This window comes from Halogranum amylolyticum (assembly GCF_900110465.1).
GTDB lineage: Archaea > Halobacteriota > Halobacteria > Halobacteriales > Haloferacaceae > Halogranum > Halogranum amylolyticum.
The window spans coordinates 494975-543608 of sequence record NZ_FODV01000002.1; the positions used below are offsets into that span (position 1 = coordinate 494975).

A 48634-nucleotide genomic window follows, 5' to 3' on the forward strand; every position below is an offset into this window, starting at 1 on the left:
GACCACTGAAGAAGGTGCGTCTCGGCCCAGTTACCGCTGCTCGACGACCGACTCGCCCAGCCACTCGTCGGCCCACGCCTCGATCTCCTCGAAGACGGGACAGAGCGACCGCCCCTTCTCGGTGAGACTGTAGTACGTCGCGACCGGCGCGTCCTCCTCGAGACGACGGTTCACGAACCCGGTCTCCTGGAGGTCGTCCAGCACGCGCGACAGCGTCCGCGAGCTCGCGTCGGTCGACCGCTTGAGTTCGTTGAACCGCTTCTCGCCGTCCTGCAGGTCGTGGAGGACGATGAGTCGCCACTGGGAACCGATCTGTTTCAACGAGTCGATGACGGAGCAGGGTCCGTCGAGTTGCTCTCCCTCGGGGTCGGTGTTCACAGCCATCTCTCGGTCGAACTCACGGCTCCCGGCTATATACCGGTTCGGAATCGAACCTGGTTCCGATCCGCGACTGTCGTGCCGTGTGTTCCACCGGCGTCAGGTGGCGAGTATATCCACTCAGAACGCGTACTGACCCGTCATGCAATCCGTCGCAACGCCAGTCGACTCCGAACGACGAACTCTCCCCTCGTTGCCCGAGCGTGCGGCGATCGGCCTCGTGAGCGCACTCGTCTTGACCGGTCTGGTCCGGGTGACTGCCGGGTCGCTCGTCGACGTCGGTAACGTCGAACCGCTCGGTTGGGTCCCGATACTCGTCTCCACGGTCGTCGCCGCGCTGGGTGCGACAGGCGTCTACGCTGTCGTCTCACACCTCTCGACGCAGCCGAACCGTCACTTCGTCGTCGTCGCAGCGGCCGTGCTTCTCCTCTCGATGGCTCCGGTGTTCACCGTCGCCGCGACGTTGCCGGACGTCACGACGACGACACTCGGCGTCCTCGCTTTACTCCACGTGACGGCGGCCGTCGGAATCGTCGCAGGACTGACCGGCGTCGTCCATCGATAGGACCGAACTCATTCGTCGTCTCGACCGGGGAGACTTCCGCGCTCGCCGTTCCCCCACGCGGTCTCCTCGGCCGCGCCGCTGGTCTTGTACGTCCCCCGAGCGGTCGCGACGCTCGTTCCGTCGGTGTCGGAGACGGTGACGTCGGCGACGGCGACGCTCCCGCCGTCGCGGACCACCTCCGCCTCGGCGACGAGGTCGGTCGTCGCCGGCGCGAGATAGTCTATCCGCATATCGATGGTCGGCGTCGCCGCGTAGTGCAGCGAGATGACGGCCGCACCGCCGACGGTGTCGGCCAGAGCGTAGGCGACGCCGCCGTGCGCGACCGACCGGCCGGGGACCGACGAGTGGTAGTCCGAGAGGGCGAGCGTCGCCCGCGCGTAGCCGTCTGCCGCCTCTGTCACGTCGATGTCGAGGTGGTCGGCGAACGGCATCCGCGTCAGGATCTCCTCTAAACTCATTGTCGTCCGTACAGGCGGCGGTGTGAAAACGGTTGCCGCAACCCGCCGGGACGACCGTCGAGGAGTCCGTCACACCGAACCAGTCCCGCGAGAATTTGTTCTTATAGACGATTTATGTTGCTGTAACTACTTCTACTAGTAACATTTGTGAAGTACATTACGCTCTTTTAAGTCACTCGTGGAGGGGAAACTGCATGTTAGATGGTTTCGCACTGATCGGACTGCTCGCCGTGGCGGTGGGGTTCATCATCGTCGCGACGGCGAAAGTGAACCTCCACGCGTTTCTGACGCTCCTGCTCGCGGCCTACGGCACCGGCGTGCTCGCCGGCGTCGACCCCCAGCGGGTCGCGACGCTCGTCACCGACGGGTTCGGGAGCGTCCTCGGCTACATCGGCATCGTCATCCTCGCGGGGACGATCATCGGCATCGTCCTCGAGCGCTCCGGGGCAGCTATCGTCATCGCCGAGACGATCCTCGATCTCATCGGCGAGGAGCACACCCCGGAGGTGATGGCGATCACGGGCAGTCTCGTCAGCATCCCCGTCTTCTGTGACTCGGGGTACGTCATCCTCTCGGGGCTGAGTCGCTCGCTGGCCGAGCGTTCGAAACTCTCGCTCGCGACCTTGAGCGTCGCGCTGGCGGGAGGACTCTACGTGACGCACGTCTTCGTCCCGCCGACGCCCGGCCCCATCGCCGCGGCGGGCATCCTCGGCGCCGACGTCGGTCTCGTCATGCTCGCAGGCATCGTGGTGAGCGTCCCGGTGACGCTCGTCGCCGCCAAGTGGGCGAGTTACGTCGCCTCGCGGTTCCACATCGACCCCGACCCGGAGGTGACCATGGCGGACATCAAAGCCGAGTACGGGAGTCTCCCCTCCCGCTGGCAGGCGTTCGCGCCGCTTCTCGTCCCCATCGTCCTCATCTCGATCGGGAGCGTCGCCGCCTACCCCAGCGCCGACGACCCGGCGTTCGTCGAGGGGACGCTACAGAGTTGGCTGCTGTTCGTCGGCGACCCGGCCGTGGCGCTGCTCGGCGGCGCGTTCCTCAGTTTCACCATCGTCCCGTCGTTCTCCGACGACGTCATCGACGAGTGGGTCAGCGACGGGCTCACCGACGCCGCCGTCATCCTCGCGGTGACGGGCGCGGGCGGCGCGTTCGGCAGCGTGCTCGGAGCGCTCCCGCTCGAGGAGTTCATCGGAAACACGTTCAGCGGACTCGGTATCGGTCTGTTCGCCGCGTTCGTCGTCGCGGCGGCGCTCAAGACCGCCCTCGGCTCGTCGACGGTCGCCATCCTCACCACGTCGAGTCTCATCGCCCCGCTTTTGGGGTCGCTCGGTCTCGCCTCCCAGTGGGGGTCGGTGTTCGCCGTCCTCGCTATCGGCGCCGGGAGCATGACGGTCAGCCACGCCAACGACTCGTACTTCTGGATCATCACCGAGTTCTCCGACATGGAGACGGCGACCGCCTACCAGGCGTGGACGCTCGCGACGCTGACGCTCGGTGTCGTCAGCATCGTCTGGATCTTCATCCTGCGGAACGCCGTCCAGTTAGTGGCGTAGTCGTCTCCGTCAGTCTCGGAACCGCAGTCGACTCCTCGACTACGACGGCTTGCCGGGGAAGTTCACGAACCGGTCGAGTTTCGTTTTCGCGTCCTCCAGCACCGACGAGCCGTGGAAGACGAGGACGGCGTCGAATTCGAAGGCGAGCAGTCGTTCGAGGCTCTCCTCCGCCTCGTTGAGGTCGTCGGAGTAGACCGCCGGCGGCAACAGCAGGTAGCCCGCGGGCAGCCCACGCTGGTCGGAGCCGGAGACGGCGTCGCCCGCGACGACGACGCTCCGAGACTCGTCGACGAGCGCGTGGTTGTCCCGTTCGTGACCGGGAACGTGGACCGCCTCGAAGTCGCCGACGGCGTCGCCGTCGCCGTAGCGGACGTCCGGGTCGACGCCGCCGAGTGCGTCGGCGGCCGTCTGTTCGGGGACGTACACCTCGGGGTCGTACCGGTCGACGACGGCGGGAAGCCCGCCCGTGTGGTCGCCGTCGTTGTGCGTGACGACCACGCGTTCAGGGTCGACGTCGATCCGGTCGAGACCATCGAACAGCGCCTCCGTCGTCGCTTCGAGGCCGGTGTCGACGAGCGTCGGGACGGGGTCTTCGAACAGGTACGCGCGGAACCGTCGGCCCTCGCCCTCCCGCACGGTGATGTCGTGGACACCGGGAAGTATCTCTTCGGGCATAGCCGAGGAGACGGCACGAGTCGACATAAACGACGGCCTCGCGACCGGCGTGCGGTGCGGCGGGGCGAGCAGCGACGGGGCGGCGAATCCGACGGCTCAGTCGGCGATGGTGCAGCCGCCGCTGTACTCGACGCTCTCGACGGAGTCGATGGGGCTCTCGCCGCAGGCCGGACAGTCGGGGTTCTGACGGTAGGGCACCGTCTCGAACGTCATGTCCATCGCGTCGTAGAACAGCAGCCGTCCCTCCAGCACCTCGCCCTTCTCTAAGAGGAGTTTCACGGCCTCAGTCGCCTGGATACAGCCCACCGTCCCGGGGAGGACACCGAGCACGCCCGTCGTCGCGCAGTCGGGGACGGTGCCCGGTTCGGGTGCCTCCGGGAACAGACAGCGGTAACACGGTCCCTCGGGCGTGAGCGTCGTCACCTGTCCCTCGAACTTGTAGATCGCGCCGTGTGCCACCGGGACGTCGTGGATGCGGGCGGCGTCGTTGACCATGTAGCGCGTCGGGAAGTTGTCGGAGGCGTCGACGACGACGTCGTGGTCGGCGACGAGCTCCTCGACGTTGCCGGTGTCCAGACGCGTCTCGTAGGTCTCGACGGTCACGTCGGGGTTCAATCGTTCGACGAACTTCCGCGCGCTCTCGACCTTCGGGACGCCGACGTCGGCGTCGGCGTGGATCACCTGCCGCTGGAGGTTCGAGCGCTCGACGACGTCGTCGTCGACGACGCCGAGTCGGCCGACGCCGGCGGCGGCGAGATACTGGATGACGGGCGCGCCGAGACCGCCCGCGCCGACGACGAGGGCGCTCCCCTCGAGCAGTCGCTGTTGGCCTTCGGGGCCGACCTCGTCCATGATGATGTGCCGGGAGTACCGATCTAACTGTGTCGAGTCGAGTGCGAGGCTCATTGCCGGAAGTTGGCGACGACGACTCATAAACCCGGCTCCGACGGTCGCGGCAACGCTCTCTGGCTCCTGTGACACGCGGCGACCCCGGGCCGGCAGACGGTTCGAGTACGAACGGCCCGCACGCGGTCGCTCAGTCGCCGAGACGTCCGTTCACCGCGTCTCTCCGGCGTCGTCGCCGACGGCAGTACCTCCCCCGAGAGCGTCGCTTTTCCCTCCGACTCGACAAGCGAGGACGCGAATGGTATCGAACGCACTGGTCGCCGTCGTCGTCGTCGGGCTCGGTATCGGCGTGTTCCTGCAGAAGGGTCGCTTCTGCTTCGTCCACGCCTTCCACGACTTCTTCGCGATGAAGGACTCGCGGACGACGAAGGCCGTCCTGTTGGCGACGACGTTGACGATGGTGTTCTGGAGCATCGCCTACGCCCTCGGCTTCTACCAGGGCTTCTGGACGCCGGGGTGGGGGCTGACCGGACTCGTCGGCGGCTTCGTCTTCGGTGTCGGGATGACCTACGCGGGTGGGTGCGCGTCGGGGACGCTCTACCGACACCGACGACCGACTGATTACGGGTGGTCAACGCTCCGAGTCGACCGCCTCGACCCACTCCTCCCGCAGTAATCCGTACTGCACCATGTCGCGGTACGCACCGTCGACGAACATGAACTTGCGGCGACGTCCCTCCTCGACGAAGCCGAGCGACTCCAACAGCCGTCGGGAAGCGTCGTTGTGGTCGAACGCACCCGCGCCCACGGCGGGCGTGTCGTACTGTCGGAAGACGTAGTCGACAGCGAGAGCGACGGACTCCGTCCCGTAGCCCTCGCCGTGCACCTCGGGGACGAGCCAGTAGCCGAGTTCCGGGCGCTTGTAGTGGGCGTCTGCGACGCTCACCTGGCCGATTCGACGCAGGTCGTGGTCTTCGAAGTCGTCGCCCAGCAGTTCCGGCGTCCCCTCCCCTTCGAGACAGACGAGAAACCCGTCCGGCGCGGTCCGCTCGTCGGAGATCTCGTACTGCTCGCGGTTCCGCAGCGGGTTACCGAGCGGATACCGGATCTCGGGGTTCGCACCTGCCCGCTGGAGGAACGGGACGTCCTCCGCCTCGACAGTTCGGAGCGTCACCCGGTCGCCGCTCGCGACGCGTGCACCTGGCATGCACGCAGAAACTGTCGCCGTTCGTATGTGTGTTCGGATCGACTGTCGTCGTGGTCACCCCGCTCGCGCTGGCGTCCCGAACCGACGAGCGTTTCCCCGACTCGCCACAATCCGGGCTATGGTCACGGAACTCTCGCCGACGGAGTTGCAGGAGAGACTGGACACCGACGACGACGTCGCCCTGCTCGACATCCGCGACGCCGAGTCGTTCGCCGACGGTCACATCCCGGGATCGGAGAACCGTCCCGCTCGACGACTCGACGCCTCAGTGTTCGACGAGGAGTGGCCCGACGAGGTGGTCGTCTCCTGTTACGTCGGAAAGAGCTCCAAGCGCGTCGCGCAGGTGCTCGACGCCAACCTCGAGGCCGACGTGGCGAGCCTCCGCGGCGGGTTCGACGGCTGGGAGGGTGCGGTCGACCGCGGCCGACCGGCGTCGCGGTAGCCCGACGTACTGCCGGAACCCTCTGCCGTCTCTGTTAGAGCTAAACACGTTGCGACCGTTACTCGGAGTAGACTCTCACACGAGAGCGACCGATTTCATGAGCGAAGATACCATCACCATCGACATCGAAGACGAACAGACGAGCGAATCGACCACGACGAGCGACGACAGCGGGGGCGTGCTGTTCTTGCTCGCCCGACTGCTCTTCGCCGTCCCGCTCGGGTACACGGCGTGGACCCACTGGCAGGACATGGAGGGGACCATCGGCTACGCCGAGGCGATGGGCGTCCCGAACGCCGAGAAGTTGGTCCCCTTCTCGGTCGGCATGCTCTCGTTCGGCAGCCTCGGCATCGCCCTCTGGCGACTCCCGACGCTCGCCGCGGGTGCGGTCGCGGCGTTCCTCGCGGGTGTCACGCCCCAGATGCACCGCTTCTGGGAGGCCGACGAAGACAAGAAGCAGGCCGAGCGGACCCAGTTCGTGAAGAACGTCTCCCTGCTCGGCGGCGCGATCGCGTTCCTCATCAAGGCGCGACAGGACTGAACGACCGACCGGCCTCGCCGTCCGTTCCGACTCTCTCTTATCGACGACTCACCGCTCCGAGCGACGGCGTCGTCACTCGGCGAGTGAAAAAGACAGAATTCGAGCCGAACGCGCCGGTTCCGTGGTTACTTGCCGCGACCCTGACCGCTCGAGACGCTCGGGCGGACGTGTTCCGACCCTTTGCCGCGGTTGTTGAGCCCACGGTTGTCGGTGCCGGCGTTCGTGAGACCGCGGAACGCACGGCCCTTGTGCTTGTCCGAGCAGATCCAGTTGAGGTCGTCGTCGTTCTCGATGGCCGGATGCTCCGGATCCACGAGAATCGCTTCGAACCACTTCTGCGACCCGTCCTCGCCGACCCAGTAGGAGTTGAGGACGCGCAGGTTGGGGTACTTCCGGGAGACGCGCTCTTCGCCGATGCGCTGGATGCTCTTGCGCCGCGAGATGCGGTTGACACCCTGCCGCTTCGAACGACGACCCGCCTTGTGGCGCTGTTTGCGTGCGGTCCCCTTGCGGACGGAGACGCGTGCGACGACGATGCCCTGCTTGGCTTTGTAGCCGAGCTCGCGAGCCTTGTCGAGACGGGTCGGACGCTCGATACGTTCGATCGCGCCCTGTCGACGCCACTCCTGTTTGCGCTGCCACTGCAGCTCGGCGAGTTTCCCGTCACCGGGACTCCGCCAGGCTTCCTTGATGTGAGAGTAGAAGCTTCGTGCCATTGGTATCACCACGGACGCTTGCGATTCAGTTCCGCCAGCGACCTGCGACACGTCGTCGCCGTCGCCGCGCAACCACATTTCGTCCCGTTCCCCGACGGGTGACGGGTGCCCACTGGTGGTCCGTCGTCCAGCGAGTTGTTCCTACTTCCCCGTCTCGGCCTTTAACCACTTCGATAGGTCGACCGGTGTGTCACGCGCTCGCGTGGCGCTCGGAGGCCGGGACGGCGCTCACCGCTGGGAGTCCCGCAGGATGAGCGGGCCGATGGCGAGCGTCCGCTTCGCGATGGTCGCGATCCGTGCGATGTAGGCGACCAAGAGGAGGAACGGGAGCAGCGAGATGGTGAACGCGGCGTCGACGATCCACAGGATGTTCTCGATGCCGAGCGTGACTCCCGTGAAGGTGCTGTCGCCGACGAAGGCGAGCATCCCGCCAGTGACGACGAGCGCCGGGAGGGAGACGTAGAGGATGAGCTGTGAGAGGTCGATCAGCGCCCACTGGAAGTAGAGCGTCTTGATATGCTCGCGTGCGGGCCCGAACATCGACAGCGTCGTCTTCAGCTCCTCTAAGAGCTGGTGCTCCTCGTTCGAGAGCGTCTCGTCGTGCTCGTAGGCGATCCGTTCGACTTGGAAGATCTTCCAGCCGTAGTTGAAGTTGAGCGCGGCGAACAGTACGTCGAAGCTCCCGAACTGCGCCCCGTCGAGTTGGTCACGCACCTCGTCGGCGTTGCCGGTCAGACTGTCGGTGAACTCGTCGACATCGTGTTTGAGCTCCTCGTCGCCGGTGTCGGCAACCGCGTCGCGGAGCGCGCTCGCACGCTGCTGAGTGGCGTCGACGATCAACCGGAGAAACGCCGACGGATCGACCGGGACGGGGCGTCCCAGTAGCTCAGACGTGTACGACCGGAAGTCCATTGCACTGCTCATCCGCTCGTGTTGGTCACCCAGCGGGCCGTTCTCCTGGGAGATGACCAGCTGACTGATAGTGACGATGAGCGTCGTCCCGGTGATGATCGCGCCGAGCATCGTCGAGAACAGCGTCTCGATGGTGTCGCCCGTCTGGAGGTCGGTCTGCAACGACGGGTAGTAGAGCTGTCCCAGTATCATGAACACGACGAAAAACACGAGCGCCAGCACGCCCGTGACCAACAGCCGGTTGGCGCTGAGGAGGATCTTGAGCTTCAGCCGACTCTCGTCGGCCCGTTCGCGCATCGTGTTGGCGGTGCTGATGTCCTCGTCACCCTGCGTGTCCAAATCGGTGTCCGTGTCGGCGTCGGCCTCGATGTCGTCGTCGATCCCCGACGTCATTCGCTCGATCCACCGCGCTTCGGCCGTTTAAAAACGAGAAACTTCGTCCCGCCGCCGACGTACTCGATGGTGTCGACGAACTCCCAGCCCGCGTCGCCGAGTTCGTTCAACTCCGCCGCCGGGTCGGCTGCCTCCTTGTGCGTCGGTCCCTTGGGCGGTTGCAACGTCCGATACTCCCAACGGGTGTCCTCTGTCATACACGCACAATAAGAACGACCGGGGGGTAAAGCTACTCGCCGCCTCGACACCGCGAAACGGCAGACTCGCTCGGCGACACGTCAGCGTTATCTCCGCCCCCCGAGACGGTGAGACGATGACCGCGGACAGCGACTGGCGACCGTACACTCCCGGCGACGACCACACCGTCGTCGGCGACGTTCGGATCTCCGAGACCATCGACGCGCCGGACCTCCACGCCGACCGCCGTCTCCTCGCGTATCTGCCTCCCTCCTACGCCGACTCCGAGGAGTCCTACCCCGTCGTCTACATGCACGACGGCCAGAACCTCTTCGACGAGGGCGAGAGCTACTCCGGAGAGTGGCGCGTCGACGAGACGATGCAGCGACTGAGCGAGGAGGGCACCGAAGCCATCGTCGTCGGCGTTCCGAACGCCGGCGACGCACGCGGCGACGAGTACACCCCCTTCCCCCACCCCGAACACGGCGGCGGCGGCGCCGACGCGTATCTCGAGTTCCTGTTCGAGACGGTCAAACCGCTCGTCGACGAGACGTTCCGCACGCGTCCCGGCCGCGACCACACCGGGCTCGCCGGATCGTCACTCGGCGGCGTCGTCAGCCTCTACGGCTTCTTCGAGTATCCCGACCACGTCGGCTTCGCGGGCGTCCTGAGTCCGGCGTTCTGGTGGCCGGGCGAACCGCTGTTCGAGTACGTCGCCGCCCAGTCCCGGACGGACGGTCGACTCTACGTCGACGTCGGAGGAAGGGAGGCACCCGACGACCCCGAGTTGAACGAGGCGTATCTCCGGGACGCAGAACGGATGGTCGGGCGGCTCCGAACGCAGGGGTTCGAGGACGAGCGGTTGCGGTTCGTCGTCGACGAGGAGGCGAGACACCGCGAGTCGGCGTGGGCCGAGCGGTTCCCCGGTGCGATTCGGTTCCTGCTCGGTTAGTTCGCTCGGAGCACGACCACGTCGTCGACGACGACGCCGTCGTCGTGACCGCTCACGTCCGTGTCGGTCAGCAGGTCGTGCGTGTCGACCGACCGGTCGACCGTCACCGTCGCCGTCGAGTCGGTGAAGTTCAGGACGACGACGACGGCGTCGCTCTCCTCGCCCGCCCGCTCGTAGGCGACGACCGTCTCGTCCTCACCGTCGGTGACGTCGCAGACGACTCGGTCGACGCCCGGCGCGCGGAGCGCGGGCAGGTCGTCACGGAGCGCGACCAGGTCGCGATGGAACGTCGTCAACCCGGCGTCGCCGTCGTGCCAGCGCATCGGCCCGCGCTGTTCGGGGACGCCGCGCTCCTGTCCGTAGTAGACGAGTGGCGCGCCGGGGAGGGTGAACGTCGCCGCGACGGCCGGCCGCAGCGTCCCCTCGTCGCACTCGGTCGCGTAGCGGTCCTCGTCGTGGTTCTCGACGTAGCGCATGTGGACGGCCTCGTCGGGGAACCCCAATCGCTCGGCGTCGACGAGCGCGTCGAGGAGTTCCGAGGCGGGTGCGTCGCCGGTGCCGACGTCGCGGAGCGCGTAGTAGAGGTCGGTGTCGTAGTGGAGGTCGAACTCGTTCTCGTGGAAGCCGACGCGACGCGGCACCGTCTCGTCGAGGAGGAGGAAGTCGGAGTCCTCGGCCTTCACGCGCTCGCGGACCTCTTTCCAGAAGCCGTGGGGGACGCCCCACGCGACGTCACAGCGGAACCCGTCAACGAGCGGCGCCCACGAGTCGACGACGTCGAGCATCCATCGGCGGACGGCCAGCGAGTCGTAGTCGACGTTCGGGATGCCCGCCCAGTTGAAGTAGTGGCCGGGGGAATCGTCGCCGGCCCAGTCGACGCCAGTCGTGTCCTGTCCGCGTGGGATGCGTTCGTAGTGGCCCTCGTATTCCGGGACCCCTGCTCGGTGCATCTGGAAGGCCGGGTGGTCGCGGGCGGTGTGGTTGATGACGAGGTCGAACAGCACCTTGATGCCAGCCTCGTGGAGACGCTCGACGAGCGACTCGAACTCCTCGCGCGTACCGAGGTCGGAGGCCGTATCGAAGAGGTCGGTGATGTGGTAACCGTGGCGTGTCGGACTCGCGCACACGGGGGTGAGCCAGAGCGTGTCGATACCGAGCGACTCGAGGTACGGCACCCGTCGCTCGATCTCCGCGAACGTCGTCTCGAGTTTCTCGCCGGCGAACTCGCGGACGAATATCTGGTAGACAGTCGCGTCGCGCACCCACTCCGGTGGGTCGGCCGGTCGGTCGAAGGCGACGTCGTCTCTGACGTCTCGGCTCTCGCTCTCGACGTGAATCGTCAGCGTGTCGGCGATGCTCGGTCGTTCCGCGACGGCGACGGCGTGGACCCGAGACAGCACCGGCAGAGAGTCGACCGGCACACGGAGTTCGTCGCCGTCGAGGCGAACGTCCGACTCGTCGAGCGCGTCGCGGTCGTCGAGGTGGAACTCCACCTCGGGGTCGTCGCCCGCAGGCGCTGGCTTCGCGGTGGCGGTGATGACTACTTCCTCCGCCTCGCGGCGACCGTCGAGTCGGACCCGCGGGCGGCCGGCACCCTCGACGGTCACCTCGGCCGTCGCGTAGGGGTCGAACCCGTCCTCGAAGGCGAAGATGGCGTCGTGGTCGCCCGACGGGAGTTCGACGTCGAGGCCCCACTCGTCGCCGTCGCGTTCGACGCGATGCTTTCCCATCACGAAGTCGTTGAACGGGCCGATAACGGAGGCGGATTCGACGCCGTCGAGGTCGCCGTCGACCTCCTCGGCCGAAACCGAGAAGCGCGCCGACCGCCGGGAGACGGGAAACGCACGGACGGTCTGGGTGTGGGTCCCGTCGGGTGCGTCGAGTTCGGCGGTGTACGTCCCTTCGACGTCCGGGTCGAGGTGGACGACCGGGCCGTCGCCGAGTTCGACGTCGCTGTCGTCCGGCGCGGAGCGCAGTCGCCAGCGGTAGTGGCCGTCCGAGTCGGGGTCTCGAGGTGCCAGCTCGACCGACTCGCCGACGTCCGTGAAGCGGGGCGGACCTGGATGGTGCATCGTGGCTATCGGAGTGCCGCGAGGGTGATAAACCTCCTCAGAAGGGATCTTCTGTTCGCGAGCGTGGACGTCGCCGGTCGACGGTCGGCCGTCCGCGCACGGGGGCAGCACCGTTCGCACACGAGCGGTCGGCCGCGCCGACCCGGCCCAGCGTGTGAAGATCTCTTCGGTCGGGAGGAGACAGTTTTTCCCGCACTCGGCGCTCGTGGTCGGGTATGGACGAGGACGACGCCGACTCGCTCGACGGGGTCGACACGACCGACCCGCCTGTTGGGGCCGAGATGGCCGACACGACCGACGTCGACACCGAACGCGCGGCGTCGGCGCTGGGGTCGCTCGCTGACGAGGACCGCATCGCCATCCTGCTGGCGCTTCGAGAGGACGGTCCGCGGTCGTTCGTCGACCTGCAGGCCGCCGCGGGGTTCGAGGACAGCGGTCGGTTCAACTACCACCTCGACCGACTGGTCGGCCGGTTCGTCCAGAAGAGCGACCGCGGGTACGACCTCCGTGCGGCCGGCGCAAAAGCGGTCGACGTCGTCACCGACGAGCGGTTCGGCGAGTCGCCCGCCGCCGTCGACCGGCCGGCCGACGCCGACTGCCCCAACTGCGGGTCGGAACTCCGCGCCCGCTACGAGGACGAGAACGTCGAGATCGCCTGTCCCGACTGCGCGGTACTCGTTCACTACGGCTACTTCCCGCCGCGCGGGCGGACGACGCGCGTCGCCGACGACCTGTTCGACGCCTACGGCAAACGCCTCTGGCGAGACTTCACGCTTGCCGACCGGGGCGTCTGCCCCTACTGCAGTGGCCGGATGGAGACCCAGGTCGAACGCGACTCCGATCACCATCTCCACTACCCAGCAGTCAGCGACTGCCGCGACTGCGGGGCGGAGATCGCGACGGCGGTCGGACTGCGACTCCTCGCGGACCCCGCCGTCGTCGCGTTCCTCTACGACCACGGCGTCGGCGTCGACGACCGGCCGTTCTGGGAGTTGGAGTTCTGCATCGACGACAGTGCGGTGTCGGTCGTCGCCGACGACCCGCTCCGCGTCGTCGTCCCTATCGAACGGGGCGACGAGACGCTCCGCGTGACCGTCGACGAACAGGGTCGAGTCGTCGAGACGGCGCGGACGAAGCGTCGTTGAAAAAGCCGCAGAACCGGGGTGTCGGCTATCTTTCTGCAAGGAGAGAATCCCGCCGTTTACGGCGAGGAGGATGTCACCCTTCGACGCCGCCGAAGGAGAGTCCGCCCTCGATGTACCGCTGGGCGAACAGGTAGACGAGCATGATCGGCGAGGCGAAGGTGAGCGCGAACGCCGAGAAGCGCGCCCACGGGATGGAGTACTCGCTGATGAGCGAGTACAGCCCCACCGGCAGCGTGTAGTTGTCGGTGCCGAGCAGCGTCTGGGCGACGACGAACTCCGTCCACCCCGTCAGGAAGGTGAAGATGAACACCGTCGCGAGTCCCGCCGCCGACAGCGGCAGGATGACCTCGGTGACGACCCGCCACGGCGGCGCGCCGTCGACGACGGCCGCCTCCTCGTAGGAGACGGGGATGCCGTCCATGTAGGTCTTCAACAGCCACGTGTTGAACGGCACCGCGGTCGCCGCGTAGTAGACGGCGAGCGCGAGTTTGTTGTCGTTGATGCCGAGTTGGACGTAGACGGTGTAGAGTCCGATCAACAGCGCAATACCGAGGCCACCGCCGACCTGTGTCAACAGGACGTAGACGAACAGGATCTTCCGGCGGAAGATGAACTCGCGGCGCGATAGCGCGTACGACGCCGGGACGATGAGACACATCGCGATGATGACCGTCGGGATCGCCACGGTGAGGCTGTTGCCGAAGAACCGTTTGAACGTCGAGGGGTTCTCGACCGGTCCGACCTCGAACCCCGGGAACAGTTCGAACGACCCGAGTGCGATGCGGCCGACGGTCCCCGGTTGGACCGCGCTCGCGTCGAGGAACGCGAGCTGCGGCGTGCTGAACACGACCGCGAGGTCCGTCAGCGGAACGTTGACGCTGATGTCGTACGCCGGGAGAATCAGGTCGCCGACGACCCACAGGAACGGGACGAGCGACGGCTGTTCGGGGAACAGTCGCAGCCCACTCGAGGAGTAGATGGAGCCGCCGGTGCCCGACAGCGCCGCGATGAGTATCCAGTAGATGGGGAAGAGCAGCAGCGAGACGAGTACCAGTGCGCCGAGCGTCGCACCCAGCGTCTTCAGCGGTTTCGTCGGCGACAGCTCGCCGCGGCGCATTGCAGCGGCGGTGTAGCGGACGTCGCGAGCGGTCTCGAGGGGCGTGGTCGCGACGTTGTACGCGTCCTCTTTCAGTTTGGCACCGACGCCGTCGAAGAGGCTCACGCTTCGTTCACCCCGTCTGCGAGTCGCCCGCGCTTGACGTTCAGCCACATGAACGCGCCGATGAACAGCAACGCGATGATGCTGATCGCCGCCCCGCGGCCGTACTCGGAGAACGACAGCGCCTCACGGTAGCCGTAGACGACGATGAGTTCGTTCTGCCGGGCTGGGCCGCCCTCGTTGAAGACGAACGGGATGAGGAACTGCTGGAACGACGCCGCCGCCGTCAGGATGGAGGCGAACAGCACCGGCCGCTTGATCGAAGGGAGCGTGACGTGGAAGAACCGCGAGACGTAGCTCGCGCCGTCGACCATCGCCGCCTCGTGCAGTTCGTCCGGGACGTCCTGGAGCGCGCTCACGGTGATGATGACCATGAACGGGTACGCCAGCCACATCTCCGTCACGTTGTAGGCGAGAAACGCCATCCAGCGTTCGCTCAGCCAGGAGACGGTCTCGAAGCCGAGCGAACTCAGTACCTGGTTCGCCAGACCGAACTGTGCCGAACTGAAGATGCCGCGCCACACCGTGATGGTGAAGATGGCGGGCAGCCCCATCGGGAGGATGATCAGCGAGCGCATGAAGCGCTTGCCGCGGACGCGCTCGGCGGTGACGACGAGCGCGATACCGATGCTGAACGCGATCTTCAGCGTCACGCTCGTCGCGACGAACAGCCACGTGATCCCGAAGGAGTTCCAGAACTGACCGTTGATGGGGAGCGTGACGAGCGTCCGGTCGAACAGCACGACGTCGAACGTGCCGTCGAACAGGACGTTCGTGTAGTTCTGCAGGCCGATGAACGTCGCCTCGCCGAAGGTCAGCACCGACAGCGCACCCTCACCGGCGAACAGGTTCGCCGGGGCGGCGTCGGTGAAAGAGATGCCGACCAGGTAGACCACCGGGAAGAGCATGAACGCCGAGAAGACGAACAGCCCTGGCAGGACGAAGAGGAGCGAGGCGTCTCGCTCGTCGAGGAACGGGATCTCCTCGACCCGGCGGGCGACACGTGATGCGGTACTCATTGGTGGACGACCTTACTCCCAGTTGCTGCGGATCTCGTCTGCGGCGGTCTGCATCGCCGACTCGACGTCTTTGCCGTTGAACGCCTTGGTGAGCGCAGCCTTCACGGGGTCCCAGACCTGGTTCATCTTCGGGTCTGCCGGCATCGGGTACCCCTGTTCGACGGCGTTGGAGAACCCCTGGATGTCGCCCGAGAGATCGCCGCCCTCAGCGACGCTCTTGAGGACGGGGATGCTCCCCGTCTCCTCGGCGGCCGTCCGCTGGATCTCCTCGTTGGTGACGTACCACTCGACGAACGACTGCGCGGCCGCCGTGGCGGCGTCGTCGTTCTCCATCGCCTTCGAGAAGTACCAGAGCGTGATGCCCGTGTACGGCTTCGGCGAGCCGCCCTCGGGCTTCGGCAGTTTGACGACGCCGTAGTCGACGCCCTTCTCGTTGAGCGTGTTGAGGTACCACGGGCCGTTGATCGCGAAGGCGGCGTTACCCTCGGCGAACGCCGACGCCTGCGGTTCGTACGCGGGGTCGTTCGGCATGTAGGGGACGAAGTTGTCGACGGTGAACTGGATCCCCTCGACGGTCTCGGCCTTAGCGACGCCGAGTTGGTCGTCCTTCTCCGTGTCGAAGTAGTAGCCGCCGAAGGCGTGGGCCCACGCACTCAGGAAGTAGGGGTCCGCGTAGGGCATGCCGAGGCCGTACGTGTTGTTGCCGGGGTCGTGGACCTCCTCCATCACCGACTTCATGTCGGCGACGGTCTCGGGCGCCTCGTCGACGTACTCCTTGTTGTAGACGAGCGCGACGGTCTCCGCGGTGTGCGGGAGACCGACGACGTTGCCGTCGAACTGCGCGGCCTCCGCCGCGGTGCTGGTGAACTCGTCGAGGCTCACGTTCAGCGAGTCGCTCTTGCCGACGATGAACCCGCGGTCGAGATAGTCACCCGCGAGGTCGTGCGCCCACTCGAACGTCTTCGGACCCTGACCCGCCGGGATAGCGCTGGTCGTCTTCTTGCGCATGTCCGAGATGTCCGCACCCTCGATGGTGTGCTTCGACTCGTCGTTGAACGCCTGGATGTTCTCCTTGCGGGTCGGCAGCTCCGTATCCGAGAGCGTGTACCACGCCTTCGCCGTCCCGGCCGGGCCGCTGGACTCCGTTCCGTCCGATCCGCTGTCGCTGCCGCCGTCGCTGCCGTCGCCGCCCGACGAATCCTGTTCTTGGACGCCGACACAGCCGGCCAGCGCACCGATCGTTCCTGCGACACCGAGGTTCTTGAGTACCGTTCTGCGGTCCATTGTCATGGATGAATATTGGATGAATAAGTCGTTCACACCTTAAATCATTCGAATACGACACTATTGTTCATACTGAATGTCTGTGGCTACGAGGGGGACCTACTGCAACTAGCGACGCCAAGAACGCATCAAAGAGTATGGTTCCTCTTCGACACTCTCGAGAACAACTGGTGACCGGTCGGCCGACGCGCCGGCGACGACCGCGGCCTTCGTTAAGGTACTACGAAATTATGCATCACAGATTTCGTTCAGAGGGCAAGAACTATACCCTGTGACCACTACGCATGGCGATAATGGCAACTGTAACGCTCGATAATCTCAGAAAGGAGTTCGACAACGGTCGCATCGTGGCCGTCGACGACGTCTCGATGCAGGTCGACGACGGGGAGTTCATCACGGTCGTCGGCCCCTCGGGCTGTGGGAAATCGACGACGCTGCGGATGCTCGCCGGGTTGGAGACGCCGACGGGCGGGAGCATCCACATCGGCGACGAGGACGTGACGGACGTCCACGCACGCAAGCGCGACGTCGCGATGGTGTTCCAGAACTACGCGCTCTACCCCCACAAGACGGTCGAACAGAACATGGCGTTCGGTCTACGGATGAGCACGGATCTTTCGAAGGAGGCGCGTCGCGAGCGCGTCCGCGAGACGGCCGAGATGATGGGTATCGAGGACCTGCTGGACGACAAACCCGACGAACTCTCCGGCGGACAGAAACAGCGCGTCGCGCTCGGCCGCGCCATCGTGCGCGAACCCGACGTGTTCCTGTTCGACGAGCCGCTGTCGAATCTGGACGCCAAACTCCGGACGACGATGCGGACGGAGATCCAGCGGCTCCAGAACGAACTCGGAATCACCGCCATCTACGTCACGCACGACCAGGAGGAGGCGATGACGATGGGCGACCGCATCGCCATCCTCGACGACGGCGAACTCCAGCAGCTCGGCGCGCCAAAGGACGTCTACAACAACCCGACCAACGAGTTCGTCGGCGGCTTCGTCGGCAGCCCGAGCATGAACTTCCTCGACGTCGCCGTCGAGGACTCCGGGAACGCCGTTCGACTCACGCAGACCGAGGGACCGCTCGACTACCAGCTCTCCGGAGACGTCGCCGCACGGGTCCGCGAAGCCGACGTCTCCGAGTTCACGCTCGGCATCCGTCCCGAAGACGTCGAGGTCGTCGACGGCGGGCCGAACGCCGTCGAGACGACCGTCGGCGTCGTCGAACCCATCGGCAGCGACAACTATCTCCACCTCGACGTCGGCACCGACTTCATCGCCCGCGTCGACTCGGACGTCGAACCCGCGAGCGGCGACGTCATCCAGATTACGTTCGACCAGTCGGACCTCCACCTGTTTGACGGTGTGACCGGAGAATCGCTCCTCGCGCGCACGCGAACACAGAAGATCTCACCGACGCCGTAGGCGAGACCACTACGGCACCGCAGCACTACAGACTCCGCTCACCGCTCTCTTTTCCGTTCGACGGCCGCGGACAGAAGCGTCGTCGAACCGAACCACCCCGAACCGAGCGTCGCGCCGCTCAGTCGTCGGCGACGACGGGCTGTTCGGAGAGCATCCCGTACTCGTCCATCAGGGCGACGGTCGCCAGTCGCAGCGCGTGCGGCCATCCGAGCGGCGTCGCGCTGTCGGGCGTGCCGTCGTCGAACAGCTGTTCGGGGAGGTAGCCGCTCTCCAGACAGAGCGCCCCACCCGGGAGACACAGCGAGAGGAGCTCTCGTGCCAACTCGGCGAACTCGGTGGCGCGGTCGTCGTCGTGGTCGGCCAGTGTGGCGGCGAGGCTCGCGGCCGCGTGGGCACCCCACGCCGTCGACACCGACCAGATCTTCTCGTCTGTCTGCTGGCGCACGCGCCAACTGTCGCCCTCGTAGCGGTACAGTCCGTCGACGTCCTCGGCCGGCGTCCGCCGGAGCGTCTCGACGACCGTCTCGACGTGAGAGACGAGTCGATCCAGACGCTCCTCGTCGACCCCGTCGAGGCGGTCGTAGGCGCGGTGGGCTGCGACGAGACCGAGGGCGGCCGAGTCACAGCGCTCGTCGAGGTCGCCCGCCTCGTAGTCGGTCGGTTCCTTCGCTTCGACGACGGCTTTCGGGTCGGGCGCACGCTCTTTCTTCGACCCCACTTTCTTCGACCTCGACTTCGCCGACCCAGGTTTCTTCGACCCCACTTTCGTCGACTCCGCGGGGTCGGCGTCCTCGCTGAACTCCCGCAGCGCGTAGATCCCTCTCTCTTCGACCCAGAGGTCGTCGAGCGCCTCGTAGATCGCCGTCGCCTGCTCGGTGGCGTGGTCGCTGTCGTCGACGTCTGCCGCGCCGAGCGTCGCGTAGGCTTCGAGGAACGTCGCCGTCGTGTGGGCGAACCGTCCGGTCATGTCCTCCCAGGCGTTCTGACAGGCAATCGGACGGTCGTCGGCGGCGAGCGTCTCGTCGAGTCCGACCAGCGCCCGGTCGAGCGTCTCGTCGACTCGGGCGACGAGCGCCTCGTCGTCGAGGTGGTCGCGGACGCTCGCGAGGAACGTGATGACGCTCCCCGTCTGGTCGGCCTGATAGTCGACGTCGTCGCCCGCTTCGAGTCGACCGTTCGCCCAGCCGGGGGCGAGACTGCCGTTGCGAGGCCAGACGCGGTGAGGCCACGACCCGTCCTCGCGCTGCGTCTCACAGTAGGCACGAGCACTTCGAGCGTGCCACGTCTCGAGGTCGAGGTCGAACTGTTCGGCCGCCTCCAGGCAGAACAACGATATCTCGGCGTCGTCGCGGAACCAGGTGTAGCCGTACCCGCCGGAGTAGGCGTAGTAGGGGTCGAAATCGGGACCGGCGATGCGGAGACCCGTCTCCGCCGAGAGGATAGAGAGGACGCGAAGGTCCGCAGCCATCGCGTCGGCGTGCGGGACGTCGGCCGCGACGGGAACCTCGATCTGTGCCCCGGCAGCGCGTTCGAGCGTCTCGACGTCCGTGTAGGTCGCCGCGAGTTCGACGAGACGGTCGAGCGCCTCGTCGCGCGGCGTCTCGGTCCGGTCAGTCAGGAGCGTCGCCACCGTCGTCGCACCGTCTTCGAACGGGAGGAGGCAGACGAGGTTGCCCGAGAGCCGTTCCTCCTCGTAGCGGTTGTCCGAGACGGGACGTGGGAGGTCGACGGGGTCGACGTCCAGGATCTCCGTGAACTTCGCGGGCACCTGTCCCCGGAACTCGGCGATGCCGGTCGAACTCATGACGAAGTCGTGCTCGTCGGCGTGGTACACCTCGATAGCGTCGTCGTGGTGGAGTTGGCCGATGCGGGTGTCCTGACCGTCAGGTGCGAAGCCGACGAACGCGACGAGTTCCGCGTCTTCGGTCGTGTCCGACGTCGTCGTTCGTTTCGCGTCGTCGACGTCGAGCGTCACGTGTGTGAGGTGGGCGTCGCCGAGCGTCAGGTCGTACTGCGTCGCGACGCCGTCGGAGAGCACGTGCTCCGTCACGACGAGTGCCGTCTCGTCGTGGTACGACTGCGAACGCGTCTCGCAGTCGTCGAACCAGGTGACCTCGTCGTCGCGACGAACTCCGAGACGGGAGCGCTCGATACCGGTCTGCCCGGTCAACGGGTAGCCGTAGTCGCGGAGGACGCCGTCGGGAGTGACGTGGACGAGTCGCCCGTCCCGGCCGGAGAACAGGCCCTCGGTCGAGCGCCGTTCGCCCGGGAACCGCGTCCTGTGGTCTCTGTGATGCTTGTAGTCGTGGAGCGCGTCGCGGAGTTGCATTGGCGAATGCGACGTGAGCACGTGTTAAGAAGTTTTGGTGTAATTTTCGTTCATAGATTCACGGGGCAGAGCGTTCCAAAGAGGACGACGGACGCGTAGCGGGCCGAACAGGTGCGAGACGGCGCCACGAGCGCTATCCGGGGGATGTAAGTAGGGGCCGTGACCATCAGTAGCAACATGGACGACCCCACGCTCACGGATCTGCTTCGGCAGTTCGGCCTCTCGGACAAGGAGGTCGACACGTATCTCACGCTTCTCGAGCACGGTGAGGCGAAAGCCAGCACCATCGCCGAGGCCGCCGGCGTCTCCAAGCGCTACGTCTACAGCATTAGCGAGAAACTCGAAGAGCGAGGGTTCGTCTCCGTCAACGACCACGTCGTCCCGACGACCATCCGAGCGAACCCTCCCGAGTCGGTCATCGAGACGCTCTCGGGGAACCTCGACCGGATGCGTCCCGAACTAGAAGAACGGTACTCGCAGGCGGCCCCGCAGGCCGACCAGTTCGAGGTCGTCAAATCCCGCGTGACCGTAATAAAGCGGATCAAATCGTTGATCCGAGAGGCCGAGAACGAACTCAGCCTCTCGCTGCCGTACGAACAGCTGCCCGAGGTCGCCGACGAACTTCGCGAGGCGGTCGACCGCGGCGTGTTCGTCCTACTCGTCGTCACGGGCGTCGATCCGGAGGTCGAGTTCGACCTCGACGGCGTCGCTAGCGTCGCCCGCGCGTGGCGCGAACTGATGCCGACGATGGTGACGGCCGACCGCGTCTCCAGTCTCATCGCTCCGACCGAGATGATCTCCCGGTCGAACAGCGGCAAGCAGGCCATCTCGTTCACGCAGGAGCAGCTCTCGCCCGTCATGGTCGGGTCGTTCTTCGGCAACTACTGGCCCAGCGCCACCGAGGTGTACGTCACGGAACCCGACGAACTGCCGGGGACCTACCGGGACTTCCGCAACGCCGTCCTGCAGGCGACGCTGCATCTCCGCGACGGCACCCCGCTTCGCGCCCGCGTACGGGGTCGAACCGTCCACAGCGACGACGGTCCGACGGAACTCGACGGTCGCGTCGTCGAGGTGCGACAGGGGATGATCGCACCCGTCAACAACGACTTCCCAGTCCAGAACACGCTCGTCGTCGAGACCGACGACGACAGCTACATGGTCGGCGGCAGCGGCGCCTTCGTCGAGGATTTCGAGGCCGACGAGGTCGACCTCTCTGTCGCCACCGAGACGGACGAAGACGAGGGCGAGGACGAGACGCGCGAGTCGTAGTCACTCGACGTCTGCGAAGCCGAGTCGGAAGGAACGAGATCCGAAACGTCGGAAAATCAAATATCGAGAGCCGAAGCGGCGGGAACCGCGTTCGTCGAACGGAGCCGGGAGCCCGCGATCGATGGCTCGGGTTGCGGGGCCCCACCTCCGCCGACGGCGTGTATGGAGTGTCAGACTGTGCGGGTAACGTGACGCCCGTGTCCGGCGTGCCTGAGAACGCCGGGTCGGAACGCACGTCGACTGCTGCGTCGGGTTGAGACGCAAGTGGCTCGTCCCCTTGCCAGGGAGTCATCGCCGGTCCGTCTCGTGGGGACCGGGTCGCCGGAACGTCGCCTACGCGACGCTGATCTCGTCGCCGTCGGTGACGGTGAACTGCTCCAGTTTCCCCGTGTACCGGAAGGCGTCGTCGAGCGTCGACACCTGGCCGACGACGCGGTCGTCGTACACCGTGTCGGTGCTCTCGAGCGTGCCCGCGTTCTCGAGGCTCCCCGAGACGGCGAACTCGAAGCGCGTCACCGGACCGGTGCCACGGATCTCGATGAGGTGGCTCTCCTCTTGAACCGAGATTCGGTCGCCGTCGACGGTGACGACGACGTCCTCCTTGTCGCCGTCGGTGACCGTGAAGTGCTCCAACTCGCCGGTGTAGGCGAACTCGTCGTCCTGCGTCGACACTTGTCCCTCCACCCGACTGTCGTAGGCGGTGTCGGTGTCTTCGAGCGTGCCGGTGTTCCGCAGCGACCCCGTCACCTCGAACTCGAAGCGGGTGACTGGCCCCGTCCCACCGATGTGGATGATCTTCTCGGGGTTCGCCTCGTCAACGCTGATCTGCTGACCGTCGACGTAGACGTTGACGTCGTCTTTGTCCCCCTCGGTGACGACGAACTGTTCGAGGTCGCCCGTGAACGCGAAGCGGTCGTCCTGCGTCGACACCTGTCCCTCCACCCGGTCGCTGTAGACAGCGTCGGTGTCTTCGAGGGTGCCCGCGTTCTCGACGGTTCCGGAGACGGAGAACTCGAAGCGGGTGACCGGGCCGGTCCCTTCGATGTGGATCTCCTGGGTGTCGGACTCGCCCGAACTGCTAGAACTGCTGCCGTCGACGCTCGGCGACTGGCCGTACTGGTCCATCACGTGTTCGACCGTGTAGAGATGCCACTGGATCTGCTCGTCCAGCGAGTCGGCCTTCTCGGTCGTCTCACAGAGGAAGCCGAGGACGTCGAGGAAGCCGGCGGTCCGGTGCATCAGCATATCGCGATCGGCGTCGAGGGTGTTGCCCATCAGGTACGCCATGTCGCCCGAGAGGCCGAACTCGTCGTTGAGGTTGGCGACCGTGTTCTCCCCGTAGTCGCGGGCGGGCGAGGTCCACGTCGGGAACAGCGCCTGCCCGACGCTGCCGTCGCCGGACTTGTAGATGCCGCGCGCCGAGTGCAGATCGAACGCCCAGTCGGGGTCGTGTCGGACCACTTCGTCCCAGATAGCGCGGGCGGCCTCTGTCTCACAGATTCCGCTCCGGGGCGGGAACTGTCGGTTCATGTCACCGTGGGGACCGTGGCGCGTGTCGTCTTCGATGGCGGGGACGTTCGCTCGAGGGAGGACGACGAGCTTCCCGTGGTCGACCGTCCACTCGGTGATCTCCTCGGCGGCGAGATAGCCGCTGCGTTCGTCGCCGTGGAGTCCGCCGGTGATGAACGTCGTCGGGCCGTCGACGCCGGAGTCGTAGACGTAGACAGTCGTCTCGTAGATGGTGTCTTCGAGGATCTGATAGCTGTCGCGGCTCGCCGCAGCGACGGCTGGCTGGCGGCCGCTGCTGCACTGCTAGCGAGTACGAGAGTCGCCGCCGCTTTGAGAAAGCCGCGTCGGGAGGTGGTTGTCGCGTCGTCGGGGGCTGCGTTCTCAGGCATGGAGTCTGCTACAGACTCTCTTTGTTTCCATACTTAACAACAATCTAACAAAGGAGTAACTGGGGTCGGTTACCGCCTGGAAACCTCGCTTACCCACGGGTAAGTGACGGAGTAAAAACCGCGAAACTGGCCGCTCCGACCCCGATTCTCGCAGTATGCGGTTCGACCCGCGACTGGGCGGCGACGGTCGAGAGAGCCGACTGTGACGGCGTTACCGAGAAGGTTCCGAGCTGGACGCTCGGGGCGGAAAGAGACCGAGCAAGAAAGCGATCCGGTTCGGTATCACGGTATGTCATTTATTCCTCTACGAACGCGCGGACCGAGTCGAACTCGTCGGCGGCGAGTGCGGCGGCGAGCCCCTCGACGTCGACCGACTCCGGCGTCTCGGCGGGGTACTTCCGTCGGAAGTAGCCGACGATGTTCTTCACGTCGCGTTCGAGGAGTTCGCGGGCGTTGTCGTGGTCCGTCGGCACCGCCTGCGGCCAGTCGAACACCGTGATCCCGTTCTCGCTGATGGCGACGTTGTACTCGCTCATGTCGGCGTGGACGTAGCCTTCGGCGTAGGCAGTCGCCATCTCCCGGAGGACGAGATCGAGGACGCCGACCACCTGTTCGGACTCGAGTCTCGCGCGAGCGAGTTCGACGCCGTCGAACTTCGCCATCACGAGTGCGTGGCGGTTGTGGTCGACCGGGCGCGGGACCGAGACGTTCGGGTACAGCGTCTCCAGCGCCTCGTACTCGCGTTCGGCCGCCTTCCGGGCGGTGTAGAGCCACGAGACGTGGTTCTTGTCGGAGGTGTAGTTGCGCTCGCGGTCGACCTTCCGGAAGTTCGTGTATCCTTCGCGGTGGAACTTCAGCGCCATCGGCTTGTACGACTGCACCTCGTAGACGTCGCTCTCCTTGCCGACGCCGAGCGGTGCGCCGACACCCTCGACGGTGTCTCGCTGGGAGAACGTCCGCAGCGCCAGCGCGTCGTACCCCTCGAACTCCAACTGGTAGCCCTCGTACTGGATCGTCTTGCGGGTGATGAGCTCCCGCTTCATACAGCGGTCGATGCGGTAGTCGACCTCCTCGCCGGTCAAGTTGGCGTAGTCCGGGAGCTTCTCTCGGTTGACCCACTTACTGAAGCGCATGCCGTGTTCGACCCCGGAGAGGAGATAGAAGTCCTCGGGTTCGAGCTCGGCCATCACGCTCGCGATGTTCCGAACCATACCGAAACCGTCGCGGCGTGCGGGTAAAAGGGCCGCGAGTCCGTATCCACCGTGAATGTATCACATCGTGCTATACGAAATCCCCGCTTCGTCGTATCGCCGTGGTACAGTCTCCGGGTCGGGGCTACGCTCGGAAGTCACTCGGTGATTGGCACTAAGCGAGGAGTAGTCGGAGTTCACGTCGAACCACTTTCGATCGCTTCACCGTCGCAGGGGAGCTACAGTCGAACCGACGACTCGCCGGCGTGAAGCGCGTCTTCCCACCCATCGAACTCTCGTGCCGCCGACAACGACAACGGTGGGTCCGGGTCGTCGGGGTGGTCACGGAGCGTGTGCGACCACCATCCGACGTCGTGCCACTCGCCGCCTTTGTAGCCCATCTTCTCGAAGGCGGCGTCCTGCTCGAAGCCGAACGACTCGTGGAACGCGACGCTCGCCGGGTTCGGGAGCGTCGCCACGGCGTAGACGGTGATGTACCCCTGCAGTTCGAGCAGCTCGAGGAGCGACTCGTACAGACCCCGGGCGACGCCGTTGCGGTGGTGCGCCGAGTCGACGTACACCGAACTCTCGACGGACCACTGGTAGGCCTCGCGTTTTCGAATCGGACCGGCGTAGGCGTAGCCGACGACGTCGCCGTCGACCTCACAGACGATCCACGGGTAGTCGGCGAGCGTGTCGCGGATGCGGTCACGCAGCTCGGCTGTCGACGGCGGTTCCAGCTCGAAGGTGATTGCGGTGTCTTCGACGTACGGTGCGTAGATACGCTGGACCGCCGCCGCGTCGGTCTCGGTGGCGAGTCTGAGCGTCACACGGGTCACAGTCGACGGTTCGACTCGCCCGACAAGGATGCTTCTGTTGGCGTCCGACGGTCAACGCAACAGGAGACGAGCGTCCCGGACGACGGAACTGAAGAAGTCGCCCGCCCAGTCGAGACTGGCCGAGATTGGGTCGGTCGGGTCGGAGACGCGCGACGCTCGCGCCGGCTTCGACCCGGACTCCGGCACGGCCGTCGACGTCTGGACGGCCGTCGGTGTCGATCCCTCTGCGGAGGCATCGGCTGGCGTCGGCGTCAGGTCGGGAGTCGCTGTAGGAGTGGGTTCGGGAGTCGCCGTCGGCGTCGGGTCGGGAGTCGCTGTAGGAGTGGGTTCGGGAGTCGCCGTCGGCGTCGGCTCCGGCGTCGAATCGGCAGATCCGCCGAGGACGTCGTGGTCGTGGAGTGCCTCATCGAGCGTCTTCAGCGTGAGCCCTTCCGGCGCGGACGGCCCAGATGATCATCCGGATCTGCGGCTGCGTGAGCCGCTCGTCCCACGAGTGCGACCCGAGGAGGAGCAGTCCGTCGTCCTCGGCCGCGCGGCGAGCGAGGCGTCGGACGCTCGCCTTCGACTGCTCGGCCATCGTCCCCCGGTCGAGCCAGTACGGGACGGGGGCGTCGTTCAATCCTGACCCGAGTACGCCGTTGCCGACGGCGTCGTAGTGGTCGGCTACGACGGTCGCCGCGTGCTCGTCGTAGATCTGGTACGGAGCAACGAAGTGATCGACGTCGACGTCGTACCCCTCCAGAACCGCTTTCGACTCGGCCAGCGACTCGTGGAGGAAGTCGTCTGCCAGCCTCACGCGGGCGTCGTCGTCCACTCGAACGGCCGCGTCGGCCGGCGTGTCGAGGCGAACGACGCTCCCGTCCTGGTCGTCAGTGCGCGGAGCGACGGTCGCGGTGAACGACGCCCCGGTGTCGTCTTCCACCTGGAGCGGCGCACCCGCGAACCGCGCGTGGACGCCGAAACTCGCCTCCAGTTCCGTGTCGCCCGCGTCGACGTCGGCCGCGAGACCGACCGATCCGACCGGATGATGGTGAGCCGTATGCGAGAGAATCTCGAACCCCTCGTCGGCCATCTCGACGAGCTGCTCGGGGTCGAGACCGCCCGGTGTCCGGACGTAGTCGGAGACGCAGCCGAGACAACCGGGCGCGTCTTCCTTCCGATGGACCGGGAACGTCTTCGTGTAGTCGTGACCCGGGCTGTCGTCGTAGATGAGAACACAGCTCGCGTCGGTGCTCGCAGAGACGGTTCCGGCGAAGCCGGAGGCGGCGAGAGCCCCGACACCGGCCTTCAGTGCCTGTCGTCGGGTCGCCCGAAATCGATGAGTCGACATACGATCGACTACGACCTATCAGAATATTCCCATTTCAGTGCTAAGAGACTGTTAGCGATGTGGATAGCTACGATAACCAGCAATTACTAGATTCAGCGGTCGAACGACAGGAATCAGAGAGTCGAACAGAAAGAAGGTTCGTCGAACGACCGATCGGTCGGAGAGACGTGTCACGAGAGAGTTAGTTCGTTCTTTCAATACTATTATGACATCCAATACGTTCGTAACGGACGGTTACTGCCCGATCACTCCTCGCGGAGTTCGCGGACGCGCTGGATGTTCCAGGCGAACCCCTTGCCGTCCTCGGTCGGCGTCTCGAGCGCCATCGGGACGTCCGCGAGCTCCGGATGGTTGACGAACGCGCGCATCCCCTCCTCGCCGATGAGCCCCTCACCGATGAGTGCGTGTTCGTCCTTGTTCGTGCCGCACTCGTGTTTCGAGTCGTTGAGGTGGACGTACGCGAGGTTCTCGAGACCGACCACGTCGTCGAGTTCGGCGACGGTCTTCGCGACACCCTCCTCGGTCGAGAGGTCGTAGCCCGCCGCGAAGGCGTGGGCCGTGTCAAGACAGATCTCGAGGTCCTGCTCGGACGCCTCGAGGACGGTCGCGAGATGCTCGAAGTCGCCGCCGAGTTTGGTGCCGCTGCCGGCGTCACTCTCGACGAGCACCGTCACGTCCTCGGGGACGTCGAGTTCGTCGAGTGCGCTCGCCGCGTTCTCTAAGCCGCCCTCGACGCCGGCCCCGGTGTGCGCACCGAGGTGGACGTTGACGTACGGGATGTCGAGTTTCGCCGCCGTGTCGACCTCGGTCTGCATCGAGGCGATCGACTTCTCTCGGAGGTCGTCTTTGGGCGTACAGAGGTTCACGAGGTAGGAGGCGTGGATGACCCACGGTCCGTCGAGTTTTGCCTCGGTCTCGGCTCTGAACAGTTCGGCCGCCTTGTCGCTGATGTCGGGGTCGCGCCACACCTGCGGCGAGGTGGTGAAGATCTGCCCGCAGTTGCCGCCGAAGGCGACCTGCCGGTGGACCGCGTTGGCGATGTTGCCGTGCGGCGGCGTCTCGTCGTCGCTGGAGACCTTCGAACTGGAGATGGATACGTGTGCTCCGACCTGCATGCGCGTGGGGAAGCGACGGGTCGTGAAAGGGACTTCGGAGTCGGTGTCACGGCGTATGCGTCGGTCTGGAGCTGGTCCTACCGCTCGTCCGGCCGCCGTCGGACCCACTCGTCGGCCGCGTACTTCTCGTCGGCCCGTTCGCGCGCCCGCGTGAGTTCGTCGTCCGTCCACGACCCCTCCGCTGCCGCGGCCCACTCCGCCAGCGCGACTTCGACCGCCGCGACTGCTTCGCTCCGACTCGTCTCGCTCTCGTCGTCGATCCCGGTGACGCGCTCGCGGAACGTCTCGGGTGTGGTCCCGGGGTTCGAGAACGTCGAGAGGTGACGGTCGGCCTGCACCGAGTAAGTCAACGAGCCGTGTTGAATGACGGCGTCTTTCCGGCGATACTGGGCGTTGCCGCTGATCTTCCGGCCGCCGGCGACGACGTCGTGCGCGGGGTGGAGTTCACGCAAATAGCAGGCGGGGTGGTAGATCTCGGGCAGTTCCTCCGCGGCGAAGTCGGCGCCGACACCCATCCGGTCGAACGCGTCGAGCACCGGCGTACAGAGCAGATGATAACAGTTCAGCAGACTCGACGGCAGTTCGGCCTTCGGCGCGACGATGGAGTAGGAGACGTCGCCGTAGTTGTCGTGGTAGATGCCGCCGCCACCGGTCTGTCGACGGGTGACGTCGATCCCCTCGCGCTCGCAGAACGCCCAGTCGACGGTGTCGGGGTCCTGCCGGTAACCCAACGAGAGCGTGCTCGGTTCCCAGCGGTAGACGCGAACCGTCCGCGGTCCGCCGTCGGCAGCGGTCTCGGCGGCGATCTCGTCGAGCGCCATGTTCATCGCCCCCGACCACGACTCCTCGCGGATCAACCGCCACTCCCTGTCGTGTACGTCGGTGTCGTCCATGCCACCGAGTTGCCACGGGGTGGGCAAAGCGGTTGCGACGTCGGTCCCGTTAGCAGTAGACGCTAGAGAGATAGCAGTATTTATTAATACCTTGGCTCATGTTGTTAACTCATGTTGCAGCCACGTACGCGGCGCACGTTCCTCGCCTCCAGTCTCGGTGCGGCGCTCGTCGGGAGTGCCGGTTGTCTCGGAGAAGCCTCACCGTCGGACGACGGCCAGTCGGGCGGCGGCCAGTCGGACGGCGACCGCACCGTCCAGTCGTCGTTCTTCGTCGCCAGCGACATCGCTCGGAAGGTCGTCGGCGAGGCAGCCACCGTGGAGAGTCTGGTTCCGTTCGGGCAGCACGGCCACGGCTGGGAACCCGGACCGGACGTCCAGCGGAAGGCCGTCGACGCCGACAGTTTCGTCTACGTCGGCGAAGGGTTCCAGCCCTGGGCCGACGACGTCGTCGCCAACCTTCGGACGGACGCACCCGACGTCTCCGTGATCGCGATTCGATCGGGCGTCGATCTGCTGCCCGCTCCAGGCGCGGAGAGCGACGACGGTCACGGGGGAGAGAGTCACCAGAGCGACGACGGCCACGACAGTCACGACGACCACGAGGACGAAACGCACCAGAGCGACCAGACCGACGATCACGACCACGGTACGGCGGACCCGCACTTCTGGCTCGACCCGACGCGGACGAAGGCCGCAGTCGAGAACGTCCGGGCCGGGTTCGCCGAGGCCGATCCGGACAACAGCGACGACTACGACGCGAACGCCGAGTCGCTCCTGGCCGAGCTCGACGCGCTCGACGCCGAGTTCGAGGAGGCGCTGGCCAGTCGGAGCCGTGAGGTCGTGCTCGTCGCCGGCCACAACGCGTTCCAGTATCTCGGCCACCGGTACGAGTTCGAGGTCCACGCACTGAGCGGCCTCGCGCCGGACGCGACCCCCTCGCCGAAGGCGGTCCGCGAGGCCCAACACGTCGTCGAGGAACACGGCATCGAGCACGTGCTCGCGCCGGTGTTCGAGTCCGACCGAGCCGCGCGGCAGCTGGTCGCGGAGACGGGCGCGAAGGAGGTGCTCCCGGTCACACCCATCCCCACGATCAAACCCGAGTGGGACGACCGCGGCTGGGGGTATCTCGACGTGATGCGCGAGGTGAACCTCGACTCGCTGTCGACAGCGCTGGGGGCACAGTGAGCGGGAGCGGGAACGACGCTCGCGACCCCGTCGCCGAGTTCGACGGCGTCAGCTTCGGCTACGGCGGGACGCCCGTCATCGAAGACGTCTCTTTCGCCATCGAGCGCGGCGAGTTCTTGGGTCTCGTCGGCCCCAACGGGTCGGGCAAGAGTACGCTCGTCCGCCTCCTGCTCGGACTGGTTCGACCGGACGCCGGCAGCGTCCGACTGTTCGGCGAGTCCGCCCACGTCGCGGAGACAGGGACGCGGGTCGGCTACGTCGCACAGACCGCCGCGTCGTCCGGTCGGAAGATGCCCGTCACCGTCCGCGAGGTGGTCCGGATGGGCCGGTATCCGCACGTCCCACACGGTCGGTTCCGGAGCGAGGACCGAGCTGCGGTCGACGACGCACTCGCGACAGTCGGGGTAGCCGATCTCGAACGCCGTCGACTCGGCGAACTCTCCGGCGGCCAGCGACAGCGGGTGTTCATCGCGCGGGCGCTGGCGACCGAGGCCGAGATACTCGTTCTCGACGAACCGACCGTCGGCGTCGACGCCAACTCCCGAGAGGCGTTCTTCGATCTGCTTGCGTCGCTCAACCGCGAGGGGATGGCGATCGTCCTCGTCGAGCACGACATCGGCGTCGTCACGACCTACGCGACGCGGGTAGCATGTCTGAACCGGAAACTGTACTTCCACGGCGACGCCGACCGGTTCACCGAGAGCGACGCACTCACGCGGGCGTACGGTGCCAACCAGCGCGTCGTCCACCACGACCATGATTGAGGGGGTGCTCGCGGCGTTCACCGCCGCACTGACGTTCGTCGGCGGCCTGCTCTGTCGGCTGTTCGCACCGCTCGGCGTCGATCTCGTCTGCTACCCGTTCATGCAACGGGCATTGATCGCGGGCGTCTGCGTCGGCGTCGTCGCGCCGCTCGTCGGATCGTTCCTCGTCCATCGGGAACTCGCACTCATCGGCGACACGCTCGCACACGCGGCGTTCGCCGGCGTCGCAGTCGGGCTGTTTCTCGGCTCGGCGGTCGCCCTGCCGGTGTCGCCGACGGTGACGGCGCTCGTCGTCGCCGTCCTCGCGGCGCTGCTCGTCCAACTCATCGCCGAGCGGACCGACGCCTACGGCGACGTCTCGATGGCGATCGTCCTCTCCGGCGGGTTCGCGCTGGGGACAGTGCTCGTCAGTCTGACCGACGGGGGGATCGCGGTGAGCATCAACCAGTACCTGTTCGGGAGTCTCTCGACGGTCCGTCGGGAGGACGCGCTCGTCCTCACCCTCCTGAGTCTCGTCGTCGTCGGCGTCGTCTGGCGGTACTACCGGCAGTTCCTCGCCGTCACGTTCGACGAGACGGCCGCGCAGGTGGCCGGCGTCGACGTGACGGCGACGACGCGTCTGTTGGTGGTGCTCACCGCGTTCGTCGTCGTCGCGGCGATGCAGATCATGGGTGTCATCCTCGTCGCGGCGATGCTCGTCGTTCCCGTGGCGACGGCCGCACAACTCGGGCGGAGCTTCCGGGAGTCGGTTCTCGTCTCGGTCGTCGCCGCCGAACTCGCCGTCGTCGTCGGTGTCGGCCTCTCGTACACGTACGGACTGGCCGCCGGTGGGACCATCGTCCTCGTCGCCATCGGCGGCTACGGGCTCGCATTGACGACGCAGTACGCGACGGCGAAACCGTGAGGTTCGAAGCGGCGGAGTTGTGAGAGTGCGAGCCGGGGAACGGGAAGTCGTCCTCGACGCGTCCGTAGAGCGGAGTCGTCACCCGTGCTTCGCTGTGAACAAATTTTTGTCACTATGGACGTTGGATACGATGAAGCGGTCAATCCGGGTCAAAGATGGAAAAGACAACCGAAGGACCGACAGGAACGAACGGTCCCGACGGTCCGCCGAGTGCAGAAGAGTTCGAGACTCACCCGTTCGCCAAGGCGAGTCTCGACGCCTTACCGACGCAGGTGGGGATCGTCAACAGCGAGGGTGAGATCGTCTACACCAACCAGGCGTGGCACCAGTTCGCCCGCGACAACGACTTCGAGGGGTCGCCGGAGATGCTGGGAACCAACTACCTGTCCGTGTGCGATACGAGTATGGGAGCAGACGCCGTCGAGGCGGGGCGAGGGATCCGTTCGGTGCTCGACGGTGAGCGCGAGGAGTTCTCTCTGGAGTATCCGTGTCACGGCCCCGACGAACGCCGCTGGTTCGTCATGCGTGCCATCCGGTTCCGGTACGACGGTCACCGATTCGCGCTCCTCTTTCATCTCGACATCACCGAGCGAAAACTTTCGGAGTTGGACGCCGAACGGCAGAACACACAGCTCCGGACGGTCAACAGCATCAACGTCCTCATTCGCGAGATCATCCAGTCGTTGCTCGAAGTCGAGACGCGCGGCGAGCTGAAGGCGATCGTCTGCGAACGACTCGCCGCTTCGACGCACTACGAGGCGGCGTGGATCGCAGACGTCGACAACCAGACGCAGACCGTGTCGGTTCAGACCGACGCCGGGATGCCGCAGGGGTTCTCGGAGGCGATCGACGGACTCCCCGCCGACGCGGTGGATCGAACGGGGCTCCAGTCAGCGCGGAACGACGGGCGCTCGAGCGTCGTGCGCGCGACCGGCGACGCCGCCGGGCCGATACAGTCGCTGGCGCTCGACCACGGCTTTCGGTCGTACGTCGCCGTCCCGCTCCGCCATCGCAACGCTCGGTACGGCGTGCTCGTCGTTCACTCGAAAACCGAGAAGACGTTCAGCGAGTGGGAGCGCGCCGCCTTCGAGGTGCTCGGCGAGACGCTCAGTCACGCGATCAACGCCATCGAGAACCGTCGGCTCCTGTACGCCGACTTCGTCACCGAACTGGAGTTCGTCGTCAGCGACCCCGACTCGTTCCTGACGTCGCTCTCGGCCCGCGCCGACTGTACGGTCGAACTGACCGGGTTCGTCCCGCTCACGGACGACGCAGTGCTGCAGTACGTGACCGTCGAAGGAACTGACCCCGCGACCGTCGAGGCCATCGCGGCGGACGCCGACAGCGTCGAGAGCGTCAGCATCATCTCGAGACACGACGACGAGGTCCGTCTCGAGTACACCGTCGACGACACCTCGCTCGTCTCGTTGCTCGCCGAGCACGGCGTCAACGTCCACACCGCCACGGCGACCGGGGGCGACGTCGACGTCCTCGCCGAGACAGTGACGAACGCGGACATCCGGGAGGTCGTCGAGGCCGTCCAGTCGGAGTTCGCGAACGCCGAACTGATCGCGAAACGCGAAGTCGAACGCGAGACGCAAACGGTCAGCGAGTACTGGGACGAGTTGACGGGACGGCTCACCGACCGCCAACTGTCGATGCTCCAAGCGGCGTACTACGCCGGCTTCTTCGAGTGGCCGCGAGAGAGTTCGGGCGAGGAGGTTGCCGCCTCCTTCGATCTCTCGGCTGCGACCTTCCACGAACATACCCGGATCGGCCTCGAGAAGATGCTCACGATGCTGTTCGAGCGCGAGAACTGACACCGACCGTCTCCTCGCGTCTGCGGCGTCGAGCGATTTGTCCTCGAATTCCCGTCTGACTCGCCGTCGGGGAACGGCTGTGAGCGACGCGCACCCGTGGCTAGAAAGTTCATTACGGTTGCTACCGACTAGTCAGTAACAGTCGACAACTTCGACGGGAGCGACGCCGGCTACCGGCGTGAACGCGGCAGACCAGGTCCCCACGAGTGACAACTGCGAAAGAGGAGTCTGCCGTCATCGGGGAGGGAAAACGAGTGAGTAAACAGATCGACGCGAACAGACGGACCGACGCGAACAGACAGACCGACGCTGACGACCGGGCCGTCTCTCGACGGGGAGTACTCCGCGGGGCAGTCGGAGGGTTGGTGTTCGCGCCGGGAGTGAGTCACCAAGACTGGCGGTACAGCGTCGGTAACGGCTCCGGCTGGGCGGGAGAGACGGTACTCAGTCGAGACGGTACCGACCACCCCCCGACGGTGACCGTCATGACGTGGAACCTCTACATCGGCACGGACCTGCGCCAACTACTCAGACGGTCCGGCGACGAGCAGATAGACACGGCAGTCGCGAGACTGCTCGAAGACATCGAACAGAGTCGGTTCGACGCGAGAGCCGAGACGATCGCCGACGAGATCGCCTCGGCCGGACCCGACCTCATCGGATTACAGGAGGCTACGCTCCTCCGGATGCAACTTCCCGGCGACTACGTCGCCGACCCCGGGCGGATCAACGCCACCGAGTACTATCTCGACTTCCTCGTGGTCTTACAGGAGAAACTGGCCGACAGGGGACTCGAGTACGAAGTCGCGAGCTCCGTCACCAACACGGACGTCGAACTCCCGGCCGACCTCGACGCCGGGTCGGTCGACATCCGACTCACCGACCGAAGCGTCATCCTCGCTCGTCAGGGGCTCGAAACGCAGAACCCGACCCGGGAGACCTACGAAGCGACGATTACCATCCCCCTACCGGACGGCGTCGAGTACCTGCTCACCCGAGGGTACTGTTCGATCGACGTCGAGGTGGACGGAACCGCCTTCACCTTCGTCAACACCCATCTCGACAGCGTCTCGGCGGCGACACAGATCGATCAGGCGCGCGAACTCGTCGTCGATGTGACCGCGTTCGACCGTCCGATCGTCCTCGTCGGCGACTTCAACAGCCCCGCGGACGGCAGCGAGACGGTGACCTACGACCTGTTGACGCAGTTCTTCACCGACGCGTACGCGGAGGCCGTTTCTAGCGAACCGGGCTACACCTGTTGTCGACAGTCGCAGCTCCAGGGGCCACGGTCGGAACTCACCAAACGACTCGACTTGGTGCTCCTCCGTGGTGTCGGTCCGGTGACGACCGTCGAGCGCGTCGGAACCGCCCCCGACGACCGTGTCTCGACGGTCGTCGACGACGAACGCCGGCGGTTGTGGCCCTCCGACCACGCGGGCGTCGTCGCGACACTCCAGTTGGAGTCAGACGAGACGACACCGCAGGTAGAGACGCTCCGAAAGACGGGAGTCGCGTCGGACGGGCAGACGGGAACTCGACCCGCAAGTTCGCCGTCGGTCGGTGACCCGACCAGCGACGACCCGGCGTCGACGGACGTCGACGCGCCGGGGTTCGGCGTCGTCGCCGGGCTGGTCGCACTCGGGGCAGTCGCCGTCGGGCTGCTGCGGCGACGCGGAGCGTCCGAGTCGACTCGCTTTTCACGGCCACCCGAGAAGTGAGCGGCGTGCGCAGGTTCTCAGCCGAGTATCTCCAGCGGACGCGCGAGGGGATGTGGGAAGACTCCCGTGCGGCACTCGCCGACCTCGAACTCGACTCGCGGCGTCGCGTCCTCGACGTCGGGTGCGGGACGGGCGAACTCTCGCGGGTGCTCGACGCCGAGAGCGACGCCGACGTCGTCTGTGTCGACGCCGACGTCGACCTCCTCGACGTCGCCCGCGAGGAGACCGGTCTCCCGGCCGTCGCCGGCGACGCGACGCGTCTCCCGTTCGACGATGACACCTTCGACCTGGTGGTCTGTCAGGCGCTGTTGGTGAACCTCCCCGACCCTGCGGCCGCCGTCGCGGAGTTCGCCCGCGTCTCCTCGGAGCTCGTCGCGGCCGTCGAACCCGACAACGCTGACGTGAGCGTTGACTCGACCGTCGACGACGAGGTCTCGCTCGAGCGGCGAGTGCGGGAGGCGTATCTCGCGGGCGTCGAGACTGACGTCGCCCCCGGCGACCGGGTGACGGAGACGTTCCACGAGTGTGGGCTGACGGACGTCCGCTCACGTCGCTACTACCACGAGAAGACCGTCGATCACCCGTACGAGGAGGTCGACCTCCGGGACGCCGCTCGGAAAGCCAGCGGTGCCGGTCTCGCAGACCACGAGACCGAACTCCGGCGGGCGCTGTCGACGGCGGCCTACGACGACCTCCGGCGGGCGTGGCGCGAGATGGGTCGAACGGTCGTCGATCAGATACGGGACGGAACGTACCGACGAGCCGAGGTCGTCCCGTTCGACGTGACCGTCGGTCGGGTGTAGCCATCTCGGCGAGGCGTCGCCCGTCTCGATGGGGGACACACCCCGGGTTTCGAGCGTAAACTCTCGTAGGGGAGGTGGAGAGACGCCGAAACGACGACTCTCGTGAACCCGTTGGTCGAGTGTCCGTGTCCTCCTCTCGGGGCGAACTCCGACGGCTACCGGTTATTTTTTATACTATACGTTAGTATAACCCCGTAGGCTCGATTCGTCGGATTCGAGGGAGAACGTCGTCGTTCTCCCGTGTTCGACGCGAACCGTTCTCTTTCCTCGGTCGGAATCGACTCGGCGAACCTAGCGAGCAGGTCGCCGGTCGGGACGCGTTCGGCCTCGACTTCTTCGGTCTCGGCTACTCTAGGGGGAAGGGCCGTCTCGGAACCACCGTTTCGACTCCGCTGCCACACGGTCTTTCCCGTTTACGCTCGAAACCCGGGGTGTGTGTGTGTCGTTCGACGCCGGTCGACACCTGACGGTCACCGTCGGACGACCACTGCCGGACAGATGTCGGCGAGTCGTCAACTCAGTCGTCGATGCGAGGAGATCGGGACGGAGACGATTTACGCTCGAAACGCGGGGTAGCGTGGTCATCCGTGCCACACTCGTATTTGGACATCTTCCGGCCGATATCGGACGTTTACGCTCGAAACGTGGGGTCGTCTCGACCACGCGTCTGACGACTGTCGTGCGGAAAGAGAGGAGCGCAGTTACGCTCGAAACTCGGTGTGGGGTCCGACTCCGGACACGGAGATACGAACGGCTGCGCTCGCCGATTTACCGGCCTTACGCTCGAAACCCGGGGTGGCGAAGATATACACGGTTAAGGAACACCCCCCTGAAGCGGGTGATATGCCAGACGACGGGAACGACGCCAACGGGGGGACGGACCCGCTGTTCCGCGTCGACAGCCCTATCTTCACCCGGAAAGAGCTGCTCGAGATCGAGCATATCCCGAACGAGGAGCGGATCGTCGGCCGCGACGAGCAGATCAAGAAGGTCGCCAACGCGCTGAACCCCGCCATCGCCGGCGGGTCGCCCCGAAACATGATCGTCTACGGGAAGACCGGGACGGGGAAGTCGCTCGTCGCGAAGCACGTCACCCAGCGTGCCAAACGCGCCGCCGAGAACCACGGGACGACCGTCGGCACGGCGTACATCGACTGTGCGCAGTCGAACACCGAGACGCGTGCCATCTCCACGTTGGCGACGCAGCTCAACGACGTCGGCGAGACGGAGGTGAAGATCCCGCCGACGGGCATCGCTACCGACGACTACTACGCGCGGTTCTGGCGCATCCTCGACGCACGCTTCGACGTCGCCATCATCATCCTCGACGAGATCGACAAACTCGGCAACGACGAGATCCTGATGCAGCTCTCGCGGGCCGGCGAGGCCGGAAAGCTCGGCTCGTGTAAGATCGGCATCATCGCCATCTCGAACAAGATCAGCTACCAGGACAAACTCGAACAGCGAGTCAAAAGTAGCCTGCAGGAACGGGAGTTCATTTTCCCGCCGTACGACGCCGAGCAGCTGCGACTCATCATGGAGAACCGCGAGGACGCGTTCAAACCCGACGTGCTGACGAGCGACGTCATCCCGCTGTCGGCCGCCTTCGCGGCGAGCGAACACGGCGACGCGCGGAAGGCGCTGGACATCCTCCGCCACGCCGGCGAGATCGCGGAGGAGCGCGACGACGAGCGCGTCCGCGAGGAGCACGTCCGCGACGCCCGCAGCCTCGCCGACGTCAACCGCTTCCGCGATCTCCTGCAGGGCCAACCGACGCAGGCGAAGCTCACCGTCCTCGCCGTCGCCGAGCTCACCGCCGCACGGCGGGAGTCGAAGATCGAGTCGAACGACATCTACGACAAGTACTGCGAACTCACGACCGCGCTCGACGTCAACCAACTGTCGCAGCGGCGGGTGTACGACCTGCTGCGCGAACAGGCGTTCCTCGACATCCTCGGCCAGGAGTTCGAGGGGCGAGGGCGTGCCCGCGGGAGCGTGATGAAGTTCTACCTGCTCGAAGAACCCGAAACCGTCCGACAAGCGATCCAACGGGACGCGGTGTTCGACCAGATGAACGGCGAGTAGGGCGACTAGCCGAGTCGCGTGCGGTCGCGTCTGTCAGACGACGTCGCCGCGGACGGTCGACCCGGTCTGTTCGGCGCGATGTTGCTCCATCGCGCTGGCGGCCTCTTGGGCCGTCTCCTCGTCGAGACCGAGCATCTCCAGCGACCCCGAGAGCGTCGGGAACGGGAGTTCCCCGCCGCGGAGCTTCGCCATCGTCTCCTCGGCGTAGGTGCCGTCGACCCACAGACAGACGCCGCGCGGGTCGAGGATCTGTTCGTAGGCGTCGCGGGCCATCGCCCCGCGCAGTCGCTGGGTGACGTTGTCGTCGAAACTCGCGTTACAGACTTCGAGGTGGATCGGGTCGTCGCCGTCGACGAGATGGGCGGCGAGACACTTCTCGGGGGCGGCGTGACCGCTGTCGTTGGCGCGCAGCCGTTCGGGATACTGCTCGGCCCATTCGGCGGAGACGCTCTTTCCGACGCCCTTTACGCCGTACTCCTCCTCGAAGTAGCGTTCCTGCTCGTCGCTGCCGTCGCCGCGAAGGAGCATATCTTTGGTCAGATAGACGTCCAACCGGTCGATCGGGTCGAGGCCGAGCGCGACGTCGCCGTACACCCACACCTCTCGGACGGGGACGGGCATCGTCTCGGAGTCGACGGCGTCGACGATAGCCTCGACGCGGTCGAGGGCGGCGGTTCGGTCCATTGCCGCCCTCTTGCCGCTCGTCGCGCAAAACGGTTTCCTCACGAGATGCACCGAGACGACATCCTCCTCGACGGAGAGGCTGAGGTAGCCGAGACGAAACGGTCATGGCCGCCGGTCGGCAAGAGGCCGGTAATGGAGTGCGACAAGTGCGACCGCGACGCGGTGATGCACGCGGGCTACTCCGGGGCACATCTCTGTGAGAACCACTTCTGCGCCTCGGTCGACAAACGCGTCCGCCGCCGCATCCGCGAGGACAGTATGCTCCCGTCCGACGCCACACCCGAGGACCCCGAGACGTGGGTCATCGGCCTCTCCGGCGGGAAAGACAGCGTCGTGCTCACCCACATCCTCGACGAGACGTTCGGGAAGGACCCTCGCATCGAGATGATCGCCCTCACGATCCACGAGGGTATCGAGGGCTACCGCGACGAGAGCGTCGACGCCTGCGTCGAGTTGGCAACCGACCTCGAGATGCGCCACGAACTCGTCACCTACGAGGACGAGTTGGGCGTCCGAATGGACGACGTCGCCGAGAAGGACCCGATGGAGATGGCCCCCTGTGCCTACTGCGGCGTGTTCCGTCGCGACCTGCTCGAGCGCTTCGCCGACGAGTACGGTGCCGACAAACTGTTGACGGGACACAACCTCGACGACGAGGCGGAGACGGCGCTGATGAACTTCCTCGAAGGCGACGTCAAGCAGATCGCCAAACACTTCGACGCCAGCATCGGCGGCTTCGACGACCGAAACGAACAGGAGGAGTTCGTCCCGCGGGCGAAACCGCTGCGGGACGTCCCCGAGAAAGAGGTCGCGCTCTACGCACATCTGAAAGACCTCCCCGCCCACATCACCGAGTGTCCCCACGCCAGCGAGGCGTTTCGGGGCGAGATCCAGGAACTGATGCTCGAGTTGGAGGAGGACCACCCCGGGACGCGTCACTCCATCATGGCCGGCTACGAGGAACTGGCACAGCTAGCCACCGAGCGGTATCGCGGCGACGAGGAGGGCGTCGAACTCAACGAGTGCGAGCGCTGCGGGTCGACGACGGCGCGGGACGTCTGTCGGAAATGCAAGCTCGTCGAGGCGATCGAGGCGGTGTGACGTACTTCGGAGACAAGCGCCGAGGCGCTCGCCTCGATCAGCGGTAGAGAGCGTCACGCCCGCGCCACCAGTCGAACCCACCGCTCGTCGTCGACGGCGAGTGACTGAACCTCGAAGCCGACAGTCTCGATCAGTTCCCGCAGTTCGTCGGGCCGATACAGCGTGAACCGGCGCGTGTCGCCGTCGTACGGGCCGCCGACCCGCTCGCCCGTGCCGACCTGCACCGAGAACAGGAGTACACCTCCTCCCCGGAGCACGCGATGGAACTCAGCCAACGTCTCCGGTGCGTCCTCGCGGGGGACGTGGATGAACGACGCGCACACCCACAGTCCGTCGAAGCGGTCGTTCGCGAGGCCGAGCGTCCACATATCCATCCGGGCGACGTCGGCGTCGGGGGCCTCCTCCCAAGCGAGTCGGAGGAAGGCGGGCGTCAGATCGACGGCGACGACGTCGTGGCCGGCCGCAGCGAACGTGGCCGACTCCCACCCCGGACCACAGCCGACGTTGGCGACGCGAGCGGGTCGTTCGTCGGTCACGTCTTCGAGTGCAGTGAGAAATCGCTCGACCAGATGCTCGACGACCGATCGGTCGCGGTTCTGGTGACGATACTCCTCGGCGACCGACTGGTAAGTGTCGACGGTGTCGGAGTCGGTCATACGGAAGACGACGTCCGAACGACGAAGGCGACGGCCGTCGCTGGTCGGTCGTCGATCGGAGAGCGAAGAAAGCGAGACGGTAGTTCGAGAGGTTGGGTGTCGGGTGGGTTAGCGGATGACGTCGAGACCGTTGTTCTTCTCGACCTCGTCGCGACCGCCGTCAGACTGCCACGCCTCGCCCGAACGCTGTTTCGAGTCGAACTCCGAAGCCTGTCCGTCGATACTCGCGCGCGACTTGTCGGCCTGCTTCTGCGTCGTCGGGCCGAGCACCTGCGCGCTCTGGACGCCGGTCATGATGGCCATGACGCGGACCTTCCCCTTGTACTCCTCGTGGATGCGCGCGCCCCAGATGACGTTTGCGCTCGCTTCGAGGCGTTCGGTGATGTTGTCCGCGATGCCCTCGGCCTCCTTGAGCGTGAGGTCGGGCCCACCCGTGATGTGGACGAGACCACCGGAGGCACCCCGGTAGTCGACGTCGAGAAGCGGGTGGTTCATCGCGTCGTTGACCACTTCCTGGGTCTTGTTTTTGTCCTGTGTCTCGCCGACGAGCATCACCGCGACGCCGCCCTGGTTCATGATGGTGGACATGTCGGCGTAGTCGAGGTTGATGAGCGAAGGCTGGGTGATCGTCTCGGAGATCCCCTTGACCGTCTCGGCGATGATCTGATCCATCACCGAGAACGCCTTGCCGATCGGGAGATTCGGGACGTAGTCGAGAAGTCGGTTGTTGTCGAGGACGATGATGGAGTCCGCTTCGTTGCGGAGCTTCTCCAGTCCCTCCTCTGCTTTGACCGTCCGGGCACGCTCGACGTTGAACGGCGTCGAGACCATCCCGACGACGATCGCACCCTGTTCTTTGGCGATCTTCGCGACGACGGGTGCGGCGCCCGTGCCGGTGCCGCCACCCATACCCGCGGTGACGAACACGAGGTCGGCGTTGCCGAGAACCTCCTTGATCGTTCCCTGGGCCATCTCCGTCGCGCGCTCACCCATCGAGGGGTCGCCACCGGCACCCAGTCCCTGCGTCAGCGACTTGCCGACGAGGATCTTCGTATCGGCCTCGATCATCTTGAGGTGCTGTTTGTCGGTGTTGATGGCGACAGTGTCTGCACCATCGACGCCGATGTTGTACAGGCGGTTGATGGTGTTGTTCCCGGCACCGCCTGCTCCCACGATGACGATGCGCGGCTCGCCGAACTCGTCGTCCTCGTCCGACGCCATCTCGCGCTGTTCCGCTTCCGCGTTATCCAGTGCATCCTGGACGATGTCTTGCATCGTTACACCCTCGCCCAGCTGCGCTTGGTGGTCTTCTTCTTGCCCGAGTCACGGCTCTCGCCCTGCTCGTTGAGCATCTCGCGAACCGCCGACCGGATCGCTTCGCTTCGATTCGGGAACTGACCCGTTTCGACCATCTGTTCGACCTCTTCTATCTGCTGCTTCGGAATTCGTAGTGTCACACGCTCCATGCTTGTATTCCCCCGGTAAGACGGTGGGCGCGCGGCCCGTGCGGACGTCATACACACCAAAACCGCACGACGGGAGTACGAATCCCACCCCGCGGCAGGCGGTGTAAGACAACCGTCTTACGCGACAGTATGCACAGAGGCACAGTTTATAAAAGTACCGACGGTCTGTAAGACATCGGAGAGGGGGCACCGTATACAGGACTCTCAGACCCTCTACCGTCGGTCGAGCACGTCGGCGGCTGGCGTCCGACGACCACAGCTCGGGCAGAACGCCCAGTCGGAACGGAGCTCGTCGCCGCACTCACAGAACGTGCGGTGCGAGGATTTCTCGCCACAGTTCGGACAGTAGACGTGGTCGGCGTCGATCGACTCGCCGCACTGCCCACAGTTCGTCGCTCGGTCCGTGGCGCCGTCTGGAGTCTCGTCCGTCGGCGTCTTACGGACGCCGTCTCCCGATTCTAGCTCTCGAACTGCCGTGGTGTCGCTCGACGCGACGTCGTCGACAGTGACGGTGACAGAGAGGCCGTCCGTCCGACGCGTCCGTCGGCCGAGTGCGTCGTCGAGTCGCGCTTCGATGAGGTCGTCGACTCGCGCCGCGAGCACGTCGTCCACCGACTGATCGGTGTCCGATGCGGACTCGCGTCGTCCCGCGCCGTCGAGATACGCACGAAGCGCCTCGCGCATGACCTCGCTCTTCGAGGCGTCGAGCGCCTCTAATCGCTCGACGAGGTCGTCGTCCGCGCGGAACGTTATCTTGCTCATCGTTCGTCAGGCAAATTCGAGCGGGGCTATTTCAATCTTGCTTCATGTCGGGCGGTCACGTGGTGCACGAGCGCCTCGAACAGTAATGGTTAAACTGCAGTGTCCGGAAGGTGGCAGTGACCGCTCTTAGCTCAGCCTGGCAGAGCAGCCGACTGTAGATCGGCTTGCCCCCCGTTCAAATCGGGGAGAGCGGACTCGATTCTCTCGGCGCAACGTGAACGAGCGAAGCGAGTGAACCGCGCGAAGCGTTCGTGCGAACTCGATCCGGTTTGAATAGGGAGCGGGAGGCGAGCGAGCACCGCGAGCGAACGGAAGCGAGTGGATTCAAATCGGGGAGAGCGGACTGAACTTCAACATCCGTGAGCGCAGCGAGCGGCGTCGAATATAAGAGCCTTCTCGACTCGATTTTGAGCCTGCAAGTCACAGTCCGCGCAGTCGAGCGTCACGAGGCGAGCAGAGATGTGTTGCTCCGTTCAAACCAGGGAGAACGGATCTCTCTTGCGAACAGCGTGAGTAGTGTAACGTCTCTTCGGACCGATTCGCGCAGACGAGTCGAAGCGCGACCGACCGGTTCACGGAGACTTACACGTAGCCGTCCCGAAGGGAGGGCATGGACAGACGAACACTCGGTACGACGGGCTACCGCGTCACCGAAGTCGGACTCGGCACCTGGAACATCGGCAGCGACTGGGGGGACGTGAGCGACGAAGACGGTCGCGAGGCCGTTCGGACCGCACTCGACGCCGGTGTCGACTTCCTCGACACTGCCGACGTCTACGGCGACGGCAAGAGCGAGCGCAACATCGGAGAGGTGCTCGAGGAGCGCGGCGCGTACGACGACGTGACGGTTGCCACGAAGGCCGGTCGGCGACTCGACCCCCACGAACCCGAGGGGTACGACCGCCAGCACCTCGAGCGGTTCGTCGACCGGAGTCGAGAGAACCTCGGCGTCGACTCGCTGGATCTCCTTCAACTGCACTGCCCGCCGACGGCGGTGTACTACCAGCCAGAGACGTTCGAGGCGCTCGACGACCTGAAAGCGGCCGGCAAACTCGACGCTTACGGCGTCAGTGTCGAGAAGGTCGAGGAAGGGTTGAAAGCCATTGAGTATCCCGGCGTCGAGACGGTCCAGATCATCTTCAACCCGTTCCGACAGCGACCCTCCGAACTGTTCTTCCGTGAAGCGAACCGCCGCGACGTCGGCGTCGTCGTCCGCGTGCCGTTGGCCTCGGGACTCCTGACCGGACAGATCGATCGCGACACCGAGTTCCCGGAGAACGACCACCGCAACTACAACCGCGAGGGTGAAGCGTTCGACGTCGGCGAGACGTTCGCAGGCGTCCCCCTCGAGGCTGGACTCGACGCCGTCGCCGCCCTCCGGCCGGCGATCCCCGAGGGGACGTCGATGGCGCAGTTCACGCTCCGGTGGATCCTCTCGTTCGACGCCGTGAGCACCGTCATCCCGGGGTCGACGTCACCCGAACACATCGAAGCGAACGTGGCTGCCGCGGACCTCCCCCCGTTGTCGGCCGATCAGTACCAGCGGGTCGCCGACGTCTACGACGACTACGTTCGAGAACACGTCCACCAGCGCTGGTAACGGAACCGACTTCGGTTCTATCTCTCTTTCTACGCGTGGGTGCGCGAACGCGGGACGGCCCCGTGTGGCTCGATCAGAGCGACAACAGCTTGGCGAGCCAGTCGAACAGGTCGCTGAGGAGGGGGATCCGACCCGACGAGTTGGGCCGCCGAGAGGTCGTCGTGGGTTTCGGCGTGCCAGCCGGCGTGGCCTCGGAGCCGGTGTCCGACGAGCCTTCCGTCGACGTCGGTGTTGCAGTCGGCGTCGCCGTCTCGGGTGGCGGCGTCTCCGCCGACGAGGGTTTCGGGGACGGCGTCGGCGTGACTGTGGTCGTCGGAGTGGGCGTCGCCGTCTCTTCGGGTTTCGGTGCGTCCGGCGGCTCCGACCGCTCGGAGGAGTCCGGTGGCGGAGACGAGTCGTCCGCATCGGACGGTGCTGGCGGCGCCGTCGACGGCGGCTCCGGCGTCGCCGTCGGAGTCTGCGTGGGAGTCTCCTCGGGTTCGTCGTCCTCTCCGGACTCGTCCGGTGGTTCGGACGAAGAGTCGTCCTCCTCGGGGGTCTCGGTCGGCGTCTCCTCAGGGGTCTCGGTCGGTGTCTCCTCAGGGGTCTCGGTCGGTGTCTCCTCAGGGGTCTCGGTCGGTGTCTCCTCAGGGGTCTCGGTCGGTGTCTCCTCAGGGGTCTCGGTCGGTGTCTCCTCAGGGGTCTCGGTCGGTGTCTCCTCAGGGGTCTCGGTCGGTGTCTCCTCAGGGGTCTCGGTCGGTGTCTCCTCAGGAGTCTCGGTCGGTGTCTCCTCAGGAGTCTCGGTCGGTGTCTCCTCAGGGGTCTCGGTCGGTGTCTCCTCAGGAGTCTCGGTCGGTGTCTCCTCAGGAGTCTCGGTCGGCGTCTCCTCGGATTCGTCGTCCTCTTCCGACGAGTCTTCGACGGCGCCGGCGGCGACGAGCGCGTCGTGGAGCGTCCGGATCGCTAGCCCGTTGTCTCGGGCGGCCTCGACGGCGTTTTCGATGTCAGACTCCGTGAGATTCTCGTCCCAGGAGTGAGAGCCGAGAACGAGGATGGCGTTCCTCTCTGCGGCCTCCGCGGCGAGTTCGTCGAGTTCCTCGAACGACATCTCCTCGTACTGGATGCGTCTCATCCAGTACGGACGCACGTCCTCGTTGATGCCGTTACCGAACCGTCCGTTCCCACAGGCCTCGAACTCCTCGGCGACCAGCTGGGCGGCCCACTCGTCGTAGACGCCGAACGGAGCGACGAAACCGCGCGCTTGACCGCCGATCTCCCGAAGCTCTTCCTTCGACTCTCGTAGTTTCTCGCGCGTAAACTCCGCCGGGAACCGGACCCGCCCGTCCGCGCTCGCGGAGACCGGGCCGGGGGCGGGTTCTTCCAGCGTGATGACGCCGTCGTCGCGGTCGTCGACGACCACTCGGATCGCGTTGCCGTCGTCGTCGACCACTTCCAGCGGGTCGCCGCCAATCCGACCGTGGAACGATGACCTAACCTCGAGTTTTGTGTCGCCCTCTTCGACGTCGTCGGTGAGCGGGATCTGCCCGACAGGGCGGTGGTAGTCTGTATGCGAGAGGATCTCCCAATCCGCGTCAAGGAACTCTTGAATGTCGTCTTCGGAGAGGTAGTCTCCAGTCGGGCTAAGATAGCCTGACACTGTGGCCAGGCAAGCGGGTGCGTCGAGTTCCCGGTGGACAGGCAACGTCTTCGTGAGATCCGTATCGTGTCCGTCGTCGTAGATGAACACGCACGATCCACTCGCTTCGTCTGTCGAGAGAGCACGAATCGAAGGGGGGAGGGCACTGAGCGTCGCGACCGCCGCTCCGGCCTTCATCGCAGACCGTCGAGTTAGCATAGAATGACATGTCGTCTGGATGAATATACTTTTTGTGGTCTATTTTACATATTCCAGATTATATGTTCTTGGAAGGTTTACTTTCAATATATCTTGAATTTCTTCGGGAAGTGGAGTTCGAGGGGAATCGAGAGTCGTTCTCTCGGAACGCCTATACGTGTCCTTCTCCACCAACCTCTATGGACTATCAAGCCAGTCTCGACCGGGCTCTCGACGCCGTACCGGACCTTGGTGGGTCCGACGAGCGTCTCTCGGTCCCCGACCCGCAAGTGCAGAAAGACGGGGCGTTCACCCGACTGACCAACCTCTCGTCGATCGCCGACGCACTGTCGCGCGACCCCGAACATCTCCACTCCGCCATCCAGCGCGAACTGGGGACCGCCGGGCAGTACTCAGACGGCCGTGCGCGGTACAACGGGAGTTTCACGGCACAGGACTTCGACGCCGCCATCAGCAGCTACATCGAGGAGTACGTCATCTGTTCGGAGTGTGGCCTCCCCGACACGCGACTCGTCATGGAGAACCGCAACCAGATGCTCCGGTGCGAGGCGTGTGGTGCCTTCCGTCCGGTCGCAAAGCGCAAGCGTTCCAGCCAACGCACGAACGCGCCGGACGTCGAAGAGGGCAAGACCTACGAGGTCAAGATCACCGGCACCGGCCGCAAGGGCGACGGTGTCGCCGAGAAGGGCAAGTACACCATCTTCGTCCCCGGCGCACAGGAAGGCGACGTGGTGAACATCTACATCGAGAACGTCAGCGGCACGCTCGCGTTCGCTCGACTGGCCTGAACACACTCTCAAGGCCGTACTCCGACTTCTCTCCCCGACAGCGACGGCTGGATGCACGCCGGTCGTACCGAGACCCTGGGCCACCACATCCTTACGATTCGCAGTCGAATCTCCGGGCATGACCGAGGACCACGACGCCACCGCCCCGAGCGTCGACAACGCCGAGGAACACGACAGCGTCACGGACCGTGCGGAGTCCCGGAAGAGCGCCCGCGCCGGACAGGTCGAACACGTCCTCGACGAAACCGAAGCGCTGCTCCGCGACCAGAAGTTCCCGGTGACGACGGAGGAGCTCGCCACCGAGTACGCCGACCAACCGCTGGACCTCACCAACGAGACCGAGTCGCTCGGCAGCGTCTTCGACCGCATGACCGACTACGACGAGTTCGACTCCTCCGAGGAGGTCCGCGAGGCGCTGTACAACGAACTCACGGGCAAGGCCGACGGCCGAACACAGAACGAGTACAACGACGAACGGGCGCTGGAGGACGTCGCCGAGGCCGAAGACGAGACGCGACAGGACCGTCCCTGATCTCGTTCACAACGCATCCGGGAGGGCCATCTCGCGGAAGAACCGGGAACTGATACGGTCGCCGACGAGACCGAACACGGGCACAGTGCCCGCCCCTGCGACGCTTACGACGCCTAACAGGACTTCGGCTCTTCCGGCGACTCCTCTCGCGTCCCCTCGTCCGACGACTCTTCATCCGACTCGTCCGACGACTCTTCATCCGACTCGTCCGACGACTCTTCATCCGACTCGTCCGACGACTCTTCATCCGACTCGTCCGACGACTCTTCATCCGACTCGTCCGACGACTCTTCGTCCGACTTGTCCGGTGACTCCTCGTCCGTCTCGTCCGGCGACTCCTCGTCCGCCCCGTCCGACCCCTCGACCGCGCCGGCCGAGACGAGCGCCTCGTGAAGCGTCGTGATCTCGAGTCCGTGGTCCCGAGCGGCGTTGATGGCCTCGCGGATCTTCGACTCGGTGAGGTCCTCCTCCCACGAGTGGGAACCGAGGACGAGGATGGCGTCTTCCTCGGCGGCCTCTTCGGCGAGGCTATCGAGTTCCTCCGCAGAGAGGTCATCGTACTGTGTGCGATTTACCCAGTACGGCTCGACGTCGACGTTGATGCCGGTGCCGAGCCGTCCATTCCCACAGGCTTCGTAGTAATCGGAAACCAGATCGGCGGCCCACTCGTCGTAGACACCGAATGGAGCAATGAAACCGCGCGCTTGACCGCCGAGTTCTTGCAGTTCTTCCTTGGATGTGCGCAGTTTCTCTCGAAGGAACGACTCGGGGAACCGAACGCGGCCATCTGCGTCCGCGGAAATCGATTCCGAGGCCGGTTCTTTGATGTAGATGACGTCGTCGCCAACGTCGCGACCCTCGACCGTCACACGGATGGCATTGCCGTCGTCGTCGACCACTTCGAGCGGATCTCCCTCGAACCGCCCGTGGAACGTGGAGACGACCTCGAGTTCGGTATCTCCCTCTTCGACGTCTTCGGTGAGCGCTCGCTGCCCAACCGGTCGGTGGTAGTGCATGTGCGAGAGGATCTCCCAGTCGGCGTCGAGGAACTCTTGGAGATCCTCCTCGGCCAGGTAGTC

Annotated in this window: 44 protein-coding genes, 1 tRNA gene and 2 pseudogenes; 21 read left to right on the plus strand and 26 right to left on the minus strand. The window is 65.6% G+C overall.

The window, feature by feature from the left end:
* Positions 1-30 precede the first annotated feature (30 nt).
* The gene (locus BSG17_RS05725; RefSeq protein WP_089821889.1) at positions 31-384 is read right to left on the minus strand and encodes a winged helix-turn-helix transcriptional regulator; all 354 of its coding nucleotides are present in this window, start codon (positions 382-384) and stop codon (positions 31-33) included.
* A gap of 136 nt (positions 385-520) precedes the next feature.
* Between BSG17_RS05725 and BSG17_RS05730 the strand changes: the two genes are divergently transcribed.
* Positions 521-943 carry a DUF6069 family protein gene (locus tag BSG17_RS05730; RefSeq protein ID WP_089821891.1) on the plus strand — a complete coding sequence of 141 codons (423 nt, stop codon included), beginning with the start codon at positions 521-523 and terminating at the stop codon, positions 941-943.
* 8 nt (positions 944-951) lie between these two features.
* On the opposite strand, the gene BSG17_RS05735 is transcribed toward BSG17_RS05730, so the two are convergent.
* The gene (locus BSG17_RS05735) at positions 952-1401 is read right to left on the minus strand and encodes a PaaI family thioesterase (protein ID WP_089821894.1); all 450 of its coding nucleotides are present in this window, start codon (positions 1399-1401) and stop codon (positions 952-954) included.
* Positions 1402-1595: 194 nt separating this feature from the next.
* Here BSG17_RS05735 and BSG17_RS05740 point away from each other — a divergent pair, with 194 nt between their 5' ends.
* Positions 1596-2957: a GntP family permease gene (locus BSG17_RS05740; RefSeq protein ID WP_089821896.1), complete on the plus strand. Its 1362-nt coding sequence runs from the start codon at positions 1596-1598 to the stop codon at positions 2955-2957.
* A gap of 39 nt (positions 2958-2996) precedes the next feature.
* On the opposite strand, the gene BSG17_RS05745 is transcribed toward BSG17_RS05740, so the two are convergent.
* Together BSG17_RS05745 and ubaA are read right to left on the minus strand one after the other, a co-directional pair.
* On the minus strand, positions 2997-3632 hold the full coding sequence (locus BSG17_RS05745; RefSeq protein WP_089821898.1) for an MBL fold metallo-hydrolase: 636 nt from the start codon (positions 3630-3632) through the stop codon (positions 2997-2999).
* Positions 3633-3728: 96 nt separating this feature from the next.
* Positions 3729-4538, minus strand: coding sequence for an SAMP-activating enzyme E1 (gene ubaA / locus BSG17_RS05750; RefSeq protein ID WP_089821900.1), 810 nt, complete (start codon positions 4536-4538; stop codon positions 3729-3731).
* 238 nt (positions 4539-4776) lie between these two features.
* Here ubaA and BSG17_RS05755 point away from each other — a divergent pair.
* Positions 4777-5118: pseudogene (locus BSG17_RS05755) on the plus strand (YeeE/YedE thiosulfate transporter family protein); the annotation flags it as partial.
* Here BSG17_RS05755 and BSG17_RS05760 read toward each other — a convergent pair.
* Positions 5110-5685 carry a GNAT family N-acetyltransferase gene (locus BSG17_RS05760; protein ID WP_089821902.1) on the minus strand — a complete coding sequence of 192 codons (576 nt, stop codon included), beginning with the start codon at positions 5683-5685 and terminating at the stop codon, positions 5110-5112. The pseudogene BSG17_RS05755 and the gene BSG17_RS05760 overlap by 9 nt on opposite strands.
* A 118-nt stretch (positions 5686-5803) precedes the next feature.
* On the opposite strand from BSG17_RS05760, the gene BSG17_RS05765 reads away from it, so the two are divergent.
* Both BSG17_RS05765 and BSG17_RS05770 read left to right on the plus strand, forming a co-directional pair.
* A complete protein-coding gene (locus BSG17_RS05765) occupies positions 5804-6127 on the plus strand; it encodes a rhodanese-like domain-containing protein (protein WP_089821904.1) in 324 nt (107 codons plus the stop codon).
* A 97-nt stretch (positions 6128-6224) separates the two neighbouring features.
* Positions 6225-6668 carry a DoxX family membrane protein gene (locus tag BSG17_RS05770; RefSeq protein ID WP_089821905.1) on the plus strand — a complete coding sequence of 148 codons (444 nt, stop codon included), beginning with the start codon at positions 6225-6227 and terminating at the stop codon, positions 6666-6668.
* Between the two features lie 125 nt (positions 6669-6793).
* Here the strand turns inward: BSG17_RS05770 and BSG17_RS05775 are convergent, their stop codons facing one another.
* The 3 genes from BSG17_RS05775 to BSG17_RS05785 all read right to left on the minus strand — a co-directional run bounded on the left by BSG17_RS05775 (position 6794) and on the right by BSG17_RS05785 (position 8886).
* Positions 6794-7384 (minus strand): 50S ribosomal protein L15e, encoded by a 591-nt coding sequence (locus tag BSG17_RS05775; protein ID WP_089822027.1) that lies wholly within the window; start codon positions 7382-7384, stop codon positions 6794-6796.
* A 228-nt stretch (positions 7385-7612) separates the two neighbouring features.
* The gene (locus BSG17_RS05780) at positions 7613-8689 is read right to left on the minus strand and encodes a DUF7972 family membrane protein (RefSeq protein ID WP_089821907.1); all 1077 of its coding nucleotides are present in this window, start codon (positions 8687-8689) and stop codon (positions 7613-7615) included.
* Positions 8686-8886, minus strand: a complete 201-nt coding sequence (locus BSG17_RS05785; protein ID WP_089821909.1) for a Sp36 family protein — start codon at positions 8884-8886, stop codon at positions 8686-8688. Before BSG17_RS05785 ends, BSG17_RS05780 begins: the two co-directional genes overlap by 4 nt.
* A 116-nt stretch (positions 8887-9002) precedes the next feature.
* On the opposite strand from BSG17_RS05785, the gene BSG17_RS05790 reads away from it, so the two are divergent.
* Positions 9003-9818, plus strand: a complete 816-nt coding sequence (locus BSG17_RS05790) for an alpha/beta hydrolase (protein ID WP_089821910.1) — start codon at positions 9003-9005, stop codon at positions 9816-9818.
* Here BSG17_RS05790 and BSG17_RS05795 read toward each other — a convergent pair.
* The gene (locus tag BSG17_RS05795) at positions 9815-11890 is read right to left on the minus strand and encodes an alpha-amylase family glycosyl hydrolase (RefSeq protein ID WP_089821913.1); all 2076 of its coding nucleotides are present in this window, start codon (positions 11888-11890) and stop codon (positions 9815-9817) included. The genes BSG17_RS05790 and BSG17_RS05795 overlap by 4 nt on opposite strands.
* 215 nt (positions 11891-12105) lie before the next feature.
* Between BSG17_RS05795 and BSG17_RS05800 the strand changes: the two genes are divergently transcribed.
* The gene (locus BSG17_RS05800; protein ID WP_244531488.1) at positions 12106-13035 is read left to right on the plus strand and encodes a DUF7351 domain-containing protein; all 930 of its coding nucleotides are present in this window, start codon (positions 12106-12108) and stop codon (positions 13033-13035) included.
* Positions 13036-13108: 73 nt separating this feature from the next.
* On the opposite strand, the gene BSG17_RS05805 is transcribed toward BSG17_RS05800, so the two are convergent.
* From BSG17_RS05805 to BSG17_RS05815, 3 genes are read right to left on the minus strand one after another with little or no spacing between them, the layout of a single operon-like run.
* Positions 13109-14257: a sugar ABC transporter permease gene (locus tag BSG17_RS05805; protein WP_089821914.1), complete on the minus strand. Its 1149-nt coding sequence runs from the start codon at positions 14255-14257 to the stop codon at positions 13109-13111.
* Entirely contained in the window at positions 14254-15273 is a 1020-nt protein-coding gene (locus BSG17_RS05810; protein WP_089821915.1) for a carbohydrate ABC transporter permease, read from the minus strand. Before BSG17_RS05810 ends, BSG17_RS05805 begins: the two co-directional genes overlap by 4 nt.
* A 12-nt stretch (positions 15274-15285) precedes the next feature.
* Positions 15286-16563 (minus strand): extracellular solute-binding protein, encoded by a 1278-nt coding sequence (locus tag BSG17_RS05815; RefSeq protein WP_089821917.1) that lies wholly within the window; start codon positions 16561-16563, stop codon positions 15286-15288.
* Positions 16564-16850: 287 nt separating this feature from the next.
* Between BSG17_RS05815 and BSG17_RS05820 the strand changes: the two genes are divergently transcribed.
* Complete coding sequence (locus BSG17_RS05820) at positions 16851-17984, plus strand: ABC transporter ATP-binding protein (protein ID WP_089821919.1); 1134 nt, start codon at positions 16851-16853, stop codon at positions 17982-17984.
* A 118-nt stretch (positions 17985-18102) separates the two neighbouring features.
* On the opposite strand, the gene BSG17_RS05825 is transcribed toward BSG17_RS05820, so the two are convergent.
* Positions 18103-20313, minus strand: coding sequence for a DUF7997 domain-containing protein (locus tag BSG17_RS05825; protein WP_089821921.1), 2211 nt, complete (start codon positions 20311-20313; stop codon positions 18103-18105).
* A gap of 177 nt (positions 20314-20490) precedes the next feature.
* Here BSG17_RS05825 and BSG17_RS05830 point away from each other — a divergent pair, with 177 nt between their 5' ends.
* Positions 20491-21585, plus strand: a complete 1095-nt coding sequence (locus tag BSG17_RS05830) for a TrmB family transcriptional regulator (RefSeq protein ID WP_089821923.1) — start codon at positions 20491-20493, stop codon at positions 21583-21585.
* 333 nt (positions 21586-21918) lie between these two features.
* On the opposite strand, the gene BSG17_RS05835 is transcribed toward BSG17_RS05830, so the two are convergent.
* The 6 genes from BSG17_RS05835 to BSG17_RS05865 all read right to left on the minus strand — a co-directional run bounded on the left by BSG17_RS05835 (position 21919) and on the right by BSG17_RS05865 (position 28850).
* Entirely contained in the window at positions 21919-23340 is a 1422-nt protein-coding gene (locus tag BSG17_RS05835) for a succinylglutamate desuccinylase/aspartoacylase domain-containing protein (RefSeq protein ID WP_089821925.1), read from the minus strand.
* A gap of 439 nt (positions 23341-23779) precedes the next feature.
* Positions 23780-24694, minus strand: coding sequence for a serine/threonine-protein kinase RIO2 (locus tag BSG17_RS05840; protein WP_089821927.1), 915 nt, complete (start codon positions 24692-24694; stop codon positions 23780-23782).
* 218 nt (positions 24695-24912) lie between these two features.
* Positions 24913-25503, minus strand: coding sequence for an arsinothricin resistance N-acetyltransferase ArsN1 family B (locus BSG17_RS05845; protein WP_089821929.1), 591 nt, complete (start codon positions 25501-25503; stop codon positions 24913-24915).
* 412 nt (positions 25504-25915) lie between these two features.
* Positions 25916-26842 (minus strand): polysaccharide deacetylase family protein, encoded by a 927-nt coding sequence (locus tag BSG17_RS25905; RefSeq protein ID WP_139246555.1) that lies wholly within the window; start codon positions 26840-26842, stop codon positions 25916-25918.
* Positions 26843-27087: 245 nt separating this feature from the next.
* Complete coding sequence (locus tag BSG17_RS05860) at positions 27088-27957, minus strand: deoxyribonuclease IV (RefSeq protein ID WP_089821934.1); 870 nt, start codon at positions 27955-27957, stop codon at positions 27088-27090.
* A gap of 77 nt (positions 27958-28034) precedes the next feature.
* On the minus strand, positions 28035-28850 hold the full coding sequence (locus tag BSG17_RS05865) for a lipoate--protein ligase family protein (RefSeq protein ID WP_089821936.1): 816 nt from the start codon (positions 28848-28850) through the stop codon (positions 28035-28037).
* A gap of 111 nt (positions 28851-28961) precedes the next feature.
* Between BSG17_RS05865 and BSG17_RS05870 the strand changes: the two genes are divergently transcribed.
* From BSG17_RS05870 to BSG17_RS05900, 7 genes are all read left to right on the plus strand, one after another.
* Complete coding sequence (locus BSG17_RS05870; protein ID WP_342028326.1) at positions 28962-30035, plus strand: metal ABC transporter substrate-binding protein; 1074 nt, start codon at positions 28962-28964, stop codon at positions 30033-30035.
* Positions 30032-30799 carry a metal ABC transporter ATP-binding protein gene (locus BSG17_RS05875; RefSeq protein WP_089821938.1) on the plus strand — a complete coding sequence of 256 codons (768 nt, stop codon included), beginning with the start codon at positions 30032-30034 and terminating at the stop codon, positions 30797-30799. Before BSG17_RS05870 ends, BSG17_RS05875 begins: the two co-directional genes overlap by 4 nt.
* Positions 30792-31703 carry a metal ABC transporter permease gene (locus BSG17_RS05880; RefSeq protein ID WP_089821940.1) on the plus strand — a complete coding sequence of 304 codons (912 nt, stop codon included), beginning with the start codon at positions 30792-30794 and terminating at the stop codon, positions 31701-31703. The genes BSG17_RS05875 and BSG17_RS05880 overlap by 8 nt, the downstream gene beginning before the upstream one ends.
* Positions 31704-31858: 155 nt before the next feature.
* Entirely contained in the window at positions 31859-33523 is a 1665-nt protein-coding gene (locus tag BSG17_RS05885; protein ID WP_089821942.1) for a bacterio-opsin activator domain-containing protein, read from the plus strand.
* Positions 33524-33777: 254 nt separating this feature from the next.
* Positions 33778-35244: an endonuclease/exonuclease/phosphatase family protein gene (locus BSG17_RS27755; protein WP_089821944.1), complete on the plus strand. Its 1467-nt coding sequence runs from the start codon at positions 33778-33780 to the stop codon at positions 35242-35244.
* A 5-nt stretch (positions 35245-35249) separates the two neighbouring features.
* Positions 35250-36047 carry a class I SAM-dependent methyltransferase gene (locus tag BSG17_RS05895; RefSeq protein WP_089822034.1) on the plus strand — a complete coding sequence of 266 codons (798 nt, stop codon included), beginning with the start codon at positions 35250-35252 and terminating at the stop codon, positions 36045-36047.
* A gap of 843 nt (positions 36048-36890) precedes the next feature.
* Entirely contained in the window at positions 36891-38132 is a 1242-nt protein-coding gene (locus BSG17_RS05900; protein WP_089821946.1) for an orc1/cdc6 family replication initiation protein, read from the plus strand.
* A gap of 33 nt (positions 38133-38165) precedes the next feature.
* Here the strand turns inward: BSG17_RS05900 and BSG17_RS05905 are convergent, their stop codons facing one another.
* On the minus strand, positions 38166-38816 hold the full coding sequence (locus tag BSG17_RS05905) for a DUF7095 family protein (protein WP_089821947.1): 651 nt from the start codon (positions 38814-38816) through the stop codon (positions 38166-38168).
* A gap of 132 nt (positions 38817-38948) precedes the next feature.
* On the opposite strand from BSG17_RS05905, the gene ncsA reads away from it, so the two are divergent.
* The gene (gene ncsA, locus BSG17_RS05910) at positions 38949-39917 is read left to right on the plus strand and encodes a tRNA 2-thiolation protein NcsA (RefSeq protein WP_089822036.1); all 969 of its coding nucleotides are present in this window, start codon (positions 38949-38951) and stop codon (positions 39915-39917) included.
* A 53-nt stretch (positions 39918-39970) separates the two neighbouring features.
* Here ncsA and BSG17_RS05915 read toward each other — a convergent pair whose 3' ends face one another.
* From BSG17_RS05915 to BSG17_RS05930, 4 genes are all read right to left on the minus strand, one after another.
* Complete coding sequence (locus tag BSG17_RS05915; RefSeq protein WP_089821949.1) at positions 39971-40573, minus strand: class I SAM-dependent DNA methyltransferase; 603 nt, start codon at positions 40571-40573, stop codon at positions 39971-39973.
* Positions 40574-40681: 108 nt separating this feature from the next.
* Positions 40682-41848 (minus strand): cell division protein FtsZ, encoded by a 1167-nt coding sequence (gene ftsZ / locus BSG17_RS05920; protein ID WP_089821951.1) that lies wholly within the window; start codon positions 41846-41848, stop codon positions 40682-40684.
* 2 nt (positions 41849-41850) lie between these two features.
* Positions 41851-42039: a ribbon-helix-helix domain-containing protein gene (locus tag BSG17_RS05925; RefSeq protein WP_089821953.1), complete on the minus strand. Its 189-nt coding sequence runs from the start codon at positions 42037-42039 to the stop codon at positions 41851-41853.
* A 213-nt stretch (positions 42040-42252) separates the two neighbouring features.
* Positions 42253-42801 (minus strand): double zinc ribbon domain-containing protein, encoded by a 549-nt coding sequence (locus BSG17_RS05930; protein ID WP_089821955.1) that lies wholly within the window; start codon positions 42799-42801, stop codon positions 42253-42255.
* A gap of 120 nt (positions 42802-42921) precedes the next feature.
* Between BSG17_RS05930 and BSG17_RS05935 the strand changes: the two genes are divergently transcribed.
* Positions 42922-42995: transfer RNA gene (locus BSG17_RS05935), tRNA-Tyr, on the plus strand.
* A gap of 416 nt (positions 42996-43411) precedes the next feature.
* Positions 43412-44401, plus strand: coding sequence for an aldo/keto reductase (locus BSG17_RS05940; protein WP_089821958.1), 990 nt, complete (start codon positions 43412-43414; stop codon positions 44399-44401).
* A 73-nt stretch (positions 44402-44474) separates the two neighbouring features.
* Here the strand turns inward: BSG17_RS05940 and BSG17_RS05945 are convergent, their stop codons facing one another.
* On the minus strand, positions 44475-46235 hold the full coding sequence (locus BSG17_RS05945; protein ID WP_170864721.1) for a polysaccharide deacetylase family protein: 1761 nt from the start codon (positions 46233-46235) through the stop codon (positions 44475-44477).
* Between the two features lie 179 nt (positions 46236-46414).
* Here BSG17_RS05945 and BSG17_RS05950 point away from each other — a divergent pair, with 179 nt between their 5' ends.
* Entirely contained in the window at positions 46415-47023 is a 609-nt protein-coding gene (locus BSG17_RS05950) for a translation initiation factor IF-2 subunit beta (protein WP_089821962.1), read from the plus strand.
* Between the two features lie 118 nt (positions 47024-47141).
* On the plus strand, positions 47142-47555 hold the full coding sequence (locus tag BSG17_RS05955) for a DUF5789 family protein (protein ID WP_089821964.1): 414 nt from the start codon (positions 47142-47144) through the stop codon (positions 47553-47555).
* 113 nt (positions 47556-47668) lie between these two features.
* Here the strand turns inward: BSG17_RS05955 and BSG17_RS26805 are convergent.
* A pseudogene (locus tag BSG17_RS26805) lies at positions 47669-48634 on the minus strand (hypothetical protein); the annotation flags it as partial.

What these genes read in the sequence shown, in the direction of transcription:
- BSG17_RS05930 (WP_089821955.1), bottom strand. Translation starts at nt 42,801, where the DNA reads ATGAGCAAGATAACGTTCCGCGCGGACGACGACCTCGTCGAGCGATTA.
- BSG17_RS05815 (WP_089821917.1), bottom strand. Translation starts at nt 16,563, where the DNA reads ATGACAATGGACCGCAGAACGGTACTCAAGAACCTCGGTGTCGCAGGA.
- BSG17_RS05840 (WP_089821927.1), bottom strand. Translation starts at nt 24,694, where the DNA reads ATGGTTCGGAACATCGCGAGCGTGATGGCCGAGCTCGAACCCGAGGAC.
- BSG17_RS05820 (WP_089821919.1), top strand. Translation starts at nt 16,851, where the DNA reads ATGGCAACTGTAACGCTCGATAATCTCAGAAAGGAGTTCGACAACGGT.
- BSG17_RS05915 (WP_089821949.1), bottom strand. Translation starts at nt 40,573, where the DNA reads ATGACCGACTCCGACACCGTCGACACTTACCAGTCGGTCGCCGAGGAG.
- BSG17_RS05795 (WP_089821913.1), bottom strand. Translation starts at nt 11,890, where the DNA reads ATGCACCATCCAGGTCCGCCCCGCTTCACGGACGTCGGCGAGTCGGTC.
- BSG17_RS05770 (WP_089821905.1), top strand. Translation starts at nt 6,225, where the DNA reads ATGAGCGAAGATACCATCACCATCGACATCGAAGACGAACAGACGAGC.
- BSG17_RS05785 (WP_089821909.1), bottom strand. Translation starts at nt 8,886, where the DNA reads ATGACAGAGGACACCCGTTGGGAGTATCGGACGTTGCAACCGCCCAAG.
- BSG17_RS05790 (WP_089821910.1), top strand. Translation starts at nt 9,003, where the DNA reads ATGACCGCGGACAGCGACTGGCGACCGTACACTCCCGGCGACGACCAC.
- BSG17_RS05730 (WP_089821891.1), top strand. Translation starts at nt 521, where the DNA reads ATGCAATCCGTCGCAACGCCAGTCGACTCCGAACGACGAACTCTCCCC.
- BSG17_RS05865 (WP_089821936.1), bottom strand. Translation starts at nt 28,850, where the DNA reads ATGGACGACACCGACGTACACGACAGGGAGTGGCGGTTGATCCGCGAG.
- BSG17_RS05950 (WP_089821962.1), top strand. Translation starts at nt 46,415, where the DNA reads ATGGACTATCAAGCCAGTCTCGACCGGGCTCTCGACGCCGTACCGGAC.
- BSG17_RS05810 (WP_089821915.1), bottom strand. Translation starts at nt 15,273, where the DNA reads ATGAGTACCGCATCACGTGTCGCCCGCCGGGTCGAGGAGATCCCGTTC.
- BSG17_RS05725 (WP_089821889.1), bottom strand. Translation starts at nt 384, where the DNA reads ATGGCTGTGAACACCGACCCCGAGGGAGAGCAACTCGACGGACCCTGC.
- BSG17_RS05800 (WP_244531488.1), top strand. Translation starts at nt 12,106, where the DNA reads ATGGACGAGGACGACGCCGACTCGCTCGACGGGGTCGACACGACCGAC.
- ubaA (WP_089821900.1), bottom strand. Translation starts at nt 4,538, where the DNA reads ATGAGCCTCGCACTCGACTCGACACAGTTAGATCGGTACTCCCGGCAC.
- BSG17_RS05880 (WP_089821940.1), top strand. Translation starts at nt 30,792, where the DNA reads ATGATTGAGGGGGTGCTCGCGGCGTTCACCGCCGCACTGACGTTCGTC.
- BSG17_RS05745 (WP_089821898.1), bottom strand. Translation starts at nt 3,632, where the DNA reads ATGCCCGAAGAGATACTTCCCGGTGTCCACGACATCACCGTGCGGGAG.
- ncsA (WP_089822036.1), top strand. Translation starts at nt 38,949, where the DNA reads ATGGAGTGCGACAAGTGCGACCGCGACGCGGTGATGCACGCGGGCTAC.
- BSG17_RS05945 (WP_170864721.1), bottom strand. Translation starts at nt 46,235, where the DNA reads ATGCTAACTCGACGGTCTGCGATGAAGGCCGGAGCGGCGGTCGCGACG.
- BSG17_RS25905 (WP_139246555.1), bottom strand. Translation starts at nt 26,842, where the DNA reads ATGTCGACTCATCGATTTCGGGCGACCCGACGACAGGCACTGAAGGCC.
- BSG17_RS05775 (WP_089822027.1), bottom strand. Translation starts at nt 7,384, where the DNA reads ATGGCACGAAGCTTCTACTCTCACATCAAGGAAGCCTGGCGGAGTCCC.
- BSG17_RS05825 (WP_089821921.1), bottom strand. Translation starts at nt 20,313, where the DNA reads ATGCAACTCCGCGACGCGCTCCACGACTACAAGCATCACAGAGACCAC.
- BSG17_RS05735 (WP_089821894.1), bottom strand. Translation starts at nt 1,401, where the DNA reads ATGAGTTTAGAGGAGATCCTGACGCGGATGCCGTTCGCCGACCACCTC.
- BSG17_RS05740 (WP_089821896.1), top strand. Translation starts at nt 1,596, where the DNA reads ATGTTAGATGGTTTCGCACTGATCGGACTGCTCGCCGTGGCGGTGGGG.
- BSG17_RS05870 (WP_342028326.1), top strand. Translation starts at nt 28,962, where the DNA reads ATGTTGCAGCCACGTACGCGGCGCACGTTCCTCGCCTCCAGTCTCGGT.
- BSG17_RS05765 (WP_089821904.1), top strand. Translation starts at nt 5,804, where the DNA reads ATGGTCACGGAACTCTCGCCGACGGAGTTGCAGGAGAGACTGGACACC.
- BSG17_RS05955 (WP_089821964.1), top strand. Translation starts at nt 47,142, where the DNA reads ATGACCGAGGACCACGACGCCACCGCCCCGAGCGTCGACAACGCCGAG.
- BSG17_RS05905 (WP_089821947.1), bottom strand. Translation starts at nt 38,816, where the DNA reads ATGGACCGAACCGCCGCCCTCGACCGCGTCGAGGCTATCGTCGACGCC.
- BSG17_RS05780 (WP_089821907.1), bottom strand. Translation starts at nt 8,689, where the DNA reads ATGACGTCGGGGATCGACGACGACATCGAGGCCGACGCCGACACGGAC.
- BSG17_RS05900 (WP_089821946.1), top strand. Translation starts at nt 36,891, where the DNA reads ATGCCAGACGACGGGAACGACGCCAACGGGGGGACGGACCCGCTGTTC.
- BSG17_RS05885 (WP_089821942.1), top strand. Translation starts at nt 31,859, where the DNA reads ATGGAAAAGACAACCGAAGGACCGACAGGAACGAACGGTCCCGACGGT.
- BSG17_RS05760 (WP_089821902.1), bottom strand. Translation starts at nt 5,685, where the DNA reads ATGCCAGGTGCACGCGTCGCGAGCGGCGACCGGGTGACGCTCCGAACT.
- BSG17_RS05830 (WP_089821923.1), top strand. Translation starts at nt 20,491, where the DNA reads ATGGACGACCCCACGCTCACGGATCTGCTTCGGCAGTTCGGCCTCTCG.
- ftsZ (WP_089821951.1), bottom strand. Translation starts at nt 41,848, where the DNA reads ATGCAAGACATCGTCCAGGATGCACTGGATAACGCGGAAGCGGAACAG.
- BSG17_RS05940 (WP_089821958.1), top strand. Translation starts at nt 43,412, where the DNA reads ATGGACAGACGAACACTCGGTACGACGGGCTACCGCGTCACCGAAGTC.
- BSG17_RS05860 (WP_089821934.1), bottom strand. Translation starts at nt 27,957, where the DNA reads ATGCAGGTCGGAGCACACGTATCCATCTCCAGTTCGAAGGTCTCCAGC.
- BSG17_RS05925 (WP_089821953.1), bottom strand. Translation starts at nt 42,039, where the DNA reads ATGGAGCGTGTGACACTACGAATTCCGAAGCAGCAGATAGAAGAGGTC.